At 37.8% G+C, this 57,671-nt stretch carries 56 protein-coding genes and 1 riboswitch (1 of these 57 cut by a window edge); of the genes, 21 read left to right on the top strand and 35 right to left on the bottom strand.

Going from position 1 to position 57,671, the window contains the following annotated elements; all coding sequences use genetic code 11:
- From V7138_RS13830 to V7138_RS13760, 15 genes are all read right to left on the bottom strand, one after another.
- A protein-coding gene (locus tag V7138_RS13830; RefSeq protein ID WP_335398283.1) for an ABC transporter ATP-binding protein crosses the window boundary here: on the bottom strand, positions 1-1,318 show its 5' portion. The gene continues 146 nt to the left of window position 1, outside the view; 1,318 of the gene's 1,464 nt are visible here — the first part of the coding sequence; its start codon is at positions 1,316-1,318; its stop codon lies beyond the left edge, outside the window.
- A 12-nt stretch (positions 1,319-1,330) separates the two neighbouring features.
- The gene (locus V7138_RS13825) at positions 1,331-1,915 is read right to left on the bottom strand and encodes an ECF transporter S component (protein ID WP_335398281.1); all 585 of its coding nucleotides are present in this window, start codon (positions 1,913-1,915) and stop codon (positions 1,331-1,333) included.
- Positions 1,916-1,940: 25 nt separating this feature from the next.
- Positions 1,941-2,621 carry a thiaminase II gene (gene tenA / locus V7138_RS13820; protein WP_335398280.1) on the bottom strand — a complete coding sequence of 227 codons (681 nt, stop codon included), beginning with the start codon at positions 2,619-2,621 and terminating at the stop codon, positions 1,941-1,943.
- 95 nt (positions 2,622-2,716) lie between these two features.
- A riboswitch (TPP riboswitch) is annotated at positions 2,717-2,878 on the bottom strand.
- A 79-nt stretch (positions 2,879-2,957) separates the two neighbouring features.
- Positions 2,958-3,272, bottom strand: coding sequence for a YbjQ family protein (locus V7138_RS13815; protein ID WP_335398278.1), 315 nt, complete (start codon positions 3,270-3,272; stop codon positions 2,958-2,960).
- Positions 3,253-3,459, bottom strand: coding sequence for a hypothetical protein (locus V7138_RS13810; protein WP_335398276.1), 207 nt, complete (start codon positions 3,457-3,459; stop codon positions 3,253-3,255). The genes V7138_RS13815 and V7138_RS13810 overlap by 20 nt, the downstream gene beginning before the upstream one ends.
- Complete coding sequence (locus V7138_RS13805) at positions 3,459-3,662, bottom strand: sigmaY antisigma factor component (protein WP_335398274.1); 204 nt, start codon at positions 3,660-3,662, stop codon at positions 3,459-3,461. The genes V7138_RS13810 and V7138_RS13805 overlap by 1 nt, the downstream gene beginning before the upstream one ends.
- Positions 3,649-4,008, bottom strand: coding sequence for a YxlC family protein (locus V7138_RS13800; RefSeq protein WP_335398272.1), 360 nt, complete (start codon positions 4,006-4,008; stop codon positions 3,649-3,651). The genes V7138_RS13805 and V7138_RS13800 overlap by 14 nt, the downstream gene beginning before the upstream one ends.
- Positions 3,962-4,525: an RNA polymerase sigma factor SigY gene (gene sigY / locus V7138_RS13795; RefSeq protein WP_335398271.1), complete on the bottom strand. Its 564-nt coding sequence runs from the start codon at positions 4,523-4,525 to the stop codon at positions 3,962-3,964. The genes V7138_RS13800 and sigY overlap by 47 nt, the downstream gene beginning before the upstream one ends.
- 164 nt (positions 4,526-4,689) lie before the next feature.
- Positions 4,690-6,225, bottom strand: a complete 1,536-nt coding sequence (locus V7138_RS13790) for a flotillin family protein (protein ID WP_335398268.1) — start codon at positions 6,223-6,225, stop codon at positions 4,690-4,692.
- Positions 6,222-6,767 (bottom strand): NfeD family protein, encoded by a 546-nt coding sequence (locus tag V7138_RS13785; RefSeq protein ID WP_335398266.1) that lies wholly within the window; start codon positions 6,765-6,767, stop codon positions 6,222-6,224. Before V7138_RS13785 ends, V7138_RS13790 begins: the two co-directional genes overlap by 4 nt.
- 162 nt (positions 6,768-6,929) lie before the next feature.
- A complete protein-coding gene (locus V7138_RS13780) occupies positions 6,930-8,972 on the bottom strand; it encodes a transglycosylase domain-containing protein (RefSeq protein WP_335398265.1) in 2,043 nt (680 codons plus the stop codon).
- Positions 8,973-9,247: 275 nt separating this feature from the next.
- Complete coding sequence (locus V7138_RS13775) at positions 9,248-9,937, bottom strand: TenA family transcriptional regulator (RefSeq protein WP_335398263.1); 690 nt, start codon at positions 9,935-9,937, stop codon at positions 9,248-9,250.
- A gap of 12 nt (positions 9,938-9,949) precedes the next feature.
- Complete coding sequence (locus tag V7138_RS13770; protein ID WP_335398261.1) at positions 9,950-10,969, bottom strand: hypothetical protein; 1,020 nt, start codon at positions 10,967-10,969, stop codon at positions 9,950-9,952.
- The gene (locus V7138_RS13765) at positions 10,966-12,039 is read right to left on the bottom strand and encodes a DUF3419 family protein (RefSeq protein ID WP_335398259.1); all 1,074 of its coding nucleotides are present in this window, start codon (positions 12,037-12,039) and stop codon (positions 10,966-10,968) included. Before V7138_RS13765 ends, V7138_RS13770 begins: the two co-directional genes overlap by 4 nt.
- On the bottom strand, positions 12,032-12,775 hold the full coding sequence (locus tag V7138_RS13760) for a hypothetical protein (RefSeq protein ID WP_335398257.1): 744 nt from the start codon (positions 12,773-12,775) through the stop codon (positions 12,032-12,034). Before V7138_RS13760 ends, V7138_RS13765 begins: the two co-directional genes overlap by 8 nt.
- 284 nt (positions 12,776-13,059) lie before the next feature.
- On the opposite strand from V7138_RS13760, the gene V7138_RS13755 reads away from it, so the two are divergent.
- From V7138_RS13755 to V7138_RS13735, 5 genes are all read left to right on the top strand, one after another.
- Complete coding sequence (locus V7138_RS13755; protein ID WP_335398255.1) at positions 13,060-13,680, top strand: DUF47 domain-containing protein; 621 nt, start codon at positions 13,060-13,062, stop codon at positions 13,678-13,680.
- Between the two features lie 15 nt (positions 13,681-13,695).
- Positions 13,696-14,694: an inorganic phosphate transporter gene (locus V7138_RS13750; RefSeq protein WP_335398253.1), complete on the top strand. Its 999-nt coding sequence runs from the start codon at positions 13,696-13,698 to the stop codon at positions 14,692-14,694.
- 109 nt (positions 14,695-14,803) lie between these two features.
- Positions 14,804-15,247: a MarR family winged helix-turn-helix transcriptional regulator gene (locus tag V7138_RS13745; protein ID WP_335398251.1), complete on the top strand. Its 444-nt coding sequence runs from the start codon at positions 14,804-14,806 to the stop codon at positions 15,245-15,247.
- 18 nt (positions 15,248-15,265) lie between these two features.
- Positions 15,266-16,351: a hypothetical protein gene (locus tag V7138_RS13740; RefSeq protein WP_335398249.1), complete on the top strand. Its 1,086-nt coding sequence runs from the start codon at positions 15,266-15,268 to the stop codon at positions 16,349-16,351.
- A 127-nt stretch (positions 16,352-16,478) separates the two neighbouring features.
- Positions 16,479-16,847, top strand: coding sequence for a potassium channel family protein (locus tag V7138_RS13735; protein WP_335398247.1), 369 nt, complete (start codon positions 16,479-16,481; stop codon positions 16,845-16,847).
- A 37-nt stretch (positions 16,848-16,884) separates the two neighbouring features.
- Here V7138_RS13735 and V7138_RS13730 read toward each other — a convergent pair whose 3' ends face one another.
- Complete coding sequence (locus tag V7138_RS13730) at positions 16,885-17,631, bottom strand: GTP cyclohydrolase II (protein WP_335398245.1); 747 nt, start codon at positions 17,629-17,631, stop codon at positions 16,885-16,887.
- 168 nt (positions 17,632-17,799) lie between these two features.
- Here V7138_RS13730 and V7138_RS13725 point away from each other — a divergent pair, with 168 nt between their 5' ends.
- The 3 genes from V7138_RS13725 to V7138_RS13715 all read left to right on the top strand — a co-directional run bounded on the left by V7138_RS13725 (position 17,800) and on the right by V7138_RS13715 (position 20,133).
- Positions 17,800-18,219 (top strand): MarR family winged helix-turn-helix transcriptional regulator, encoded by a 420-nt coding sequence (locus tag V7138_RS13725; protein ID WP_335398243.1) that lies wholly within the window; start codon positions 17,800-17,802, stop codon positions 18,217-18,219.
- Between the two features lie 17 nt (positions 18,220-18,236).
- On the top strand, positions 18,237-19,460 hold the full coding sequence (locus tag V7138_RS13720; protein ID WP_335398241.1) for an MFS transporter: 1,224 nt from the start codon (positions 18,237-18,239) through the stop codon (positions 19,458-19,460).
- 109 nt (positions 19,461-19,569) lie between these two features.
- Entirely contained in the window at positions 19,570-20,133 is a 564-nt protein-coding gene (locus V7138_RS13715) for an FAD-dependent oxidoreductase (RefSeq protein ID WP_335398239.1), read from the top strand.
- A 41-nt stretch (positions 20,134-20,174) separates the two neighbouring features.
- On the opposite strand, the gene crcB (V7138_RS13710) is transcribed toward V7138_RS13715, so the two are convergent.
- Entirely contained in the window at positions 20,175-20,531 is a 357-nt protein-coding gene (gene crcB / locus V7138_RS13710) for a fluoride efflux transporter CrcB (protein WP_335398237.1), read from the bottom strand.
- Positions 20,531-20,914 carry a fluoride efflux transporter CrcB gene (crcB, locus tag V7138_RS13705; RefSeq protein WP_335398235.1) on the bottom strand — a complete coding sequence of 128 codons (384 nt, stop codon included), beginning with the start codon at positions 20,912-20,914 and terminating at the stop codon, positions 20,531-20,533. Before crcB (V7138_RS13705) ends, crcB (V7138_RS13710) begins: the two co-directional genes overlap by 1 nt.
- Before the next feature lie 284 nt (positions 20,915-21,198).
- Here crcB (V7138_RS13705) and V7138_RS13700 point away from each other — a divergent pair, with 284 nt between their 5' ends.
- The 3 genes from V7138_RS13700 (at position 21,199) to V7138_RS13690 (ending at position 23,350) form a co-directional block, all read left to right on the top strand.
- Positions 21,199-22,023: an EcsC family protein gene (locus V7138_RS13700; protein ID WP_335398233.1), complete on the top strand. Its 825-nt coding sequence runs from the start codon at positions 21,199-21,201 to the stop codon at positions 22,021-22,023.
- Positions 22,024-22,125: 102 nt separating this feature from the next.
- Positions 22,126-22,761: a hypothetical protein gene (locus V7138_RS13695; RefSeq protein ID WP_335398231.1), complete on the top strand. Its 636-nt coding sequence runs from the start codon at positions 22,126-22,128 to the stop codon at positions 22,759-22,761.
- Positions 22,762-22,882: 121 nt separating this feature from the next.
- Positions 22,883-23,350 (top strand): hypothetical protein, encoded by a 468-nt coding sequence (locus V7138_RS13690; protein WP_335398229.1) that lies wholly within the window; start codon positions 22,883-22,885, stop codon positions 23,348-23,350.
- Between the two features lie 48 nt (positions 23,351-23,398).
- On the opposite strand, the gene V7138_RS13685 is transcribed toward V7138_RS13690, so the two are convergent.
- The 7 genes from V7138_RS13685 to V7138_RS13655 form a co-directional block, all read right to left on the bottom strand.
- Positions 23,399-24,265, bottom strand: coding sequence for a CheR family methyltransferase (locus V7138_RS13685; protein WP_335398228.1), 867 nt, complete (start codon positions 24,263-24,265; stop codon positions 23,399-23,401).
- A gap of 19 nt (positions 24,266-24,284) precedes the next feature.
- Positions 24,285-27,518, bottom strand: a complete 3,234-nt coding sequence (locus V7138_RS13680) for a response regulator (RefSeq protein ID WP_335398225.1) — start codon at positions 27,516-27,518, stop codon at positions 24,285-24,287.
- Between the two features lie 25 nt (positions 27,519-27,543).
- On the bottom strand, positions 27,544-29,631 hold the full coding sequence (locus V7138_RS13675) for an EAL domain-containing protein (RefSeq protein WP_335398223.1): 2,088 nt from the start codon (positions 29,629-29,631) through the stop codon (positions 27,544-27,546).
- Positions 29,632-29,771: 140 nt separating this feature from the next.
- Positions 29,772-32,753, bottom strand: coding sequence for an EAL domain-containing protein (locus tag V7138_RS13670; protein ID WP_335398221.1), 2,982 nt, complete (start codon positions 32,751-32,753; stop codon positions 29,772-29,774).
- A gap of 329 nt (positions 32,754-33,082) precedes the next feature.
- Entirely contained in the window at positions 33,083-34,561 is a 1,479-nt protein-coding gene (locus V7138_RS13665; protein ID WP_335398219.1) for a SulP family inorganic anion transporter, read from the bottom strand.
- Positions 34,562-34,851: 290 nt separating this feature from the next.
- Positions 34,852-35,271 (bottom strand): universal stress protein, encoded by a 420-nt coding sequence (locus V7138_RS13660; RefSeq protein ID WP_335398218.1) that lies wholly within the window; start codon positions 35,269-35,271, stop codon positions 34,852-34,854.
- Between the two features lie 88 nt (positions 35,272-35,359).
- The gene (locus tag V7138_RS13655) at positions 35,360-35,716 is read right to left on the bottom strand and encodes a putative zinc-binding protein (protein WP_335398216.1); all 357 of its coding nucleotides are present in this window, start codon (positions 35,714-35,716) and stop codon (positions 35,360-35,362) included.
- A 319-nt stretch (positions 35,717-36,035) separates the two neighbouring features.
- On the opposite strand from V7138_RS13655, the gene V7138_RS13650 reads away from it, so the two are divergent.
- Positions 36,036-39,071, top strand: coding sequence for an efflux RND transporter permease subunit (locus V7138_RS13650; protein ID WP_335398214.1), 3,036 nt, complete (start codon positions 36,036-36,038; stop codon positions 39,069-39,071).
- Positions 39,072-39,174: 103 nt separating this feature from the next.
- On the opposite strand, the gene V7138_RS13645 is transcribed toward V7138_RS13650, so the two are convergent.
- Positions 39,175-40,587, bottom strand: coding sequence for a SpoVR family protein (locus V7138_RS13645; protein ID WP_335398213.1), 1,413 nt, complete (start codon positions 40,585-40,587; stop codon positions 39,175-39,177).
- Positions 40,588-40,712: 125 nt separating this feature from the next.
- Positions 40,713-41,069 carry a DUF3889 domain-containing protein gene (locus tag V7138_RS13640; protein ID WP_335398211.1) on the bottom strand — a complete coding sequence of 119 codons (357 nt, stop codon included), beginning with the start codon at positions 41,067-41,069 and terminating at the stop codon, positions 40,713-40,715.
- Between the two features lie 199 nt (positions 41,070-41,268).
- Between V7138_RS13640 and V7138_RS13635 the strand changes: the two genes are divergently transcribed.
- On the top strand, positions 41,269-41,508 hold the full coding sequence (locus tag V7138_RS13635) for a YhdB family protein (protein WP_099353313.1): 240 nt from the start codon (positions 41,269-41,271) through the stop codon (positions 41,506-41,508).
- Positions 41,509-41,565: 57 nt separating this feature from the next.
- On the opposite strand, the gene V7138_RS13630 is transcribed toward V7138_RS13635, so the two are convergent.
- The 3 genes from V7138_RS13630 to glpK form a co-directional block, all read right to left on the bottom strand.
- Complete coding sequence (locus tag V7138_RS13630; RefSeq protein ID WP_335398209.1) at positions 41,566-43,293, bottom strand: phospho-sugar mutase; 1,728 nt, start codon at positions 43,291-43,293, stop codon at positions 41,566-41,568.
- A 534-nt stretch (positions 43,294-43,827) separates the two neighbouring features.
- Positions 43,828-45,498, bottom strand: coding sequence for a glycerol-3-phosphate dehydrogenase/oxidase (locus V7138_RS13625; RefSeq protein WP_335398207.1), 1,671 nt, complete (start codon positions 45,496-45,498; stop codon positions 43,828-43,830).
- Positions 45,499-45,627: 129 nt separating this feature from the next.
- Positions 45,628-47,118, bottom strand: a complete 1,491-nt coding sequence (gene glpK / locus V7138_RS13620; RefSeq protein WP_335398205.1) for a glycerol kinase GlpK — start codon at positions 47,116-47,118, stop codon at positions 45,628-45,630.
- Between the two features lie 162 nt (positions 47,119-47,280).
- Between glpK and V7138_RS13615 the strand changes: the two genes are divergently transcribed.
- Complete coding sequence (locus tag V7138_RS13615) at positions 47,281-47,526, top strand: HPr family phosphocarrier protein (RefSeq protein ID WP_335398203.1); 246 nt, start codon at positions 47,281-47,283, stop codon at positions 47,524-47,526.
- Positions 47,527-47,581: 55 nt separating this feature from the next.
- On the opposite strand, the gene V7138_RS13610 is transcribed toward V7138_RS13615, so the two are convergent.
- Complete coding sequence (locus tag V7138_RS13610) at positions 47,582-48,238, bottom strand: HAD family hydrolase (RefSeq protein WP_335398201.1); 657 nt, start codon at positions 48,236-48,238, stop codon at positions 47,582-47,584.
- 185 nt (positions 48,239-48,423) lie between these two features.
- Here V7138_RS13610 and V7138_RS13605 point away from each other — a divergent pair, with 185 nt between their 5' ends.
- Entirely contained in the window at positions 48,424-48,864 is a 441-nt protein-coding gene (locus V7138_RS13605) for a disulfide oxidoreductase (RefSeq protein WP_335398199.1), read from the top strand.
- Between the two features lie 2 nt (positions 48,865-48,866).
- Positions 48,867-49,346: a thioredoxin family protein gene (locus tag V7138_RS13600; RefSeq protein ID WP_335398198.1), complete on the top strand. Its 480-nt coding sequence runs from the start codon at positions 48,867-48,869 to the stop codon at positions 49,344-49,346.
- 67 nt (positions 49,347-49,413) lie between these two features.
- Here V7138_RS13600 and V7138_RS13595 read toward each other — a convergent pair whose 3' ends face one another.
- On the bottom strand, positions 49,414-49,815 hold the full coding sequence (locus V7138_RS13595) for a DUF5365 family protein (RefSeq protein WP_335398196.1): 402 nt from the start codon (positions 49,813-49,815) through the stop codon (positions 49,414-49,416).
- A 475-nt stretch (positions 49,816-50,290) separates the two neighbouring features.
- Here V7138_RS13595 and V7138_RS13590 point away from each other — a divergent pair, with 475 nt between their 5' ends.
- The 4 genes from V7138_RS13590 to V7138_RS13575 all read left to right on the top strand — a co-directional run bounded on the left by V7138_RS13590 (position 50,291) and on the right by V7138_RS13575 (position 53,865).
- Positions 50,291-51,202 (top strand): RluA family pseudouridine synthase, encoded by a 912-nt coding sequence (locus V7138_RS13590; protein WP_335398194.1) that lies wholly within the window; start codon positions 50,291-50,293, stop codon positions 51,200-51,202.
- Between the two features lie 86 nt (positions 51,203-51,288).
- Positions 51,289-52,161, top strand: a complete 873-nt coding sequence (locus V7138_RS13585) for a sulfite exporter TauE/SafE family protein (RefSeq protein WP_335398192.1) — start codon at positions 51,289-51,291, stop codon at positions 52,159-52,161.
- A gap of 77 nt (positions 52,162-52,238) precedes the next feature.
- A complete protein-coding gene (gene pepV, locus V7138_RS13580; RefSeq protein WP_335398190.1) occupies positions 52,239-53,645 on the top strand; it encodes a dipeptidase PepV in 1,407 nt (468 codons plus the stop codon).
- 130 nt (positions 53,646-53,775) lie between these two features.
- Positions 53,776-53,865, top strand: a complete 90-nt coding sequence (locus V7138_RS13575; protein WP_335398188.1) for a YjcZ family sporulation protein — start codon at positions 53,776-53,778, stop codon at positions 53,863-53,865.
- An 88-nt stretch (positions 53,866-53,953) separates the two neighbouring features.
- Here V7138_RS13575 and V7138_RS13570 read toward each other — a convergent pair whose 3' ends face one another.
- Positions 53,954-54,880 carry an alpha/beta hydrolase gene (locus V7138_RS13570; protein WP_335398186.1) on the bottom strand — a complete coding sequence of 309 codons (927 nt, stop codon included), beginning with the start codon at positions 54,878-54,880 and terminating at the stop codon, positions 53,954-53,956.
- 158 nt (positions 54,881-55,038) lie between these two features.
- On the opposite strand from V7138_RS13570, the gene V7138_RS13565 reads away from it, so the two are divergent.
- A complete protein-coding gene (locus tag V7138_RS13565; RefSeq protein WP_335398184.1) occupies positions 55,039-55,479 on the top strand; it encodes an OsmC family protein in 441 nt (146 codons plus the stop codon).
- Positions 55,480-55,680: 201 nt separating this feature from the next.
- Here the strand turns inward: V7138_RS13565 and V7138_RS13560 are convergent, their stop codons facing one another.
- Positions 55,681-56,598, bottom strand: coding sequence for a ketopantoate reductase family protein (locus V7138_RS13560; protein WP_335398182.1), 918 nt, complete (start codon positions 56,596-56,598; stop codon positions 55,681-55,683).
- A gap of 82 nt (positions 56,599-56,680) precedes the next feature.
- Positions 56,681-57,607, bottom strand: coding sequence for a VanW family protein (locus V7138_RS13555; protein WP_335398180.1), 927 nt, complete (start codon positions 57,605-57,607; stop codon positions 56,681-56,683).
- Positions 57,608-57,671 lie beyond the last annotated feature (64 nt).

Genomic DNA, 57,671 nt, shown 5'->3' with positions numbered 1-57,671 from the left:
TTTGTCTAAAACCTTCTAGTAAAGTAAGAAGTGCAAACGTATTTTTTGAGTCAAGTCCAAATGTTGGCTCATCTAGTAGAAGAATTTCCTGTCCTCTTACAATTGAGGCTGCTACACTTAATCTTCTTTTTTGTCCCATAGATAACTGGTAGGGATGTTTGTTTTGATGCTCTATGAGGTGAAAGTTTCGAAGTAGTTCCTCTACTGTCTCAGATATTACTAGTTCATTTCGTTTATCAATTCTTAACGAATACGCAATTTCCTCATAAACAGAGTTTGTTACAAATTGAAGCTCAGGGTTTTGAAAAACAAAGGTCATGAGTTGATTGAGCTTTTTTGAAGCTGTAACTACTTCTCCAAATAATGAATAGTGACCTTTTGTTTGTATGAATTGCATTAGGGAGTGAAGCAGGGTACTTTTCCCAGCACCGTTTCTCCCCTTGACCACAATCCACTCTCCTTCATGAACTTGAACATCGTTAACATATATTTTTTCCTTTTTCTGTCTATATCCCTTAAACTCCTCAAGGCGAATAGATGGAGGATTAAGACCTTCTGTATTTACATATTCCATCCATTTAAAGTCTTGAACAAAGTGTTCCCAGACCCCGGGATACCAAATACCTTCCTCTTTGATGAGCGTTTTATAACTAGAAAAAATTTCAGCTTTAGATCCATCAGCAATGATTTCTCCAGATTCATTGAAAAGGATAATTCGATCAACAATTGGAAGGACGTGGTCCAGCTTGTGCTCTACGATGACTACTGTTTTATCCTCCACTACGTTTTTTATAACCTCCCAAATTTCCTTTGTCCCAATTGGATCAAGCATGGATGAAGGCTCATCTAAAAATAATACATCTGGCTCTAATGCCAATACAGAGGCTATGGCTAAACGTTGTTTCATTCCTCCAGACAAGGTTTGGATGTTTGTGTGGATGTCATCTAAATCTAATCCAACTTGATCTAAGAGACTTTTTATCCGTTCATCCATTTGGTCCCTAGGAATTTGTAGATTTTCTAAGACAAATGCAAGTTCTTCATCGACATAAGGCATGCAAAACTGTGAATCAGGATCCTGAAAAACATAGCCCCATTCTTCGGGAATCTGTAACTTATTTACCTTCATTGGCAATTCTATTGAGTTTGGAATAATCCCGCTTAATACTTGAAGGATTGTCGATTTCCCACATCCTGAAGGTCCTAGAATTAATATCTTCTCTCCTTTTTTAATATGGCAAGATAAGTCCTTAAAAAGCAAGGACTTATCTCCAGGAAATGTTAAACGAAGGTTTTCTACAAAGGCAATTGATTCCATGTTCGACCCCTTTTATTTTTGATCTAGTGCATCAAAATCACTGCTGGATAGTGGGCGCACAAGTTTTGTTACTCCTGTCATTTCCAAGGCACTTACTAGATAGTAAGCAAATACACCGGCAAACAAGATGGAACCTACGAATCTAGCAACTAGGAATAAAATGAGATTCCAGGCAGCTAAGTCACCAATTTCTCCATATGCAAAATCCATTATTACTGACCCTAAACAAGAAGCTATAGCAGCCAAGACGACCACAGCAAGATTAAATTTTTTATATCGAAAAAGCATAAACACTGCTTCAGCAAACAGCCCCTGTACAACACCGTACAGCAGAACGGTTAGGCCCCATGGAGACCCTAAAATAAACTCACCTGAGGCAGCTGCAATTTCCGCCAGTAATGCAACACCAGGTTTACGAATCACAAGATACGCAACAGTCGCTGCTATAAACCACATTCCATATATTAACTGATCGGCATGTAGTCCAATTGGCTTTACAACATAATATAAAGAACCCCAAACAATATAAACAATTCCGAATGCAATGGCTATTACGATCGTAACCAAAATATCAGTTAGTTTTAATCCTTTGCTCATTAATACCTCTCCTCTTTTCCTTCGTTCATACAGACAGTTTTGGTTGAACAGGCCAGTTCTCTAATTGGTATGCCATTTCCCAAAATGAATATTCGTATTGACTACTAATCATAAAATGTTCTTTCATGCGGTCACGGTCGGCTTGCGTTGCTTTTTCTGCTAATTCATTTACTCTATCAATCTGTTCTTCAACTAGTTCTTTAAACCAATCCCCACCATACGCCGCAATCCACTCCTGGTAAATCGGTTCTTCTGGTTTGCAATCTTTAAGTCTTTCACCAATTTCATAATATAGCCAATAACAAGGCAATAAGGCAGCAATTATATCACCTAAATGACCAGAATAAGCGGCTCGATACAAGTGTGATGTATATGCATATGCTGTCGGTGCGGGTTTGAAGTTTTTTCTTTCTTCCTCCGTAATCCCAAGTCTTTCCGAAAAACTTTTATGCAGCGCTAGTTCGGCCTCGTAAGTTCCTTGAGCATGAATAGCTAGCCGGTTTGTCGTATGTAAATCCTCTGCCTTTGCTGCACCTAAAGACTGTACTTTTGCAAAATGAGTTAAGTAATAGGCATCCTGCAAGACATAGTAGCGGAAACACTTAATTGGTAATGTACCGTCTCCAATCCCTTTGACAAATGGATGATCAAAGCTTGCCTCCCAAATGTCGTTTGCCTTTTTACGAATTTCTTCTGAAAATAACATGTTTATTTTTCCTCCCTTTACTTATTTGCAAAATAAAAAACCACCTTCTTTAGCAACGTAAAGAAAGTGGTTTGGATTTTTTCATAAAAATACAAAAAGACCGTTCCCCACTTCCCTACGCTGGTATCAACCAGATCAGGTTCTAAGGGTCTCGAGGTTATGATAAATCAATCCTCAATCTCAGCCTTACAGTAAACGTTTTATAGGTATTAACCTATCAATACATATACTTTTTAAAGGCACCCCTAGTGGAATTACAATTTTTTATGCAATTTTCTTATTTCCAATCATAGCATGTTGGAAATAATTATCAAGACTTTTTTTAAGGTTTACTTTTTACTCTACATAAACTGCTGTTCCATATGCAATAATTTCAGATGCATTTTGCATAACAGATGAGGTTTGTAGACGCATCGCGATAACTGCATTGGCCCCCTTTGCCTTCGCGTCATCTGCCATTCGGCCAATTGCCTTTTGACGGGCTTCTTCCAGCATTTCAGTGTAATCGGAAATTTCTCCACCAACAATCGTTTTTAGTCCTGCCATAATATCTTTACCAATATGCTTGGACTGAACCGTAGCACCTCTTACAAACCCTTTTAATTCTTTTATTTCTTTACCAGGCACAAAATCAGTAGTCACGATAATCATTCTGGTCATCCTCCTCTTTCTCTCGTTTTCGTTCCCACACTAATAATGCAAATAATAGAACAATGGCAACCATGTAAAACGCATAGAACGTCAGCGCCTTTGAAATATCAATAAATAAAAATACAATTCCAATGATTTGTCCAACAACGGCTATCATCAATACAATATATTTCGCAACATTCCCCATCAGTACCTACCTGCTCCGCGTCGATAAATTTTCCTTGCAAATATGAGATAAAAGATAAGTGGTAGTGGCGTTTGGATTAATCCCCATATTCCCCAAAACCAATAATTATGGCCCCGCTTTCTCGCATCTAAAAATAACCATAAACCTTGAATAAGTACGATAATCACAACTACTAAAAAAAGAAGGGTATTATTCGTATTCATGGACAATCACCCGTTTTCGATAACGAAAGAAACTATACACTGGCAAGCTAATTGTTGCAATACCTTGGATGATGATGAATACAAGCGGCAGTTGGAAGAATGCAGTTATTAAACATGTCATCAAGAATAAAGCAACCAAAATAAATGCGGTTAAATCTCGTCTAAATTTCTTCTTTTGCTTTTGTTGTTCAACTACAACCATTTGTTCAAATACTTGTAGATCAGGAGTGAAAACCGGGTAATGATGATCTATTCTAGTAAGAGCTTCATTTATTTCTTGAATTGTTTCGATATCTTCTTCATGTCGTGGTTCGTTCTTTAGAAGGACTAGTTTGTTTTTCTTCATTGGGTCTCAACTCCTTTCTTACTGTTTGAATTCCATTATGTATTCTTGATTTCACAGTTCCGATGGCGATATGAAGCATATCCGCTATTTCTTCATACGAATACCCATAGTAATGTTTAAGAACAATTGGAATCCGAATTTCATCAGAAAGCCTACCTAACGCGTTAAGAACATCATTCCAATCCTCTGACTGGTTTTCAAATTGCCACTTCATTTTACGTAATGCTTGTTCCTGTTGCTGATAGTTTTGTTCACGCTTCTTTTTTCGAAGGTCATCAATGTAAAGGTTAGTCGCAATCGTGATAAGCCATGAGGAGAATTTTGATTTACCATTATACATTTTGATTTTTTCCATGCTTTTCATCATGGCTTCCTGTGCCAAGTCCTCTGCAATATCAGGCTTCATTGTAACTTTGATTAAATACTTAACTAAAAAAGGATAATGCTCTTTAAAAAGCATGGCAAACGCAAGTGTGTCACCACGCTTTGCACTGCGAATTAGTTCCTTTTCATCCATGCATTGAATTCTCCCCCAGAAGTTTTGGTTATCTATATTTTCATAAATAATACGAATGAGGCTGATAAAAAGTTCACTGTAGATAAAAATTTGTTCATATTTTCCCTAGTTTAACCCAAAAAAGAAGCCAGAACCATAGGTAGGTCTGACTTCTCCTTACACAATTATTCGTTATCTGATGCTGCTGGCTTTCTGGATTGAGCTAATTCTTCCGTTAAATTGTCAATGCTGTTTCGGACATTTCCTTTTCCTGATAGGTTTTCAATGATTTCTTTGACATCAATACCTGAAGATGCCTTTAAGGATTCCTGCAGGGTGGACATGAGGTTTGTTGCATAGCCTGTTACCTTATTGGCACCGCTGTTTTCCCCGTTACTTCCTGTGTCCACAACTGTAATTTTATCAATATTGGATAATGGCGCAGCCACTTCTTTCGCATATTGAGGAAGCATTTTAATAACCATATCGAGGATTGCTGCTTTTCCATATTGCTCGAATGCTTCGGCGATTTTTTGTTTTGCTTCTGCTTCGGCAAGACCCGTTAAGCGGATAATTTCTGCTTCAGCTTCCCCTTGTGCACGCTGGGCTTCTGCTCTCGCTAGACCATCGATGCGGATCTTCTCTGCTTCCGCTTTCGCCATTGCTTCGATTCGATATTTATTAGCATCTGCTTCTGCCAATTGCTTCGCTTTTTCTGCTTCTGCTGCTTGAACAACTGAATAACGATCAGCATCCGCTTTCTTCTTAACCTCTGAATCGTATTGCTTTTCACGACGTAATATCTCTTTTTCTTCGAGTTCAATTTGCTTCTGTCTTTCAATGATCTGGATTTGCATTTGCTGCTCGGTAACCTCTTGCTTTGCTCTAGCTTCTTCTAGGTGGTAGGCTTGGTCAGCACGAGCTTTCGCAATATCTTGCTCTCTACGGAATTCAGCAATTTTTAATTGGTTGATTTTTTCTGCTTCCGCAACCTCTGTAGCGCGCTCTAACTCAGACTTCTGCGCCTCTTTTTCGGCTTCTGCACGTTTAATTCTTGTTTCTTTTTCAGCTTCTGCTGTTGCAATGTCTGCGTCACGCTTTACCTGAGCAATTCTAGGCTTACCTAGTGAATCAAGGTAGCCATTCTTATCGCGTACATCCTTGATTGTGAACGAAACAATCATAAGACCCATCTTTGCTAAGTCCTGTGATGCAACACGTTGAACCTCTTGTGAGAACTTATCACGATTTTTATAAATTTCCTCGACCGTCATCGAACCGAGAATGGATCGAAGGTGACCCTCTAATACTTCTCTTGCTTCATTCTCTCTGTCTTCTTTTCTTTTTCCTAAGAATTGTTCTGCAGCTGTCGCAATTTCCGAAATCGATCCGCCGATTTTAATAATCGCAGTACCATCAGCCATTACCGGTACACCTTGCTCAGTATATACTTCCGGTGTTTGAACATCCAGTTTACTAGATAAGAGACTAAGTGGCTCAGCCTGTTGGAAGACTGGAAGGACGAACGTACCGCCACCACGGACTATCTTAATTCGGTTACCTGCCTCGTCTACATGAACGTTTTTCCCACCTAAATAACTCCCTGTTACAATTAGTGCTTCATCAGGACCCGCTGTTTTGTACTTTGAAACAAATACTCCAATAAGTGCTAGCAGTAAAAATGCGACAACTCCAATTACAATCCAAATTCCTGTTGTCATAATTGACTTCCCCCTTTAATCGTCATGTTTTGGTAAGGCAAGACGTATGCAACGCCTTCTTTAATATCTATAATAAGAACCTTTTCTTCGTATGGGATAGGTTCATTATTAAAGCTTTTTGCTGATTTCGCGATTGTTCCACTGATTCCTTCAATGACCACTTCACCGAATCCATCAACTGGGATTGAAGTGATGACCTTGCCAATTCGTCCTTTCAGATCCTCTTCCCTGTAGACCATCGATTCTTCTGCTGAAGACAATGGAATCAATATAAAAACATTCAACAATGTAACTAAAATTAGTGCTATTACGAGTGAAATTACAAAAATTAATAAACTATGAAAGGAAAGTAATTTTTCAAAGATGTAACCAGATGCACTTAAAAACGTGAGGAATGAAAACATAAGTGTTGGGCTCAAAAAACTGTCTGGAAAAATCCCTTCTAGAAAGTCACCAAATAGGATAAAAAGCAGGGTACCAATTCCACTAATAATTAAGCCGAATAGATAAATAGTTTGAATGTCATATCCAAATAGTTCCATAGCTTCACCTCCATCTTAATTTTGTAATTTTCTTTACATTCTCATTTACGAATCATTCTTATAAAAGGTTTCACTTTTTCATGAATTTTTTTCAAACTTTTGTAAAATGTTGTCGACTGCCTTTGACATAAAAAACAAGCCCCCATATCAGGGGACTTGCTCTTAGTCATCCTCTTTATCTTTCTTTTTATCTTCCTTTTTCCGTTCCTTCTCTTCTTTTTTCCGTTTTTTCTCTTCTTCCTTCTGTTTCTTTTTTGTCTCTTTCCACTGATCTTTCTTCTCTTCCTGCCCATTGTTTTTCTTCCACTCCGTCTCCTGCTTTTTAACAGGAGGTGGAAAGGCTTGAAGATTAAAAGAACTTGGCGGTACATTACGTAAGGATTGCTGAATCATTTCTCTAAAAATCGCGGCTGCCGTAGCACTTGAATTCGTTAGGTAATGATTTTTATCCGTCTTATCATAACCAAGCCAAACTGCACCAACGAGCTCTGGAGTGTATCCGACCATCCAAATATCCTTTACTCCCTCTACTCCATCGAAGGGTAGCTGGGTAGAACCCGTTTTCCCTGCAACTTCTCTTCCTTCAATTTTAGCATGACGACCAGACCCGTTTTCAACAACACCTTTAAGCATAAAGGTCATTCTTTTCGCAACCTCAGGGGTTGTAATTTGAACAGGCTCCTCCTTCCACTCAGCAATTATTTCGCCATTGGCATCCACAATTTTTGAGATGGCATGTGCTTTTGTCTTTTTCCCTTCATTCGGAAACGTTGTAAAAGCTTCGGCCATATGGATCGGAGCAACTCCTTTATCGAGGCCGCCAAGTGCAATCGATAAGTTATGATCATTTTCTGTAATTGGAAGTCCAAATTCTTTTACAGAATCAATTCCCGTTTTCAGTCCAATTTTATTTAAAAGCCATACCGCAGGAACATTATCAGAATCCCTTACCGCATCATACATGGTGACACTACCTTTGAATCCTCCAGAAACATTTAAGGGCTGATAGCCATTAAAACTCATAGGTTTATCAGGTAATACATCATATATACTGTAACCAAGCTCAAGTGCTGGGGTATAGACAGCTAGTGGCTTAATCGTGGAGCCTGGTTGTCTTCGTAATTGAGTCGCATGATTGAAGCCTCGAAACACATGCTCACCTCGTCCTCCAACTAATGCACTGATTCCGCCAGTCTTTGGATCTACTAATATCGCACCACTTTGAAGCAATTGGTCCTCAGGGCTAACAGGAAATAAGCTGTCATTTTTAAAGATGTTTTCTACTGATTCCTGCATGTGGGTATCGAGCTCTGTGTATATTTCTAAACCGCCGGACATGACTTCATTCTGTGTGAGACCATATTTTTCAATCGCTTCTTCGATAATATGGTCAACATAGTATGGATACTTTCCTTCATATGGATCAAGCTGACGCCCCTTAAACACCATCTCTTGTGCTTTTGCTTCCTTTACTTGATTGGAAGTAAGATATCCCTGTTCCTCCATCATGGCTAGCACTAGGTCTCTTCTGTTCATTGATTTTTCTTGGTCAATTAAGGGATTCATTCTAGAAGGTGATTTGATTAAACCAGCAAGAATGGCAGCTTCACTTACCGTTAAGTCCTTAACCTCTTTACCAAAATACGTTCTTGCAGCGTTTTTTATCCCCCAAGCCCCTTCACCAAAGTAGATTTGGTTTAAATACATCTCGATGATTTTCTCTTTTGAAAAAGTTCGTTCAATTTTCTGGGCAAGGAAGAATTCTTCTATTTTTCGTTCCAATGTTTGTTCATGAGTTAGAAATACATTCTTCGTTAATTGCTGAGTAATCGTACTTCCGCCCTCTACGATTTCACCAGCTTTTACATTTCGGAAAAGCGCACGAAAGATCCCGATGTAATCCACACCAGGATGTTTGTAAAATCTCCGGTCCTCAATGGCAATAACAGCTTGAATCACATGTGGGGGGATATTTTCAAAACTGACTCCCTCGATTTTAGGTCCAGGTACTTTGCTCGCAATTTCCCCATTTTTATCGTAAATAATGGTTGGTTCCGGTAATGGATTATTTAAAGCACTAACATCCCGAGAATTGATATACATGTTGAGTCCGATAGCTACAAATAAAATAAAAAGCAGCCCAATCAGCAGGATGATTTTTACTCTTCCCACTTCTGACAAAGTCTTGATGAAATTTTTTCCCATTCAAATGCCCTCCAATATGAAATGCGCAAGCGCCATTTAAGTGGAACATCGACTAACAACTGCCACGTCCTGTGGCAAACGTCGATGTCAGCACTTCCTGTGCAAGCCAGACAAGCATAAGAAAAGCCGGCGAGAAGGATGCATTTTATCCTTCTTGACGGATTGGCTTATGACCTCGAGGGGCTAGGCGCTGGAGCTAGACACGAAATACATATTAAAATAGTGCTACATATACTAATTCGAATGGGATTCTTTTTTATGGGGATATTAATTTTTTATTTATTTTTATGACGAACTTCTTCCAGGATATCTGTGTACATCCTTGAATGGTAATACATTCCAAATTGTAATCCGCGTTCAATGATTTGCTTTTGTTCTCCTTCATAGCTTAGAGCAACCTCCTCATAAATTTCATTTGCATGTTGCACATCCAGCACCTCATGGTCTGTAAAATGAACAAGTGATTTGTTTTCGCTTCCATAGTTGCTTTTAGCAAATTGACCAACCAGAGGAGACACTCGAGCGACAATTTCTTCGATTACACCTAAAGCCGCAAGTCCCTCTAAATAGGGATAATGAAGACATAAATCGGTCAATCCACGATTGTAGGCCATAACGGGAATGCTCGGTACACTTCCTTTAATTTCATCCTCTGTAACACCAATCCCTCGTAAAAACTCCTTATACGTCTCGCTATGCACATATTTTTCATTCATTTTTCCATGTTCTTCAAATAAATTTTCCACAAGCGGCATTCTCATACGGTAATCTGACATATTGGTTAAAATCGCTGATAAAAACCGTGGAAAGTACAGAACAACCTGGTAAATCTGAAGGGCAATTTCCTTTCGTTGTTCTTCTGAGAATTCCCCATTACTTAAAGCTGTAAACAAAGGATGCTCTTCAATTTTCTTTTCTTGAAACAGACGATCTGTCACTTTCTTTAACTCTACAAATTTCTCCATCATAGAATCCCCCTATATAAGTATTAATTCATGTGTATCCATTGTAAGATTTGCTGGAATATCTCCGTATGCAAACGTCGTTGATGAAAGTTTTATAAAAAATGGATTGCTCTTAAAACAATGAGCCTCCTTAGGCGAAACTCCAAAAAACAAATAGCTGTACTTTTGCTTATACTTGTTTTGTAGATAAGAAATAAATTCTTTCCGATAGTATTGTGGATTTTCCCTTGCAACAAAAAACGCCATATAACCATGCCGAAATTCCTCCCCTTGATTTGGAAGGGTTGAACAATCTGCGATCCTACAAAACAAATTCACTATTTTAAACAAAAAAGGAAGTTTCCTAGAAAGTCTGAGCTTCCGTGAATTTGATTGGTCCACAAGCTTGCAAATGGCAACATCATCCAAGTTCTCATCTCTTATAACGAAGAACTCACCATTCTCTTTTAAAAACATTTGTTTACTGCAAACAGCAAATGGTTGAAGCCTCGCCATTTTTTGATATATCCCCCATGCTTCTTCTCCGTCCATTTCGGATATATTCAGACGGCTGCTCCGATACTTCATAAACATTGGTGCGCCAATATGAACGGTTCTGCCGATTTCGATTCCACCAGGAAGGAGACCATATCCTTTTGTCATGGTTCCCTTGTTTGTGTTGCTATCAAGAACGGTGGAAAACATCCATTTCACGGTTCCTTCGTTTTGATAATAGGTTAATAATTGTTTACCTAAACGGTAAAAGGCTAGCGTACGATGATAGTCAGGATGTATTCTAAGGTCATTCAAATAATAGACTCCTTCGCAACTTTCATTAAGCACCCGCTTTTGCTCACTCACAGCAACACAGCCGATTAATTCATTTCCCTTAAACAAACCAAAATGCCTTGTTACTCCAAATTCTTCCGACAAGCTAAAAAAATGGGGAGATCGGTCAACATAGAAGAGTTCGCTCCCTGTATTTGTTGCCTCACTTAATTTGAGTAATTGTAGATTATGGGTTGTATTTAGCTCCACCAATTCATAGGTCATACACAATGCCCAACTGTTATTTTTTGGTATAACATCGATCGTTCCATTTCTTCACAACGTATTGAAAGCTCCTCATCATAAATGAATTGTTTCGTAAAAAAGTCTGGCAATTGACTCGTACTGAGCATATTTCGAAACAAAACGACAGCTTTACCGGATTTTGCCTGAATAATTCCGTTGCAAATCGCTTCCTTTCCCTTCATATCTGTCCAATCAAATACATTCGATAAGTAAAAAGCATCAATTGAATGCTCCTTACTTAAAAGCTCTTGAATACTTAAAGGATGAATCGACAGTTTACTACTATTTCTTTTTGCAGCTTCATACCCTTCCTTAGATAAATAAAACGGAACTCCCTCTTCTTGCTCGTTCAAATACGAAGAAAACAAAATCTGGGTTAAAAAGTAATTGTAGCGTAAAAGCTTTGTTTTCACTTCTTTCTCAAACTGTTTCAAAAAGAATTCAGCAAAATCATTTTCTCTGGCATTTGCAAACATAAAGCTCGGGAAAAATTGGAGATGTGTTGTTTTACTTAAAAGTATTTTTGCAGCTGTTTTCCATTCAGATGTCGTCAAATACTTTTCATAGAACTCATGCTGCTCTTTGAGACTACTCGCAGAAAATAATTCTTTCCAAATGGATGCATCATAGATATTTCGGCTAATATTTTCCCCAATGAATTTATAAAAGCGTTCATTTACACCACAGTGATTGACACCCATTTCAATTTCATGAAGATGCTGTTGCCAATAACTCCTCGCATAATCAGGTAAATGATTTGCTAGTGCTCCATACATTTCTGAGCGGTTATCACAAGGGGCTTCACCTATGAAAGCGAGAAAATCTTTACGTGACAAATGGAGAATGGCCGTCTTTTTTAGCTCAATTAAAGCACATTGTGCAGGATTTACATCGACACAGAGGATTTCTTCAACTGAGTCATGTAGGATAGAAAATGTCGTACATCCTCCTGAACCGATTACAAGAACTTTTTTTGGTTTAGCAATCTTAGAAATCTCCCTTTCTACTAAACTATCCTCTCTAATTTGCGAAAAATAGATTTTAGACATGACTTACACTCCCCCCTTCAAATAGAGCTAGCACTTCTTTTTTCCCTTCCTTCCAATTAGCCACTCGGCTTCTTCCGCGTTCTAGCTGAAGTATAAATGCTTTGCGCGAAATAGGTTCGGATGGTACAGACGAATACAAAACGAGATTCATTCCTTGTGAAAAATTGATTTTTCTGGATTGAAGCCATTTCTCTATTACAGAATGAGTTGGCCGATATTGGTAAAGTGAATCCTTTGAAATGGTAGTCATCCTGTCAACATCAAGCCGATGAATATGGGAAAGTCTCTTACCATACATGAAAATATCACGCTTGATCTCCTCTGGAACCTCATTGCCCTTGAATTTTGGATAAGCACAATCCTCAAATAGTGCTTTAAAAAGCAACAATACCTCTGGATTCTCTATTTCAGCGAGCATATGGATTTTTTTGCCTTGATTCTCTTCCATGATCACTTGAAGATATTCCATAAAAAGATCAAGAAAACAACTCATTCTCGAAAACAAAGGACCAAAGTATACAAACCTCTCATTATTCATTTCAAAGGTTTGAACAAGTTGAAAGGCAAAAAGCTTCTGATTCCTTCTTAAACAAATAACTTGATCGTATATTTCAAATCTCGAAAGGAGGTACTCTTCACCGATTTTACTTACACGCTGTGAGAGCGATAACATTTCTTCCTTCTGTCTTATAAATAATTTCTTTGTAGCAAATCTTTCAATATTCAGACTTGTCATCTTCGCACCAACCAATCATCAGTGTAAAATTACACTTTTACCATTTAGTGTAATTTTACACTATTCCAGTTAAATTTCAAGTATATTTCCTATATTTCTTATAAATAATAAAATGACCTAATTAATATATACACTTCTGAAATACAGTTGTATTTTTCACAAAAACACCAGTTAATTTTATATTACATTTTTGTAAACTTTGTAAATTTCCCATTGTAAATTCGACAAATTTAGGCGAAAATCTACTTTGTGTTTATAATTCTCATTATTGGAGGAACAAATTTATGTTCGAAAAAAAGAAAAAAGATATTTTTTTTGAGGCACTTACATCAATCTCGGCAAATGTAAAAGAGGCCGCTGACTATTTTGTACAATTTAAAATAAAAAATGTAAGTGATTTAAAAGAGTTTTCAAGTGAAATGAAAGACTTCGAGAGAAAAGGCGATGATATCATTCATGGCTTAATCACTGAACTTAATAAATCTTTTATCACTCCGATTGAGCGTGAGGATATCCTTCAGTTAGCGATGAAAATGGATGATGTATTAGATGGAATGGAGCAATGTTCAGCACGTTTTGAAATGTATTCTTTAACAGATACAGACGAATACATGACTACGTACGCTGACTTAATTCATAAATGTACGATTGAGATTTATCATGCGATCGAACTTCTTTCAAATAAGAAGTTATTAGATATGCGTAAACATGGGATTAAAATAAATGATTACGAGTCACAATGTGATGAACTCTTAAGGGTATCAATCAAACAGCTTTTCCAAACTGAAAAGGACCCAATAAAGATTATCCAACTAAAAGAAATTTATGAGATTCTTGAAGGCATTTCGGACTACTGCGAGGATGTCGCGGATACGCTGGATACGATTATTATGAGAAATGCATAGGGGAGAATCTTATTAATGGATACGTTATTTTTATTAACAATTTTAATTATTATCTTTGCCTTAGCATTTGACTTCATCAACGGTTTTCATGATACCGCAAATGCGATTGCGACCAGTGTTTCAACGAAGGCACTAAAGCCAAGAGTAGCAATCGTGCTGGCAGCGTCAATGAATTTTATCGGTGCCATTACATTTACCGGTGTTGCAAAAACAATCACAAAAGATATTGTAGATCCTTTTACGATTGAAAATGGAACTGTTGCAATATTGGCTGCCTTAATTGCTGCTATCGCATGGAATTTAATCACATGGTACTATGGGATTCCAAGTAGTTCCTCTCATGCTTTAATTGGGTCCATTGCAGGTGCAGCAATCTCTGCTGCAGGGTTTGGAATCTTGAATTACGGCGGTTTTTTAAAGATTTTACAGGCACTCCTTATTTCACCTTTTATTGCATTAGCGGTTGGTTTTCTGATGATGAGCCTTTTTAAGGTCATTTTTCGAAAATCTAATCTATATAAAACAAATAAGGGATTCAGGACGTTTCAAATTTTTACAGCTGCCCTTCAGGCATTCACCCATGGAACAAATGATGCCCAAAAGGCGATGGGGATTATGACAATGGCGTTGATTGCTGGAGGTTTTACGACCTCTACTGATATTCCATTATGGGTAAGAATTGCCGCAGCAACCGCAATGGGGCTAGGTACATCAGTCGGTGGATGGAAAATCATTAAAACAGTCGGTGGTAAAATTATGAAAATCCGTCCAATCAATGGGGCAGCTGCTGACCTATCCTCTGCTTTGATTATTTTTGGTGCCACTTACATCCATTTACCCGTTAGTACAACCCATGTCATCTCATCCGCAATCATGGGTGTTGGTTCAGCCCAACGTGTAAAAGGAGTAAAATGGGGTGTAGCACGAAAAATTGTTCTTACGTGGATTATTACACTGCCAATTTCAGCGGCATTGGCAGCAATTATTTACCAAATTCTTAATATATTTTTCTAAAAGGTGGCAAAAGCCGCCTTTTTTTATTGTCAGAATAAATGATTAAGTTTATAATATATTTAAGGTTGCTTAACTATTTATAAACATTAACTTTAAAGGATGATTAACCATGGATTTCAAAGCATACATGAAGGAAACTTTTACTCTACTTGATGAGGTTAATTCTCTACTACTTAAGGAATTTGAATCGATTTTTCACTACGATATCACCACTAAACAATCCATCGTTCTCCATCATGTTCATCAAGAAGGAACCATGACAGTAAATGAATTAGCACAGCTTATGAATATTTCAGCAAGTGCAGTCAGTCAATTGCTAAACAAATTAGAAAGTGAACATTACATTAAAAGGGAAATTAACCCGAACAATCGTCGTGAAATTCTCATCTCACTCGGTTCCAAGGGGATTGAATTATATGAGGAAAGTGAAAAAATTGATCAGAAAATTATGGAGAAATATTACTCCAAGCTTACAGAAGAGGAAATGATTCAGTTCCAAACCATTGTGAAAAAGCTTCATACGATTATTACAACTTCAGATGACAACCAATAGGATTAAGGGGGATTTCAAATGGCATATTCAAGAAAAAAGAACAGATCCATTTACATTTTTATAACCCTTGCGCTTTTAGTTCTTAGTTCCAACTACACCATTATGGTCATTCAACCTTTTGAGCCTGTTACTGATACATTGATACTTGCATCCCTGTTTGATTTAACAATCGTCCTACCACTCTTTTTTTATCTATTTGTGATTCGAAACCGCCTTTCCTTAATTACACTTCTACCCGTTGTAATCGGTGGCTTTTGGTTTGCTTACATCATCGTTCCACACCATGATTTAGTTATCTTTGAATATTTTAAATACGGTATATTTGGACTTGAAGGTCTCTTTATTGCCATTGAGCTGTTCCTTGCAGTAATGTTATTGCGTAAAATTCCTTTCCTCCATCAAAATTACAACATGCATAAAGAATTCAATTATTTTTACCCTTCTACAATGCGACATGCAATGTATCGTACATTTGGAAAGAAAAAATTGATCGATATACTCGTTTATGATTTTTCAATATTCTATTATGGATTCTTTTCCTGGAAGAAAAAATGGGAGGACAAAAATCAGATCCGTTCATTTTCTATACACACAAATTCAGGTTATTTTGGACTATTTATCATGCTTGTCCATGCCATGGTTATTGAGGTCATTGGGGTTCACTTTTTAATCGCACATTTCTGGAGTCCTACTGCAGCTTGGATTTTTACGGCATTGGATGTGTATGCATTGCTATGGATCATTGCCGACTACCATGCAGTGCGTCTATCTCCAATTGTTATAAAAGATGATAAGCTTTTTGCCCAGGTTGGAATTAGACGGGAAATTGTAGTTGATTTAAAAACAATTCAATCATTTCAACCAACGATTACAGAAAAAAAAGAACGAACGCGAGAAAAACAAAGCTTTGCGATTACGTTACCGGACTTCTTTGTACAGGATCCACAATTCGAAATTGAATTAACAGAACCTGCTTTAGCCACCCTTCCATTTGGATTAAAAAAAGAAATGACAAAGCTCTATATAACCGTTGATAACAAAGATGCATTTGAAAAGGAAATAAGTAAATACGTCCAAGAGAAAAACACAATTCATGAATCATAATGCTTTAAACCCAACCTGGCTACGTAAGCCGGGTTTTATTTTTTTGGCAGGCATCAACGGAGGCTAGTCTATTCTACGGTTTTTGTAATATATATATAGAAAGCTTAGCTTTAAGGATGTGAGTATGATGAAGTCGTTCATCCATCGACGGAAGACTCTGTATCGAGCACTGATCTTTATTGTTGTGTATCTTAATACTTTATTAACATTTGCTATTATATATATTTTGTTAGACATACTTGATCTAGGTGCTGTACACGACCATTATGCGTCTGATTCCCATCAAGAGCAACCACTTGATATCGTGACACGCTCCTTATATTTTAGTGCGATTACGCTTTTATCGGTGGGGTATGGCGATGTAACTCCATTTGGAGTCTCAAGGGCTGTGGCAATTGCTGAAGCACTCATTGGCTATTTATTACCGGTTGTCATCGTGATTCAATTTCTGCCTCCATTCCGAAATACAGAAGGAGATAATTTTCCGTATAATTAAAAATGAGCTAGCCTCGATTAGGTTAGCTCATTTTTCTTCAGAATGGCTGTTCGTCTTGAGCCATTTCGACTAAGTGTCCGGCTTTTTCTACTTTTGTCCGTAAATACTTTCGATTATAATCAGAGACATCTCCCCAGATTGGCATCCGCTCCGAAACATTCATTCCAGCATCCTTTAAAGCGTTCATTTTTTTCGGATTATTCGTTATCAATGACACAGGTTTGCTCCTCAATGTCTTCAATACTCGAATGGCATCATCATAATTTCTGGCATCATCCTTAAACCCTAGCTGAATATTCGCTTCAACCGTATCTAAGCCATTTTCCTGAAGAATATAAGCCATTGCCTTACTGAATAACCCAATTCCACGCCCCTCATGGTTAGCCAGGTAAAACAATGCCCCAGCACCATGATCAACAATAATCCTCATCGATTGTTTGAGTTGATATCCACAATCACAACGTTTACTTCCGAAAATATCACCTGTGTGACAAATACTGTGCATCCGAATCAATGCCTCATCCGCATGTTCAAAATCTCCATAGACTAAAACACTAGATTGCTGCCTCTCTGCGAGGTTAGTCGACGAAAGTTTTTCAATAATTCGATTTGTATCAAATGTCACTTCATCACATAGAAGCCAACAATACCAATTGAAAAGAACTGTCTCCCCATCCAAATTTACAGGAAGCTTGATAGGTCCGACTAAATATATGGCTTTATCTCCTCTTTCAATGAACTGGATTTTCTCTTGTAAAATAGAAAGAATTTCTTTTGCGATCACTTAAAAGTCCCCCCTATTGTTAATTGTGTTTAGTTTTTGATTTATGTAAATGAATTATCCCATAAGGTGCTAAATTGTTTTAATCCTTCGACTTGCTTTTTTAACGAATAAGATGATATAGTTACCTAGGTAACTAATTTGTGAAAAATTATGCATTGAGGTGATTTGATGCAAACAGGTCATGACGTATTTCACGCAGTGCATCAATTGTCGCGTCAGCTTACGAAACATGTGAATGAAACATTAGAACCCTTCGGACTATTTAGCGCACAGTGGTCCGTTTTATTTGTTTTAAAAACAAAAGGGACTTTAACACAATCTGAGCTTTGTGACTATTTAACGATTGAAGCACCACCTATGACAAGAAACATTCAAAAGCTTGTGAAGCTTGGATATGTTAAACAAGTCCAAGGAACAGACAAGCGTACAAAACAAATTGAATTGACGGAAAAGGCGTTGGCTGAGTATCCAAATTGGGAACAAGCCATGGTTGAAATGAATGAAAGGTTAGTAAAGAACTTTCCAAAAGAATCGCAGGACCAGCTCCAAGAGCTTTTAAACCATTGGTTCCATCAGATTACTAAATAACTACAGGAGGAGACAATATGGGGAAACAAAAGCTTTGGACGAAAGATTTTCTCAATCTTTCTCTAAGTAACTTCTTTGTTTTTTTAACGTTTTATTATTTATTGGTTACATTACCGGTTTACACGTTAAATGATTTAGGTGGTAACGAATTAGAAGCAGGACTCATGATTACAGTATTTTTATTCTCCGCCATCATCATTCGTCCATTTGCAGGGCAATGGCTTAATACCATCGGAAGAAAGAAAGTCCTTTCCATTTCCTTGCTTATTTTCATGATTTCATCGCTTTTTTATTTCTTCACTCCATCCATTTATTCCGTTTTACTTTTACGTTTATTTCACGGTATTGGATTCGGAATGGCAACAACAGCTGCTGGAGGAATTATTGCAGACATTATCCCAGATTCACGTAAAGGTGAAGGAATGGGGTATTTTATCATGTCAAACAACCTAGCAATGGTCATTGGTCCATTTTTAGGTTTAACTCTCATGAATCAATCGGGAATGAATAGCGTGTTTATCGTTGGGGCAATTTGTGCCATCCTTGCATTACTGACAGGTTACTTTGTAAAAGTACCTGCAAGAATACCAGAAAAACCAACACATCAAGAAGTGGCAAAAACAAAACTGTCTTTTGCGGATCTCTTTGAGGTTCCAGCCATTAAAATCTCAATTGTTGGTGGACTGTTAGGGATTGTATACTCGTCCCTCCTATCCTTCGTTTCCGTATATGCACAGGAAATTGGGTTAATAGAAGTTTCAAGCTTCTTTTTCATGGTATATGCTGTCGTACTACTCGTGTCTAGACCTTTCACTGGAAAATGGTTTGACCAATATGGGGCAAACAAGATTGTTTATCCATCGATTGTGGTATTTGCGATCGGAATGCTGTTCCTCGGAACTTCATCTACATCCCTTACGTTTTTAATTGCTGCCGCTTTAATCGGGTTAGGTTGGGGAACATTATTTCCAAGCTTCCAAACCATTGCTGTTCAAGCTGCCGCTCCAAGACGTAGAGGTACCGCAACAGCTACATTCTTATCCATCTATGATACCGGAATCGGTTTAGGATCATCTATTGTCGGCCTTCTAAGTGCAAAAATCGGGCTAGGTACGTTTTATTTTTTTAGTGGTTTTTATGTGCTGTTCGGCATCGTGCTTTATTATTTTCTTCATGACCGAAACAAGAAATTGCGTGCTCAAACAAAACAAACCTATAATCAGACTTCTGAAACAATGTAGGGTAAGAAGGGCTTCCTTCTTACCCCTTTTTTAAGCAGAAAATTAGATTGGTTAACTGTAAATGGGTATAATTAGCATTGAATACTATTCTACATAAGGAGCGATTGATATGTTTGATGTAATTATCGTCGGTGCTGGACCCGCAGGAGCGAGTGCAGCTTTATTTACTGCAAAAGCTGGGAAGAAAACATTACTTTTAGATAGTGATAAAGGGATGACGAAACGCGCATGGGTTGAAAACCATTATGGCGTAATGGAAATTGAAGGACCGGACTTGGTGGAAATTGGGCAAAAACAAGCAGCAAAGTTTGGTGCTGAGGTTGTTCAACATGCGGTTACTTCTGTTGAAAAAGCTGAAAATGGTTTTAAGGTTGTCACTGATAATGGTGAATATGAAGGAAAATACGTTATCTTTGCAACAGGAGCTTTAACTGATGTTGCAGCAGCAGCTGGTGTTGCGACTAAAGAAGGTACTGAGCCGCGTATTAAAACTGTTCTAGATGTTGATGCAGCAGGTAAAACAAATGTGGATGGCATTTGGGCTGCAGGTACTTGCGCAGGCGTAAGTGTGCACACCATTATTACTGCGGGTGACGGCGCTAAGGTTGCCATTAATGTCATCAGTGAAATCAATGGCGAACGTTATGTTGACCATGACGTATTAAAAAAATAATGAATACGAAACCAGGTGTTCGTTGCGTACACCTGGTTTTTTCAGATTATAATTTGAATACCAATAAAAGCAAAAATGGTACATATAATGGTCGATGCCGCTATGTAGAGGTAGGCTTTCACAGATTGTTTGGAAAGAAATAATTGAATAGCTTCATAACCAAAAGTTGAAAACGTGGTAAAGGCTCCGCAAAAACCTACTCCTAACAACAACCAGCTCCATTCCGCAAGGCTTTGTGTTAACCTAAAACCTGTTAAAATTCCTAATAAAAATGAACCTGCAATGTTGATGAACATGGTTGGATATGGGAATTTAGTTCCGGTCATCTTGCCTATCCATATTCCTGCCAGGTATCTGCTCGCTGCTCCCACAGCCCCTCCAATTCCAACTAATATCATCAAGATTCTTCACCCATTTTTCGCAAGTTAGCTAAACGATAACCAACAAATGCAAGCAAGATTCCCACAAAAAGGCTTAATAGGACATAAAAAACAGCCTGGATGCTATTTCCTTCTTCCAGTAAATGAACCAATTCAACTGAAAAAGTAGAAAATGTTGTGAACGATCCAATAAAACCGGTGCCGAACAACAGCGATATTTTCGGATTTATGTTTTTTTGATTAGCCATAAAGGTTAATAACCATCCTAAACATAAACAACCAATTAAATTTACGGCTAGGGTTCCATACGGAAAACCACTCGGGGCAGGAGTCAATTCGCTAAGGGAATAGCGGCTTATCGCCCCAAGAAACCCACCAATCATAACAAAAAGTACATTCATCCTATCACTGCCCTTAATTTTATGGTTAGAATATTATACCATTTAATAAAAGGGATTGTCTGGTGATTTGAATTGAATGTCTGGAGTGGAACTAGTTTCCTGTTTTTAAGAAGTTCATGATACTCGAATTAACTTGGTATAATATTATCCTCCTATTTTTTGGAGATTAAAGGTGTTCAAGGACATTTTTGTGTACACTCTAACGATTAGTCATTAAAATTTTGAAACTATTTTTACCGATATACGTAATACTCAATATGAATGAAAAAGAAAGAGGAATGCAAATGGAATCGAGACAATTGCTTGAAAATGAATTAACGAAGATAGAAGCCTGGGAAAAAAGCCAAGGGGGTTTATGGTTTTGGGAACGAATTGGCCGAATCCCTTTCAAAATCCTGGATAAACTGACACCAAAATTTATCCATGAAAAAATCGGGCTACTACTCGATGAAATTGGCAGCTATATTCAAACCGGCGGAAAATATCTCATTCAGGAAAAAGCGATGTTACACCTTGTCGAACGGAAAGCAAATACTCCAATTGAAAAGATTTCAGATATTGCACAAGTGCCACTTCAATCTATGATTGAAGCCAGCAACGAGCATGCAGAAAAATGGACAAAGGTGGCAACATTACAAGGGGCAACTACAGGGATCGGCGGAATTTTTACACTTGCAGTCGATATCCCTGCATTGCTTGGAATGTCATTAAAAACACTCCAAGAAATAGCCATTATTCATGGATTTGACCCTAATGAAAAAAATGAACGGATCTTTATCATTAAATGCTTACAATTTTCATCTGCAGATGTTGTTGGAAAGCAGGCGATACTAAAGGAGTTGTCCAGCTTTTATCACGGCAGAAGTTCTTCAAATGAGATGATGTCGCAACTGCAAGGGTGGCGTGAAGTTGTATATACGTATCGCGATCAATTTGGTTGGAAGAAGCTTTTTCAAATGATACCAATCGCTGGGATTATTTTTGGAGCTATATCAAATCGCTCGATGATTCAAGATTTAACCGAGACTGGAAATATGTTATACCGCAAGAGAAGAATATTAGAAAGATTGCAAGATGAATCTCAAGTATCCTCTACGCCCCAATCATAGGGGCCTTTTTTAGTTAAAGGTGTACAACCTCCCCCTTTTTTTCACGTTTTTTTCAACAGTCGAATATGATGCAAGGAGACTACAAAAAGGAGTTATCAAGTTATGAAATGGAAAAATTACGGATTATGGGTCTCTCTAGCATCGATTTTATATATGGTGTTAAAAGATTTAGGTATGCAAATAGATTTAACGACGTGGGAAACGTATGTGACAGCCATCATCGGTTTTCTAGCCGCACTAGGGATCATTTCTAACCCTGATAAGGGAAAAGGATTTTTCGATAAAATTCCAGATACACCAGCGGAAGCACTTACACAAGTTGCTGAGCAACTACAAAATCAAAACGAGCCACCTCAAAACCAACAAAGTATGCCACAACAAAATCAAAATTCTGGTCATGTTCAGCAATACCAAGACATTCCACAGCAGCAACAAACCAGTGTCAGTCCACCAGAACAATTTCAAAACGCACAACCAACCTACACAAATCCAACAAATTTTGAACATAATGAGTTTCAAGCCAACCCGTCTCAACCCAATTATTTTCAGCAAAACGATCGTAATCAAACCGCTGTCACCAATTCGCAAGAAGTTGAACCGACACAGGCTCAACCTGAAGTGAATGAACAGACTGATCAATATGCAGACCCATCTTTCCAAGAACAAACATCAGACAACTCAACCTTTGACAGAACCAGCATCCATGGGATGCCAGCACCACCAAATGAGCATATGTAATGACTAAAAATAAAGCACCTAATCTTACAGGTGCTTTATTCTTTGAAATTCAATGAATAATTAACAGTAACATATAGGAAAATATGTATATAGAAACTGAAGAGTGGTGGATAAAACGAATGTGAAGGCAGTTGAACGTATTTTTTGGAGCATTGCGTTACCGGGGTTCGGACAATTATTAAATAAACAATATGTGAAAGGAATTACTTTTATTTTCTTAGAGTTCTTGGTCAATACCTTTGCAAATTTTAATGAGGCAATCATGCTTAGTTTCCTAGGTAATACCCAACAAGCACTCACATCTATTGACTATGGATGGCTCATGTTTTACCCCTGTCTTTACTTTTTTGCTATGTGGGATGCTTTTAAAGAAGCTGGCGGGGGCAAGGCACCTTATTCCTTTTTACCTTTTGCCTTCTGTGCATATTGTGTAACGGTCGGTTTAATGGTTGCACCGAAAGCTATGTTTTTTGGAATCACGTTTGGACCTGTTTTTTTCCCAATGTTGTGTGTCATTCCAGGGATTGTGCTTGGACTACTCATAAGAAAGATAATCCTGGCCTTCGGTAAAGATGATGCTATGGCGTAAATACATAATCAAAAGGTTGCTTTTTCATAAAAAGCAACCTTTTCCCATTTATTTTACCTTTTTATACAATTTTTGTTTCGTGCTTATTTCCTCGTAAAAATCTTGTTTGTCGGTATAGTATATCGTCTCTTTATCACCTAGACCTAGAATCCCGAACATCGACAGACTTTCATAAAACAATTGATGCACTCTCTTTTGCAGTTCCTTATTAAAATAAATAAGGACATTTCTACACAATATCACGTGAAATTCATTGAATGATTGGTCTGTCACAAGATTATGCTGAGCAAATACAATATTTTTGGATAAATGTGAATGGAACTTTACCCCACTATCTGTAACTGTATAATAATCGGAAAAAGCATTATGTCCCCCAGATTGCAAATAATTTTTCGTATACTTTTTCATATTTTCTAATGGATATTTCCCAGATTTCGCTACTTTTAACACATCCGCATTGATATCTGTTGCATAGATCTTCGTCTTCTCATATAATCCCTCTTCAAGAAGCAAAATTGCCATCGAATAAACCTCTTCACCCGTTGAACAGCCAGCATGCCAGATTCGAATTGAGGGGTAGGTCCGCAGTAAAGGAACGACTTTTTCTCGAAAATCTAAAAAGAATAACGGGTCTCGGAACATTTCAGTTACGTTGATTGAGAAATCTGCTATCAATCTTCGCAAGCAAGCCGAATCATGTAAAATTTTCTCAAGCAGCCCTGTTACACTCGTAAGTTTTTCAGCCTCCACACGATGCAGAATTCTTCTTCTTATGGAACTGTACGCATAACTTCGAAAATCATAGCCACACCATTTGTAAAGACCTTGCAATAATAATTCAATTTCGATCTTCTCAAGATCAGAGCTAGCTCTTGTTTCAATGCTGTTTGACTCGTTATCATATAGAGTATTCATGAGGTTAAGGGTCCTCTCCTTAATATAACCAAACCTTCATTAATGAAATGAGTTGATCCGGATTAATCGGTTTGACAATGTAATCTGATGCCCCTACTTCCATACATTTCTCGCGGTCTTCCTTCATGGCTTTCGCAGTTAAAGCGATAACTGGGAGCGAAGTGAATTCTAAATGGGCTCTAATCCTTTTAATTGCCTCATAGCCGTCCATTTCAGGCATCATGATGTCCATTAATACCAGGTCAATATCAGGTTGTTGCTGCAATAATTCTATTCCCTCAATCCCATTTTCTGCAAAGACCACATTCATTCCGTACATCTCAAGGATATTTGAAATCGCATATACATTTCGTACATCATCATCGACAAGAAGAATTTTCTTTCCATGCAGGCTAGTTTGCTCACCAATGGCATTCGCTGAAATCATCTCCATATCATCCTTCTTTGAATCTTGATGATCAAGTAGCAATGAAATCTCTTCCTTCAATCTCATCGGAGAATGTTCATCCTTAATGATAATTTGATGAACATACTTATTTAAATGGTGTTCCTCTTTTGATGATAGATCACGTCCTGTATAGACTAACACTTTAACATCTTCATGATGATGGGAATTCTTTATTTTTGCTAATAGATCAAAGCCATTCGTATCCCGTAACCCTAAATCTAAAATGATGAAGTCAAAGGAACTGACCTTTAATTCCTCAATTGCTTCAAAGCCTGATGAAACAGCCTTGATGATGATATCCATATCCCCTATATATTCCATTAGAGCAATCCGTTGTAACGGATCATCGTCAATAAGTAAGAGTCTTTTGATCTGGCTATGTTCATCAATAACTGGAACTTCTTGTTCAACTATTTTTGTTTTTTCCCTTTTAGGCAATCGTTCAATTATTTGCTCATATGATGCAGCAGCCTCTTTAATGGCCTCTTGTTGCTCCGTACCAAGCTGGTACTCACCAACAATAAATGTAAAGGTGCTTCCCTTTCCTTCTTCACTTTGTAAAATAATTTCTCCACCTAAAAGAGATGCAATTTCCCTGCTTATCGATAAGCCCAAGCCAGTTCCTCCATATTTTCGACTAGTTGTACCATCTGCTTGCTGGAATGCTTCAAAAATAAGTCCCTGTTTCTCAGCTGGAATTCCGATACCACTATCAATCACAGAAAAGGCAAGATAAGGTTTTTCATTGACTTTTTGATAGCTGGAAATTTCCAATTTAACTTCTCCGACGCTAGTGAACTTAAAGGCATTTGATAAGAGATTTCTTAATACCTGTTGCACTTTTTGTTCATCACTATAAAGATAGGAAGGAACACCTTTCTTCACGTCAACCGTAAACTTCAGACCCTTTTCATTTGCGACTGGTCGATAACCTTTTTCTGCAAAATCAGCTAAATCCTCAATTACGACTTGACTTGGATTTACTTCCATTTTTCCGGATTCAATCTTTGCTAAGTCCAATATATCATTAATCAGAGCAAGTAAATCGTTACCAGCAGAGTAGATTGTACTTGAATATTCGACCTGTTTTGAGGATAAATTTCCATCAGGGTTATCGGTTAATAGCTTTGATAAAATAAGAAGGCTATTTAACGGTGTTCTTAGCTCATGAGACATATTTGCAAGGAACTCAGACTTATATTTCGAACTTAATGCAAGTTGTTTTGCTTTTTCCTCTAGTTCCGCTCTGGCAGCCTCAACTTCTCTGTTCGTTTGTTCAAATCTCTTATTTTGATCGGCTAAGCTCTTTGCCTTTTCTTCTAAATCTGCATTTGTTTGTTCTAGCTCTTCTTGTTGAACTTGCAGCTTTTCCTCTGATTGACGAAGGGCCTGTGTTTGTTCCTCAAGTTCTTCATTGGTTGCCCTTAGTTCCTCTTGTTGTGTCTGAAGTTCTTCAGATTGTGCTTGAACTTCCTCCATCAAGGTTTGTGATTCCTCTAGTGAAGTTGCGAGTCTAATTCTTCCCATTACACTTTCAATGATAATGCCCAGACTATTCATCAATTCCTCAAGGAAATTTTGTTGAGTATCACTAAATAATTTGAAAGAAGCAATTTCGACAATTGCCTTTACATCCCCCTCAAAAACAATCGGTAAAACGTATATATTTAGAGGTGATGCTTCACCTAACCCTGAGCTTACTCGTACATAATCAGACGGGACATCTGTTAAGATAATCGGAGATTTTTCGAGTGCTGCCTGGCCAATCAATCCCTCCCCTGCACGAATCCTATTTGTTAGATTCTTTCGTTCCTTAAAGGCATAGGAGGCAAGCAGTTTATAATTTTCTGTATCATCTTCAGCGACTTCCAAATTCTTAACATAAAATACAGCATGGCTTGATTCTACTAACGGTACTGTCTTAGATAGAAAAGTCTGTGCTAACGTCTCTAAGTCGTTTATACCTGTTAAGCTTGTCGTGATCTCTGCAATATTTGATTTTGCCCAGGTTAACTCTTGTTCTTTTTTCATTTGTTCTTCTAATGAATCTGTCATTATATTAAAAGCACTTGCCACTTCATCAATCTCATCATTGGCAATCACTTCTACCTTTGTATTCAGGGCAGAACTACCATTTGCTACTTGTTTCATCACTGCTGAGACTTTATTTAACTTAGAAGAAAGTGTCCACACACTCTTTGAAAGAAGGCTCATGATTAAAATGACACTACTAATTAAGATAAGGGCACTTATTATGAGTTCACGTTTAAAATCTGAAACAATAGTATCTAGTGACGATTTCTGTGTAGCCTCTAAAGAATCTGTTATATCTGTAAGAATGGTAAAAAATTCTTCATGAATCTGGACTGAACTCTCATCAATTAACTGGAGAGCTTCTTCCTTATTCCCCGCATTCACCAGATTGATTAACTCGTTTTGATACACATTAAAGTCAGCATTTGTATCTTTAAGCTTCTTAATTAAGTCCTTTTGTTCTTCGGTGTCTGCCTTATCCTCAATTGATGCAATATTTGTTAAAATTGTTTGATCCAATTCCTGTAATTTTGCTATTTCTTCTTGAACTGTTTTCTTGTCATTAAATAGAACCAGATTTCGTAATCGAATGCCCTCATCCTTAATTCCACGATGAATTTCCTCTGCTAGAATCGTTAATTCATAGTTCGATTGCAAAGTAGAATTCATTTTATTGAGACTTGAGATTTGAGACAATCCAATCGCGATAAGAACAATTAGAAGAATTGGTAATGTACTTAGCCCTAATAATAATTTTGTTCTAATTTTCATTAATGGGCTCCTTTCTGTGTAACGATTATTTACTAGTCTGTGGCTCTCCAATCTCAAAGCATGTTTGGTAAACTAAAGCTATTGCTTGAACACGATCAGTCACATTTAGTTTTTGAAAGATTTTTGTTATATGATTTTTTACAGTATGCTCGCTAATAAATAATTTTTCAGAGATTTCTTTATTGGTTAACCCTGATAAAAGGAGCTCAAACACATCCATTTCTCTTGTTGTAATCGAAAAGGTTTCCTTTGTGATATGGATTGCAGAACTGATCATTTTTGGATTTTGAATGGCACCTAGCTCACCGAGTTCCTCAATTGGAGGTAGGTCATGATGTTGAGTAGTGTTTTTAATTTCTAGATTACTATCCATTTTTTCATTGTGAGTGGATAGAAACTCTTCGAATTTATCAATAACTAATGGAGGGCTTAATAGATACCCTTGCATCTCTTCACATTTAAGTTTCCGTAACAGTGCCATCTGCTGCTCTGACTCTACCCCTTCAGCAATAACCGTCATATTCAAATTATGGGCTAGTGTTATGATTGCCTCTGTTAACACTGTATCATTAGGTGAATCACCTGTGATCTCATCAATAAATGTTTTATCAATCTTTAAAGCATGAATGGGGAATCGTCTTAAATAGCTAAGCGACGAATAACCTGTCCCAAAGTCATCAATACTTACCTTTACTCCCATGTCATTTAATTGATTGAGTGTTTTTGATACAACAGTTTCATTACCTAAGAGGACTGATTCTGTAATTTCAATTTCAATTAACTTAGGACTTACATCATATTGTACTAAAATCTGGTTCATTTTTTCGACTAAGTCCTTTTGGAGAAAGTGCTGTGCTGAGAAATTAATGGCTATCCTTCTCGGTGTTAACCCCATCTCTGCCCAAGCCCTTAATTGCTTGCAAACGGTTAGAAGAACCCACTCACCTAATTCAATGATTTGCCCTGATTCTTCAGCCAATGGGATAAATTCACCTGGAAAAAGTTTCCCCCATCTTGGATGCTCCCAACGTAACAAAGCCTCCGCACTCTTAATTTTACCTGTTTCTAATTCCATACGTGGTTGATAAACAAGCGAAAGTTCATTTCGTTCAACCGCTTTACGTAAATCGTTTTGCATGATAAACGTCCGATATGATTGAAGATTCATTCCGGAGTGATACAGTTTATAATTATTTTTTCCTTGTTCTTTTGCACGGAACAGAGCGGTACCCGCGTTCTTAATAAGATTTACCACGTCTTCTCCATCATAAGGAAAGATACTTAATCCAATGCTTGCCGTAAAAAACAATTCATAGTGGTCAATGTACAAGGGTTCATTAAAGGCATGATGAATATTTGTCGCAATTTCAAGTGTTTGCTCACGATCCGTATGAGGTAAAATGATAGAGAATTCATCTCCTCCAAATCTTGCAACAAAGTCTCCACTCCTTACCGTCCGATTTAATCGCTTAGCAATCTCTTGAAGTACCCGGTCTCCCGTATTAAAGTCAAGCGAATCGTTTACATACTTGAAGTAGTCGATGTCTAAAACAATAACACCTATTGCTTGATTCATTTTTTTTGCTTCGGTTACACGGGAGGCTAATTCATCTTGGAACATTCTGCGATTAGGCAAACCCGTTAAATAATCATGTAAGGCAACATATTCAATTTCACTATTTTTTTTAGATAATAATTCTGTTTGCTTCATTAACTGTTTTTTTATTGAATAAATTTCTACAAAGCCATCTACCTTTGCCTTTAATATAATGGGATCAACAGGTTTTAGGATATAATCAATGGCCCCAACAGAATATCCTTTAAAAATATGATCCGAGTCCATATTATTAGCTGTGATGAATAAAATTGGAATATTTTTTGTTTTCTCACGCGCTTTGATTATTTTGGCAGTTTCAATTCCATCGATTCCTGGCATTTGAACATCCAATAAAATGACAGCAAATTCGTATTTTAATAGATACTTTAAAGCTTCTTCTCCTGAATAGGCTTTAATAAGATTGTAATTATCTTTTTCAATAATGGCTTCTAAAGCTAAGAGATTCTCTGGGCGATCATCCACTAAGAGAATATTTATTTTTTCCACCGTTGACATTCCCACACCCCAAATAAACAAATTTTCGACATATTCTATAATAGAATATCACACTTGGAAGGTTGGGTGGATTTTAATATAAGTGTAAAATAGACTATATTTTTTTCCATTTCAACAAAAAAGAGAGAGCATCCCCTTTTTTACTCTTGCGGGGTTGCTCTTTTTAAATAGCAAATTTTCTCTTCCTTTACAAAATCACAGTTTGGAACAAATGGGTTATTTCTTAATTGGAGAGAAAAATAATTTAAAAACTTTACAAGTTCATCTCTTTGACTCTCCTCCATATTAAATTTAATACCATATTGGAATACTCCTTTTACTTCTTCCTTCCAAACAACATGACCATTTAAAGTCATCATCTCATCCATGATCTTTGTCTTGAATTGATACGAGATATCCGGTCGTACTGGTAAGTGAATGGTTGATAGAAATCTTAATCCACCTGGGCCGATGTCTTCAATTAAAATTTCCGTATTTCCTAATTCAACTTTATTTCCAAGTATCGTAGTGAGTGTCATTTGTGAACTTATTGGGAATAAAAGATTAATTCGATAATAACGTCTTCTGTTCGGAAATTTTGATGTGTCGCTGTTAAAGCTTGGTTTCAAAATCATTTTCTTTAATAAACCTTGAAAAGTCTCCTCTGGTACCGGTTTGCTAAAGATATACCCTTGAATTTCTTGGCATTCCTGCTGTCTCAAAAAAGTTAACTGCTCAATTGTTTCTACACCTTCTGCTACAACATTCATTTTTAAACCTTTCGCCATAAAAATAAGTGATTTAATAATGGTTTCGACATTATCTGTTTTTGCAATATGTTTCGTAAAAGATTGGTCAATCTTGATTGTATCAATTGGATAATCCTTTAAATATGTGATAGAAGAATATCCTGTTCCAAAATCATCTAAAGCTATTTTAATCCCTAGACTCTTAATAAATTGTAGAGCTAATTTTACGGTTTCTTCATGCTTAATCATGGTCGTTTCCGTAATTTCAAATTCGATTAATGATGGATCCATTTCGCTACTTTCCAATGTAGTGATTAAATTTGATTTCCAATCGCTTTTTAGGAATCGCTGTGCCGATATATTAACGGAAATTGGCACCACTTCATAGTTTTGTTGTTTCCATTGGTTTAGACTATTGCATACTTCCCTTAAAACCCAGTCCCCAATTTCATTAATATATCCTGTTTCTTCGGCAAGCGGAATAAATTCGAGTGGGGATACAAGTCCCCACACAGGATGCTCCCATCGTACCAATGCTTCCGCACTTACTATTTTACCTGTACTGGAATCTACTCTTGGTTGAAAATAGACAACTAATTGGTTCTTCTCAATCGCTTTTCTTAAATCCCTTTCAAGATAAAACTGCTTGAAGGAATTGATGCTTAATGAGGAAGAATAAATATGATACGTATTTTTACCACTTGACTTTGCTCGATATAAAGCCGCATCCGCATTTTTAACTAACTCCTCTATTGTTTTCCCGTTTTCAGGATAAGTACTTATGCCGACACTCGTGGTGATGAGTAATTCAAAATCTTCAATATAAAATGGTACGTCAAGGCAATCAATGATTAATTTTGCAACAGCAATCGGGTAATCTGACTCTTGATAATCCCAGATTATAACGCCAAACTCATCACCGCCAAGCCTAGCAAATAAAGAATTTTTGTTTAATAACATGTTCACCCTTTGCCCAAACTCATAAAGTAATTTGTCCCCAATGTGGTGTCCAAGTGATTCATTAATATTCCGGAAGCGATCTAAATCAAGATATAAGATGGAGAAGTGATTTCTATCGTTATTCGAAACGCTAATTAATTCTTTCACTTTCTCTTCAAAAAGGATGCGGTTCGGCAGTTTGGTTAAATAATCATGGAAAGCTAAATATTGAATTCTCTTTTCATATTCTTTTTGTTCAGTGATATTTGAAACGATTCCATTAAGTCTTACGATATTATGGCTATCATCATAGACTGGTAATACTTGTTCATGAACCCATACTATTTCGCCATTTCGATGAATGATACGATATTGATGATTGAAATTCTGCCCCTCTTGTATATTTAAATGCCGCTGTTGGAAAGCCGAAAAATCATCTGGATGGATGAGAGAATCCCAGGATAGACGATTAGAAAAATGAGAAGGTAAATACCCTGTAATTGATTCGGTCCCTTTTGATACCAACTCATATTGGGCTTTTTTCATATCGTAAGACCAGATGCCTACATCTAAATTATCAAAAATATGTTCTATTAATTTTTCATTTTCTTTGAGCTTTAGCTCTGCAGTTTTTCTTTTAGTGATATCTTGAACAGTTCCTATGAATCGAACAGGATTCTTTTCTTCGTCTAAAATGACATCTGCTTGATTATATACATGAATAATTGACCCATTCTTACGAAGGATTCTAAATTCAGAACTAAAACTTCTTTTATCTTTAATTGCTGAAAGCACAGCTTTTTTAAACTTTTCCCGGTCTTCCGGATGGGCGAGCTCTGAAATTCCGCCAAATGTTGGAACAAATTGTTCCACGTCCTCTATTCCGTATAGCACATACATCTGATTTGACCAATAGGCCTCATCTTCAATAATGTCATAGTCATAACTGCCGATTGCACCCACTTTTTGCGCTAATTCAAGGCTGCCTTTGATTTTCTTCAATTCTCTCTCATGTTGAACATATGTTGTTATATCTTTCGCTACTGCATAAATGTTTGTCGTTTCGCCATTGTTATTTTTAATAGGTATTAAAGTAACATCAATATCGATTTTTTCCCCATTTGCATGTGTTACTCCAGTTTGATAATTTTGTACTTTTCCCTGTAGAGCAAGTTGGTGATGTTTTTTTCGTTTGTATTTATTAGTTCCGTGTAAATATTGTTGTAATTTACTAGGTAATTCCTTTTCCTTGTATCCAAATGTTTTTAGTACTGACGGGTTAAAATGCAATAAATTCACATTTACATCAAAGGCTAAAACGGCTTGGGGATGATTATCGATCAGTGCTTTTAATAAATATTCATTATCCTCCATCTCATATTTTGCTGTTTTAGGTAAAAATGTATCATCATTTGAAAACCTTGTTAGCTGTTTGAAAAAAGATAGTCCTGCCATTGTTATCCCCCTTATAAGAATGACTCATCTTTCTATAATGAAAAAGCGTTTCCCTCTACAGATTTGGATGTATAGTGATTCTCGTCTGACTTTTTAAATATTTATCCTGTTACCTATTTTGCTGGAAATTGTCGTAAAAAAGTATCACCTTCCATTCTTATTCATATAGGAAGGTGTTCTTATTTTATTGTAGGAAGGTATTCCTACTCGCCTAAGAGCAAAAAAATACTACTGACTTTTAGTAGTTTCGGGGGTAACTAAAAGTTCTGCCCGTAATAACTTTTAAAGACAAAAAAACACGCTGCGTATAAACAGCGTGTCTAACTATCTTATTCATTTGCGACTTTATCAAGAGCACCGGGCATCTTGTAAACAGCAAGTTTTTCAACTAATTTATTGCTTTCTGTATTTAAGCCTTTGATATTTACCTTTATCCCATTTTGATGATATTTAATGACGACCTTATCAATCGCCCCTACCGCAGAGTCATCCCAAAGATGGGCATTTGATAAATCTAGATCAATTTCCTTTACATCTTCCTTGAAATCAAAGCTAGTTACAAAATCGGTAACAGAAGCAAAGAACAGTTGTCCTGAGACATTGTATACTTTCTTTTGCGAATCCTGTGCTGAAAGACTTGTAACTTTTACTTTTGAAATTTTAGAAGCAAAGAAAATGGCACTTAAGATAACTCCAGCTAAAACCCCTTTGGAAAGGTCATTTGTTTGTAAAACGGTGATTACCGTTACAATCATAACAATCGTGTCTGTGATTGGAACCTTATGAAGGGTGCGTAATGAAGACCAGTCAAACGTTCCGATACAAACCATGAACATGACTCCAACAAGGGCTGCCATTGGAATTAGGACTAAGAAATCTTTTAATACTAAGATTAAGACCATCAAAAACGTTCCGGCAACAAACGCAGAAAGTCTTCCGCGTCCACCTGATTTAACGTTAATGACAGACTGTCCAATCATCGCACAACCTGCCATTCCACCAAAGAAACCTGAGACAATGTTCGCAATCCCTTGTCCACGTGCTTCTTTATTTTTATCACTTTCAGTATCAGTCATATCGTCGACAATTGAAGCTGTTAATAGCGATTCAACTAAGCCAACAATTGCAATCGATAAAGAATATGGAAAAATAATTTTCAACGTTTCAAAATTTAACGGGATATCAGGAAGTAAAAAGGTTGGTAAAGTTGACGGGAGTTCACCCATATCCCCAATCGTACGCACTCCACTATTTGTCATGACGGCGATAATCGTCATCACAATAATTGCAATTAATGGCGATGGAACAACCTTTGTAAAACGTGGGAAAATATAAATAATCGCCAAAGCTCCTGCTACCATTGCATACATTACCCATGATTCACCTGCAAAATGCGGCAACTGGGCCGCAAAAATTAGAATCGCAAGTGAGTTTACAAATCCCGTCATTACAGAGCGTGGAACAAATTTCATGAGTCTTCCAAGCTTTAACACACCCATGATTATTTGGATAACCCCCGTTAAAATCGTGGCAGCCAGTAAATATTGAAGACCGTGATCAGCAACCAATGTGACCATTAACAAGGCAGTTGCACCTGTTGCTGCAGAAATCATCCCAGGTCTTCCCCCAACAAATGCGATTGTAACCGCAATACAGAAAGATGCATACAACCCAATCATTGGGTCAACCCCTGCAATTAGTGAAAAGGCAATTGCCTCCGGAATAAGCGCAAGTGCAACAACAATACCTGCAAGAATATCTCCACGTACATTGCCAAACCATTCAGTTTTAAATGTTGATAAATCCAATTGAGCACCTCTTTCTACCTTTTTTTAGATGTTGTCTATCTATTTTTTGACTTTCAACTCTCATGAAAGTCGGGTCCGTCTTGAACAAATCATAGTATAGCGGATTGTCGCTGTTCTGTGAAATCACAGTGTAAACGCAATCACCCCTTTTTATCTTCCCAATCCTTCGCTTTTCTTTAACTTTCACTAAGGAATAATAAAAAACATAAATCTTTAATGGTAGTTTTTAGACAATCTAAACAAAACAAAAAGCAGCTAGTGCTTTTCAAAGAAAAGACTACCTGCTCATTTTATTTGACAATTAACACTGGACAATTGGCCCTCTTAGCCACTTTATGACTAACACTTCCGAGGACAAACTCTTGCAAGACATTGAGTCCTCTACTCCCAATGATAATAAGGTCAAACTTATTTTTATTCGCATAACTAACGATAGTAGGGCCCGGCTCACCGTGGAGAAAGATAAGTTCATAAGCAATCCCGGAATTCCTTATTCGTTTTTCTATATCCTTTAAACGAAATCTGCGACTGTCACCAATATCGGGAGCATTCCAATTCTCTAACACATCGGATTTCACCTTATTCGGATCGACAACATAGACAATCTCAATTTTTGCATATGGATTGGCATTGGAAATCATAATTGCATGATCTGCAGCACGTTTGGAATGCTCCGATCCATCTGCTGCTAGTAAGATTTTATTGTACAAAACTACCTCCCCAAAAAGCCTAGTTATTATCTTCTGTAAAAGACACTTGATTTCCTTTTTTACATCTATTTAATTTTTAAAATCAGTATTATTTCGTTAACTCTAAAATCTGTTTATATGCATTTTGGGTAAGCTGAGGGTCTGGGTCTTGATGTTGCTTTTTTGGAACATCAAAATTCGTTAGTACAAAATGATGCTTTGCTTCAAGATCATGTCTTGCCAAAATATGTTTACAGCACGCTAAATGACAACCATCGATCGCTATGATATCACGTCCTGATTTTGCTGTTTTTACAAGTGGTTTTACATCTCCTCCCACACCTGCAATACAAGACATTTCAGCTACATTTTCACGGTCCATTTTTATGGCAATCGTGTTCGCCGTTTGTGCAGCCGATGAACAACCTGAGCATGAGTACACTAAAGGTAAATTCTTTGCTTCCACTACATTCCCCTCCAATGATATTTGAAATCCATTTTAGTTTAATTTTCATATAAAGTCTGTGAAGAACGTCACCTTTTTGGAGAGCGATTTTACAAATTAAACTTTTCCAATAGGTCCCAGGTCTTAGAAGAAGTTAATGCTACGGCTCAATGCCTTGAAGGTTCACTTTTCCTACAATGATGATGAGGTATAACAATTGGGAAAAGAGGTAAAATTATGAAAGTAATGTAAAAGTGTTAATTTTTTGTCAATTCAGTTAAACCCTTCAAATCAATTTATGTTTTTATGAAATTTACTATTTTAAAGAGGTGACTGACCAGTGTCGTTTATAACAAAATGGGCATTTAGCAATAAGCCTGCGGTTGCATTAATGACCCTATTAATTTTAGTAATGGGTATAGTTAGTTATTTTAGGCTCCCAATGGAGTTTTTACCTGAAGCTGATAATCCACAGGTAACGATTATTGCAATGGGTCCAGGTACAGATTCCAAAACAATGGAAACAGAAGTGACCATTCCTGTGGAGAGAGCGGTAAATGGTGTAAATGGAAAAACTTCTGTTTATTCCACAACAGGGGATGGATTTTCGAAAACTGATCTATTTTTTGAAGCTGGCTCTGATATGAAGCAAGCAAAGCAAGATGTGCAAGATGCACTTAACAACGTCGCTCTGCCATCTAACATATCAAAGCCAACTGTTACACAGCTTAATACTTCGATGATTCCGATTGTAAACATTGCTGTTACGTTTGAAGATGGAATGACCGCAGAAAATATAGCATTTGCACGGGAAAAACTCCAGCCCATATACCAAGATATTAAAGGTGTCTCAAGTGCTGATTTGTATGGAATTACAGACTCAATCGTATCCGTAAAAATTGATAATGAAAAGTTATCAGAAAAACAAGTTTCACTTCAGGCCGTTATGGGTGTTCTTCAAGGTCAAAATACTGCCTTAAGTATTGGAGAAAAAACGATTGATGGAAAATCAAGCAATATTAAGGTAGTTGGTAACGTAACGAGTTTGGAAAAACTGAAAGGTTTACTTGTAGCTCCAGATGTTACGCTAGGAGATATCTCAACGATTGAAAAAACAAATAATGCAAACTTCATAAGTCGTTTTAACGGGAAAGATAGTTTAGATATTAGCATCACGAAAGACAGCCAATCAAATGCAGTAACAGTCAGCAAAGAAGTGGAAAAGGTGACAAAGGAAATTAATGAAAAGTATGATCAGCAGGAGTCCGTAGTGTATGTTTCATCTGCTGATATGGTGGAAACGTCGGTGCTAACAATGATGAAGGAAGTCCTTCTTGGAGCTTTATTCGCCACAATCGTCATCATGATTTTTCTGCGTAATATCAGAACGACTTTTATTACAATTGTTTCGATCCCACTTTCTCTCTGTTTCACATTATTCCTACTGTCATGGTCTGGAATTACATTGAATATTTTAACTTTAGGTGGTGTAGCGGTTGCCGTTGGGCGTCTTGTAGATGACAGTATTGTTGTCATTGAGAACATTTTCCGAAAAATGCAAACCGAGAAATTCTCTGTCCAAATGGTAATTGATGCTACAAAACAAGTAGGAGTAGCCATTACTTCCTCAACGCTAACAACCGTAGCAGTTTTCTTGCCGATGAGTTTGTTAAATGGTGGACTTCAAGAATTTCTATTACCATTCGCATTAACGGTAACTTATTCGTTACTCGCTTCCTTACTTGTTGCATTAACAGTTGTACCAGTCATGAGCGCTGGGCTATTGAAGAATACTAAGCTTCCTAAACATAAACCAGCTATTCGTTTTCCAAAAATGGTCACGTGGTCATTAAATCATAAATGGATTGTTTTCACAGTTTCATTTTTATTGTTTGCTGGTTCTATCGGGACATACTTTGCCATTCCTAAAGGTGCTGTCGACAACTCGTCCGCCGACTATGTTGTTGCCACTTTAAGTTTTCCAAATGATACACCCATTGCAGAGGTGAAGGAAAAAACAATTGAGCTCGAATCATCGATTCGAAAAATAGATGACGTTAAATATATGTTTTCTCAAGTTGGCTCTTCCGCTGAAGCTGCACAATTCGGTCATGTCGGCTCACCTACAGAAGCAAGCTTTAGCATTTTCTTAAAAGATAAAGAAAACACAGATAAAGTGATAAAAGAAGTTGAAAAGAAAAAGGATTTATATCCTGAAGCTCAGTTTGACGTATTCGCATCTTCATTTATGATGGGAGGGGCTAGTACCACGATCACTATCGATGTGATTGGAGAGGACGTGTCAGATCTTGAAACAGTCGCAAACACGACTAAAGAAAAAGTTGAAAACATCGATGGTGTTGAAGAGGTAACAACAAACCAAGATGAAAAGAAAACTGTGTATTCCTTGAACGTTGATCCTTTGAAAGGAAATACAGAACAAATTGCAGGCCAACTTGGTGTGATGCTCAATCAAACCCCGATTGGAACAGTTACATTGGATGATAAACAAACACCCGTTGTGTTAGAGCCTGTTATCGACACTAAGACACCGGATGACTTAAAAAATATTCCAGTCTTAACAGAAGGCGGTCTTGTACCAGTTTCATCGATTGCTTCCTTACAAAGTGAAGAACGTTCAACAAACCAATTTCATAAAGATGGAGAAACCTATCTTCGTGTCACAGCTGCTGTAGACCCTGCAAAACTGTCTGAAATATCGAGCAAGGTAAATCTTGAAATATTTGGAGATAACAAGGATCTGGAAGGAATGAAGCTACCAAATAATGTAGAAGTTCTTGTTGGAGGAGCAAGCGCCCAACAGACAGAAGACTTTACAGATTTATTTCTCATCATGCTTGTTTCAATTGGGATTGTATTTTTAATTATGGTGATCACATTTAAATCCATTAAGGCACCTATTGCCATTCTTTTCTCACTTCCATTAGCTGCAATTGGTGCTATATTAGGAATTGTTATTAGTGGAATATCTGTTGATATAACAGCTCTATTAGGGGCACTGATGCTTATAGGAATTGTCGTAACAAATGCGATAGTTCTTCTTGATCGAGTTAAACAAAATGAACAAAAAATGACGATTCGAGATGCACTCATAGAAGCAACAGCTACTAGAATGAGGCCGATTTTTATGACGGCGATTGCCACAATTTGTGCGATGCTCCCGCTTTTATTGAAAGAATCTGAAACCGGAAGCTTAGTTTCACAAAGTCTCGCCATCGTAGTTATAGGTGGCTTAGCCATGGCAACCCTTCTGACACTAATCGTCATCCCTTGTATCTATGAGCTACTTTATTTTAAAAAATCTAAAAAACAACGAACAATTCAATCAACTGAACAAGATTTATCCTTATCTTAAATCATTAACAGTCCTCTTTGCATGAAAATGCAAAAGGACTGTTTTTTCGTTTTAAGCACAACGTAAAGAAGCTACCACCAAACACAGCAGCTTCTCTACTTTTTTAAATATATTTTCGATGGACGGACTTGCCATCATACGTAAACACAACTGTTTTATTCTCAAGAATGGTTTCCATGTGAACCGGTCTGCCCCAAAGTTGGAAAATATAAGGCAGTACTTTTTCAAGATATTTTAAGTCTAATTCAATGTCTTCGTACCAGTGTTTTAAGTACAGTTCACCACTTTTTAGATAATCCCCATCATTGACGGTGATATACGGAAAACCTCCATTGACGCGCATGTTTACAAGCTGGTCACGAACTTGTGTCCACTGCTTATCAATAATTTTATAATCTCGACCTTGCTTTTGGAACAGATACATGTCCTCACGCAGTACTAAATCCTTTGTTAAATAATTTCGAATGAACGAAATATCCGATTCCACTTCGCGAACCTCAAAGATTTTTTCTCGTCCAGAGGCTTTCTGAACACCACGTTCCATCATTTCCTTCGTGGGGTTATTGTAGCGTTCCTCTATGTCTTCAAAGATTTTCAAACCTAAATAATATGGATTAATGCTTGTTTTTGATGGCTGAACAACACCTGCGTTAAGCTTCGCAAACTCAATCGCTTCATCAGACGTTAAATCCATTTCACGAATAATGCGCTGGTGCCAATACGAAGCCCAGCCTTCGTTCATAATTTTCGTTTCAAGCTGAGGCCAGAAATAGAGCATTTCCTCGCGCATCATTGTTAAGATATCACGCTGCCAATCCTCAAGTTCGCGACTATATTGTTCAATAAATAAAAGAATATCTTTTTCAGGCTGTGGTGGGAATTTTCTTTTCTTTCGAGTAACCGGCTTTTCATTTGCTTGCTTTCGATCTAAGTTCCATAAATCATCATAAGGTGAAGACCTTCGTTTGACTTCCTCCTCTTCCTCATCCTCAAGACTCCACGCAAGCTTTGGCCTCATTAAAGAAGGGTCAATATGCTCTTGAATGGCCAATACAGCATCTAAAAATGTCTCCACTTCAAGCTTTCCGTATAAATGCTCATAATGTTTTACCCGCTCAGCGGTTGCGGCCATACTTTCGACCATATCACGCTTTGTATTGCTAAAACGAAAATTATTTTTGAAAAAATCACAGTGTGCAAGTACGTGGGCAACAATTAACTTGTTTTGAATGAGGGAATTGGAATCAAGCAAAAATGCATAACATGGGTCAGAATTGATGACGAGCTCGTAAATCTTACTTAAACCTAAATCATACTGTAGCTTCATTCGATAAAATTGCTTTCCAAAGCTCCAATGAGAAAAACGTGTTGGCATCCCGTAAGCACCAAATGTATAAATAATATCTGCAGGACAAATTTCATATCTCATTGGATAAAAATCAAGCCCAAATCCTTCTGCAATTTCTGTAATTTCATCAATTGCATATTCGAGCGCCTGACGGTCCGAATCTCTCACAGTTGATCTCCCCCTTTTCGTCCTTATCACAATTTATGAGTAATTAGTCAAAATCATGAATGGGGGATTTGAATGTTATATGTTTTTAACCAAAAATGGCCACAATTCGTGGCCATTTCCATCCCTTATTTTACTTCTTCAATGCTTAAGGATAATAACGATTCTGTTTGGGGATTAAACAGAATCATCACTCTTGCTGTAAACGTACGGTCTTTTGATTGAATAGTCAATTCGAACGTATCCTTTGATTGCTTATCCGTGATTTCTTCTCTACCCCTATATTGATAATCACTAATCCTGCTATCCGAGTAATTTAACTTTGTAACTTCAACTGCAATTTTTCCCCATTTTTCATAATCTGTTGGAAGCTGTTGCTCCTCCTGTGGCGGTTTTTGAGGTGGTTTCTGCTGTGCACCTACAAGTCCACCCCCTGCCAAAAGGAACATACTACAAAAAATTGGGATGAATATCTTTTTTACCAATGTCATTACCTCCTATGTAAAAATCAATTGTATTTTGTGCGTTTACAGGAGATATTAATCATTTTATTTTTTCCAGAAAAACAATGAGCCATTTTTATGTATTCAAAATTGTTTTGGCTTCTTGCCCAAGTTTTACACCGAGAAAAATCTTCGTTTCTCCACAAACTATAATCAACTCCTAAAGAGGAGGGAAAAAGCGATGAATACCGTAGATTACGACAAAGCTCTTTACTATACACATCGTTCACAGTGGGACAACCTACTTATTCTAATGGTTCGAACAAAGGATGATTTCCTTTCAAAAAAAATCGAACACTTTTTACACGCATATAATTTTGAAAAAGACTATTCCGTTATTGAACGACAGTTATATTCTTTACTACGCTATATAGACCATGCATCCACAGAAAGCATGGAAGAATTAGCTGCTCATATGTAAGTGGGGAACTGTTCCCCACTTATTACATAAAAAAAGGACCCATAGGGTCCCTTTTATTTATAAGTTGTTATTGACTTGTTTCATGACATCTGATGAAATTTCATTTAACGCATTTTGGCTATCTGCTAATGAATTTCCTTTGACACCGAAATAGAATTTTACTTTTGGCTCTGTTCCAGAAGGTCTTAAGCAGAACCATGAACCATCTTCGAGAAAGTATTTTAACACATTTGATTTTGGAAGTTTAATTTCTTCTTTTTGACCTTCCCCTACATTTGTGCGAACACTCTCTTTATAGTCCTCAATTCGAGTTACCTTTCGACCAGCTACAGCTATTGGTGGTGTGCTGCGGAAGCTAGCAAGGAGATTATTGATTTGCTCTGCACCTTCTTTACCTTTCAATGTTAAAGATTCAAGGCCTTCGCGATAATACCCATATTTCTCAAAAATCTCCATTAACCCTTCATACATTGTCATACCTTTGTTTTTATAATATGCACAAACTTCAACCGCTAATAAAGCAGCTTGAACAGCGTCTTTATCACGAACAAAGTCTCCAATTAGGTAGCCATAGCTTTCTTCGTAGCCAAATTGGAATTTATAATCTCCAGTGTTTTCGTATTCCTTGATTTTTTCACCGATAAATTTAAAGCCTGTAAGTGTATCGATGGTATCTAGCCCAAATGATTTAGCGATTTCTCGTCCAATTTCAGAAGTAACGATCGTCTTTAGAACAACCCCATTTTCAGGTAGCATGCCTTGCTTTTTCTTTTCAGATAAAATGTAGTGAAGTAAAATAGCACCTGTTTGGTTACCGGTTAATACAACGTATTCACCTTTGTCATCTTTTACGGCAACCCCTAAACGGTCTGCATCCGGGTCTGTTCCGATTAAGATATCAGCATCAATTTTCGTACCCTCTTTAATCGCAAGTTCAAATGCAGCATGCTCTTCAGGATTGGGTGATTTTACTGTTGAGAAGTTTGGATCAGGAAGTTCTTGTTCTTTTACAACTGTAACGTTTTCATAGCCAAAAGCTTTTAGGCCATTACGAACTGGCTTGTTAGCCGTTCCGTGAAGTGGCGTAAACACAACTTTTACTCCAACCCGTGAAAGCTCGGGATTGATTGAAATGGTTTTTAGTTTTTCTGTATACGCATTATCAATTTCAGTACCAATGATTTGAATAAGTCCAGAAGCCTTTAAATCTTCCTCACTACCCACATTTAGTTCAAGCTCATTCTCAATTGCATTTACTTTTTCAATGACTGTATCAGCAGCTTCGGGTGGTAGTTGTCCTCCATCAGAACCGTATACCTTATACCCATTATATTCTGGTGGATTATGGCTAGCTGTTACGACGATTCCTGAAAAAGCATTTAAATGACGTACTGCATACGAAAGCTCTGGTGTTGGTCTAAGTTCATCAAAGACATAGGTTTGAATGCCTTGTGAAGCTAGGGTTTTCGCTGCCTCCATTGCAAATTCAGGTGATTTATGACGGGAATCATACGCAATTACAACCCCTCGACGTTTCGCTTCTTCTCCGAATGATTCGATAAAAGCAGCAAGCCCTGCAGAAGCCTTTCTTACAGTATATATATTCATGCGGTTTGTTCCTGGCCCGATTTCCCCACGCATTCCACCAGTTCCAAACTCGAGGTTTTTATAAAAGCAATCTTCAAGTTCCTTTTGATTGTCTTTCTTTTCAAGTAATGCATTCTTGATTTCTTGATCTAACCCTGGCATGTTCAGCCATTGGTTATACTTTTCCATCCAGCTCATATACGATGAACCTCCTGTTTTCAGTTGTAAATTGAAGTCTTGTTTTGTCTTCTACTTATTCTATATAAAATCCTGTTGATTTCCAATTAATTTTATCATAGATTGTATAAAATCGAATGAAAATGAGGAAAAAGGCTAATATTTTACTAACATAGTTACATATTGAAGAAATCCGCTTAGGCATCGGTATATCACCATCTCCTTTTCCTGGATCTGATTTACCGATTAGTTCTCATGCGGTATATCAACATCTTGTTTTGCTTCATTTGATGTACCGATTAACCTCTTTACGGGATATCAACATCTACTTTCTACACATCTGATATACCGATTAACCTCTTTACGGGATATCAACTTCTACTTTCTACACAGCTGATATACCGATTAACCTCTTTACGGGATATCAACTTCTACTTACTACACAGCTGGTATACCGTTTAACCTCTTTACGGGATATCAACAGCTGTTTTTCACTCATTTGATAATCCAATTCATTAGCCCAGCACATAAAAAACAGACGGATTTCTCCGTCTGTTACATATCTTCTCCACTTGGTTCTGTCGCATCTTTAATATTGGATTCGACCTCTGCTTCATAGCCTTTTCTTTCAGCGTCAGTCCAGTTAAAACGATGAGACATGTAGGCCACAATCTGCTTTTTCCATTCGTTGACCCAATCCATATTGAAGAACATTGCCCCGGTTCGGCGAATAAGGAAATCGATTGGTTTTGTAACCATTTCATACTGAATACCATATTCAAGGGATGCTAAGACATCGAGTGGAAGATCAGCTTTGGTTGCGGAATCCTTCAAATCCGCCATCATTCCTTTCACAATCTCAATGTTTGAACCATATAATCGTGTTAATTTTTCTGCGTCTTCAGTAGTAAGCTGGAATTCCTTCACTAATTGCTGCACCTTTTCACTGACAAACCCAGGGTAGTTTTTCGAACCGCCAACATTCCCTCCAGATATGGCAATATCCTTTGTTTGACATGGTTTAAGACGAGTATGGCCTTCTTCCTCCAAGAGCTTCCCTACTCGATCCACTACGGTTTCCGCCATTTTGCGGTAACCTGTTAATTTTCCGCCAGCAATTGTGATTAAGCCAGAATCAGAAACCCAAATTTCATCCTTACGAGAAATTTCAGAAGGATCCTTTCCTTCTTCATATATTAGTGGACGAACTCCAGCCCAGCTTGATTCAATATCTGAATCCTTTACTTTGACGGTCGGGAACATGTAGTTAATCGTGTTAAGTAAATAGATACGATCCTTAGCGGTAATAGTCGGATGAGCCGCATCCTTGTCATAAAATGTATCTGTTGTTCCAACATATGTTTTCCCGTCACGTGGAATCGCAAATACCATCCGTCCGTCTGGAGTGTCATAATAAACGGCTTGTTTTAACGGGAACTTGGATTGGTCAATGACGATATGGACACCTTTCGTGAGCCTTAATACTTTTCCTTTTTTCGAATGATCTGCTTCACGCATTTTGTCTACCCAAGGTCCTGTTGCGTTTACAATTTTTTTGGCCATAATTTGATATTCTTTGCCTGTTAATTGGTCGACTACATATACACCTGTTATCTTTTCATTTTCATAAACAAAGGATTCAACCTTTGCATAGTTGACCGCTTTTGCCCCTTTTTCAATGGCCTTTTTCATGACCTCGATGGTAAGGCGTGCATCATCTGTTCGATACTCAACATAGTAGCCTCCACCTTTAAGGCCTTCCTTCTTAATGAGTGGTTCTTTTTTTAATGTTTCTTCTGCATTTAACATCGATCTTCTTTCAGATTTTTTCACTCCTGCTAAAAAATCGTACACACGAAGACCGATGGAGGTTGAAAACTTCCCAAACGTTCCTCCCTGATGGAGTGGCAACAGCATCCACTCAGGGGTTGTTACATGTGGACCGTTTTCGTACACGATTGCTCTTTCTTTGCCAACCTCGGCCACTAGACCAACTTCAAATTGTTTTAAATAACGAAGACCACCATGAACGAGCTTTGTGGACCTGCTTGATGTTCCAGCTGCAAAGTCTTGCATTTCAACAAGGCCCGTCTTAAGTCCGCGGGTTGAAGCATCAAGTGCGATTCCTGCACCCGTAATTCCTCCACCTATAATAAATAAGTCTTGAACTTCCTTCTCCATTTCCTCTAAAATAGAACTTCTATTTATACTTGAAAACTGTGACATTCGTCCCCACTCCTTGAGGGTAGAAAAAAAGAGAGACCACAAAAGACATTGCACAATAGTGACAATGCTCCTGCGGTCTCTCCCAATCTCCTACCGAAATATTAACTTATCTTTATGATAGCACACCCATTATTTAAATGCCATAGTCGCTTGTACTGCCTTTTTCCAGCCGTTATATAATTCTTCTTGTTTTTCTTCACTCATTTTTGGTTCAAAAGTTTGGTCAATTGCCCATTTATTTGATATTTCAGATTGATCCTTCCAAAAGCCAACAGAAAGACCTGCCAAATAAGCAGCCCCCAATGCGGTTGTTTCATTTATGACTGGACGTTCGACCGGTACGCCTAAAATGCCACTTTGGAAATGCATTAGGAAGTTATTTTTAACAGCTCCACCATCGACACGCAATTTCTTCAAGGAAATGCCTGAGTCAGCTTCCATGGCAGTTAAGACATCCTTTGTTTGGTATGCCAGTGACTCTAAGGTTGCACGAATGAAATGCTCCTTTGAAGACCCGCGTGTAAGGCCAAATACGGCTCCACGGACATCACTGTCCCAATAAGGTGCACCAAGTCCTACAAATGCCGGAACAACATAGACACCATCGGTTGAGTCAACCTTCACCGCATAACCTTCACTATCCTTAGCATCATTAAACATCCGAAGCCCATCGCGAAGCCACTGAATCGCTGAGCCCGCAACAAATATACTTCCTTCTAAAGCATATTCAACTTTCCCGTTAATGCCCCATGCAACTGTTGTTAACAATCCATGTTTAGAAGGTACGGCTTGGTCTCCTGTATTCATTAGCATAAAGCAGCCTGTGCCATAGGTATTTTTCACCATACCTTGTTCATAGCATGCTTGGCCAAAAAGTGCTGCCTGCTGGTCACCCGCTACACCGGCTATCGGTACCTCTTGACCAAAGAAATGATATGTCGTTGTCGTCGCATACACTTCTGATGAAGGACGAACCTCGGGCAACATCGACTTTGGAACGGTTAAATACTCTAACAGCTCATCGTCCCATTTTAATTCGTAAATGTTATACATTAATGTTCTTGAGGCATTTGAATAATCCGTAACATGCGCTTTTCCACCCGAAAGCTTCCAAATTAACCATGTGTCAATCGTTCCAAATAGGAGCTTGCCCGCTTCCGCTTTTTCACGCGCACCTTCGACGTTATCTAAAATCCATTTTACTTTTGTACCTGAAAAATAGGCATCGATCAGTAGACCCGTTTTTTCTCGGAACTTTTCATTTAAGCCTTTTTCTTTTAATTCCTCGCAAATACCTGCTGTTTGACGGGATTGCCAAACAATCGCATGATACACCGGCTGACCTGTTTCTTTATCCCACACAACTGTGGTTTCACGTTGGTTCGTAATCCCAATCCCTGCAATTTGTTCTGGCTTTACATTTGCTTCGGATAGGACCGAAGCCATCACTGCTAATATTGAGCCCCATATCTCATTTGCATTATGTTCCACCCAGCCTGGCTGAGGAAAGATCTGTGTAAACTCTTTTTGTGCAGCATGCACGATTTCCCCTTTTTGATTAAACAAAATAGCACGAGAACTTGTGGTACCTTGATCCAGCGAAAGTATGTATTGTTCCATCTGATTAGCCCCCCTAAAAACTTATCCTTACATAAAAATTAACACGCTTACATATTTTTTGCTACCTAGAAGAGCAATTTTTATTCAGGTCTAAAATCTTTTTCACTGAATAAATGTAGTAATGGTCTTTTTTAAAAAAATCTTGTAAGGAGTGACAATGCATTGATTGAAAAAGAAGTGACGGTTACGCTCAAGGATGGCCTACATGCGAAAACAGCCGGGAAATTAGTTCAGAACTTAAGCCGATATACGAGTGATGTTGAATTTCATCTAAAAAATAGATCTTATAATGCTAAAAGCATTTTAGGTTTAATGGGTGCAGGTATCCGTGAAGGACAAATCCTTACGGTTCGAATTGAAGGTTCGGATGAAGAGGAAGCATTTGAATGGCTTAAGACATTTATTTAATTGAAGAAAACCACGATTGATATCTGTTTTGATATGAATCGTGGTTTTTTGATGGTTACTTTTTAATTTTTTCAATAAGTTCATGTAATTGAACCGCCGCCATCGATTCCAATCGATGATCCACTTCACAAAAATCTAAATCCTTCGTAACCTGGTTCGGTACGATCACACAGTACATTCCTGCACGTTTCGCTGCAAGTGCTCCATTGGCGGAGTCTTCAAAAACCAGACATTCCTCTGGTTGCACACCCAAGCATTTGGCTGCTTCTAAATAAAGAGTGGGGTCTGGTTTTACCTTTTCAACATCATCTGAAGTACGAATGCACTCAAAGTAATCAAATAAGCACAGATTTTTTAAATGAGTGGAAACCCACTTATAATCGGAGCTTGATGCTAGTCCTATTTTTAAGCCTGCCTTCTTTGCCGCCGATAGATACTCTTCGACTCCAGGCAGTGCCCCCTCATTCTTCATACGTTCCTGAAACCGAGTATGTCTTTGCTCGGTGAGTAACTCATGGTCTACTCTTTTCCCAATTTGTTCTTCTAAAAATGAGAAAGGATTGAATCCCGCTTGAGTTCCAATGACCTTGCCCCATACAGACATTGGAAGCTCGGAACCATGCTCTTGAAATATTTCATTTAGCACATTGTATTCATTCGTTTCTGTATCATAAATTAACCCGTCGAAATCAAAAATAACTGCTTTTATCAAAAAATCATCTCCTTCCTACTAATCCACCTCCTATTATAAGGAATTACGCAGCAAAGTCCATTTTTCTACACTTAACTTTGTCACATTTTGTTCACAAAAATATCTTCAAATCAAGATTTTGCATTTTACAATCTCCTGTAGTGATACTATAATTTTGAGTATACTTATGTGGAATGAGGGATTCGATGAATTCTAAAACAAAAGAAAAAATGCTGGAGACCTATTTATTTATTGCTTTTGCAGCCGCATTAATATCCACTCTTGGCAGTCTTTATTTTTCAGAAATCCAAAAATTCGTACCATGTGAACTATGTTGGTACCAGCGAATTTTTATGTACCCTCTTGTCATCATTTTGGGTATTGGGATTGCTAAAAAGAACTACTCTATCGCACTTTATACTTTTATACTATCTATAATGGGTGGCTCCATTTCAATCTACCATTATCTAGTTCAAAAGGTACCTACAGTTGGTGAGAATTCACTTGCTTGTGGAATTGTGCCTTGTACAAGCCAGTATATTAACTGGTTCGGCTTTGTGACGATTCCTTTTTTAGCCTTAATTGGTTTTACAATCATTGCGATAACTAGCTTTATCACATTAAAAAAGTTGAAAGAAGGGAAATAGATTTGAAAAAGATTATTATTTTTACAGCCATTATCGTTGTTCTCTTTGGTGCGCTTGCCTATGTATCAACTACTCAAAACAAGCAAAAAGCAGAAGGGAATCCGTACGGTAAAGATAAATTAGATCCAGCGACACTTGCCCAGCTAGACGACCCAAACTATGGAAATCAAATATTACCTGACGAATTAGAAACTAAGCTAAAAAATGGTGAAAGTATGACTGTCTATTTTTACAGTCCAACATGTTCACACTGTCAAAATACAACGCCAGTCATCGTTCCAATGGTTGATGAAATGGGACTTGATTTAAAGAAATACAATCTTCTAGAGTTTGAAGAAGGCTGGAAAGATTATGGTATCGAATATACACCAACTTTAATTCACTTTGAAAATGGTGAGGAAGTTTCACGTCTTGTTGGATACCACGAGGACCATAATGAATTTAAAACATGGTTCGAAAGTGCAATGGCAAGTTCCAAATAAAAGGAAATCCCTGCTCGAATGATTGAGCAGGGATGTTTGTACGTTAAGGCAACGACTACCTTATGTATTAAGCCAAATATTGATTCGCAGGCTTTGCATATTTACTTAATACTTCCGGGTTGTTCACACGTTGAAATTCCTCAATGGTAAAAGGAAACAAATAACCATAATCATTTAAAATTTGTACATTCCTGGCAAAAATTTCCCCATGGCATTCCTGGTAGCCCTCTTCTTGAATTGTTTCTAGGACTGCAATAATCGCTTGTAGACTTGAGATGACTTTAAAAGCCTTATCCAATGTTCGATTATAGTAGACGTCTTCCTCTTTTGGCGCTAACACATTCCATTCTTCTAGTTTCCCAATATACTCATCTTCGAAATAGATTGGAAAGATGGAAGAATACATGTAATCGATTAGCTCCGTAATGTGAAGTTCTTGCTCCGGAGTTGATGCTACTACAATTTTCAATGTAAAACCCACCCTTTTATCTCCATTATTATCAAATGCGCCTTGGCGTATTTGCGCCCGATTTTTTTAGGCCCACACGAAGTGGGTCACAAAGACGTTGCCACAGGAAGTGGCGTTCTTAGTCTTTGATCTTCTTGTGCTCGAAAAATTTCCTTTGAAAAATCGTGGCATCCGCCGGAGGCTTTACCTTTATTCAGTCAAGGATTGAATCCGTACTGAATAATAGACGATTACATTCATCCCAACTTATAGAAAAAGTAGATGAACGGTGAATAAAGTTAAGATTAGAATAACATAGGATTCTTTGTTTTTGGTACGGTAAGTCTTTCCTTAATATCCACCTTTCTCTTTCTTTCATTTCGTGGATTGGATATACTTTTTAACAAGACAATTTGTACAGAGGAATTCACTCTATTTATTCAAATTGTTATTCAACGGGTTCATCTTTACAAAATTTTAAAAATGAGGTTATCATATGTTAACGAAACGTTTTGGCGAATGGTTTGAGGTGTCGATTCCTAAAGACTGGGAAGGTATGACAATTGAGGATGTGCTAAAGAAGGTCTGGACTGTGCCGAAGCAAATGCTTCATCATTTGCGGATGGAAAAAGGCGTTAAGCTTAAAGGTGAAAATAAACCATGGACCACGTCACTCATGCACAATGACAAACTGCAAGTCCGGCTTTTTATCGAGGAGGATTTTGGTGTCGAGCCAGATTATGTACCAGAGTTACAAATTTTATTCGAGGATGACCATCTTCTAATCGCCAACAAACCTTCTGGAATGGACACGCATCCCAACGAAGAAGGCCAGCTTGGTACACTTGCTAATGCGGTAGCCTATCACTTTCAAGCCAACGGTGTTCAAACAAAGGTGCGTCATATTCATCGCCTTGATCACGATACAACCGGGGCAGTTATTTTTGCTAAGCACAAACTAGCTTCAGCGATTTTAGATCGTCGGCTTGAAAATCGGGAAATCAAACGAACCTATCTTGCCTTAGTGCACGGAATCATCAAACAAAAAAAAGGAACAATCGAGGCCGCCATTGGTCGAGATCGTCATCATCCAACTCGCAGAAGAGTGTCACCAACAGGGCAAAAAGCAATTACCAAATTTAAGGTTCTTCAAACGTTTTCTAATAAAAAATTGTCCTTAGTAGAGCTTGAACTTTTAACAGGTAGAACTCATCAAATCCGTGTACATATGAGCCATCTTGGCCACCCACTTGCAGGAGATAGCATATATGGTGGACAACCTATTTTTCCGCGACAGGCCCTACATGCAGCGCAAATAAGTTTGGAACATCCGTTCACAAATGAAAAAATCATATGTGAGGCACCTTTCTTAGATGTCCCACCCATTTTTGAAAATCTGCCGGTCTAATTTAGCTTAGGACTGGTACACATGCGGGAAATGTTATTTTCATGTATACTTAGAAGATAGAAGTGAATAAGGAAAGGAGTTTGCCATTGCAGGACTTACTTATTTACGTCATATTAGGTCTTGGTATTGGAGTAATGTCCGGCTTTTTTGGAATTGGCGGAGGGTTTATTCTTACACCAACCTTAATCCTAATGGGCTTTTCTCCAGTGATCGCAATTGCGACAAGCTTATTATATACAGTTGCTACCTCCCTTTCCGGAGTAGGAGCACATCTTCGACTAAAGCATATTAAATGGGAGACATCCATTATTATTGGAATAAGTGGGATTGTAGCCACACAGCTAGCACACCCATTTGTTATTTTTCTTGGAAAATATCAACTGGAAAACACCGTCATTCCATTGATGTATTTAGCACTTACCTTATATTTTTCAATTTCAATATTATTAAGCAAATCTCCTGGTAAGGAGCAATCAGCTAGGAAATCAAAATATGGTTATGTAAAAATTGTATTAATCGGATTATTCGCCGGCTTTATTTCAACGGTATTAGGAGTAGGCGGTGGCTTTATAATTGTTCCATTGTTAATGGGCGTGCTTGCGTTTCAACCAAAATATGCGGTTGGTACAAGCTTGCTTAGTGTATTCATGATTGTTGTGGCTGGTTTTGCAACCTACGCATCAACCGTTGAACTTGATTATGGAGTTATCGGAAGCCTGATTGTAGGTGCCCTTGTTGGCGGTCAGCTTGGTGCAAGGGTTACGAATGTATATGAGGATAAACAAGTTCGCATGTTTTTAGCTGGGCTCTATATCGCAACCGGAGTGAGTCTCTTATTTAAGCTTTTCCATTTAGATTTTGTCGGTTTACTCATTCTATTTACCTACTGCTTATATATGCTTTCACATTTCTTACTTCATACTTTGAAAATTCGTTTCAAGGAAAAAGAAGTTGGATAACAACACCATCCCTAGTATGTAAAGGATGGTGTTTTTTAGTATATAATGTAAATAATGAATCTGTTTGAGGTGACATGATGAATTTTTATGATGAAGTATTGAAGCGAAAAGATGATTTACTACGCGATTTACAAACCATTTTACGCATCGAAAGTGTGAAGGATCTTAACAGCCAAACAAAAAATCGTCCGATGGGTGATAAAATTGGTGAGGCGTTGGAAACCATGCTTTCGATTACTGAGTTTGCTGGATTTCAAACTACAAATATTGATGGTATGGTAGGTTATGCAGAATATAGCCCTGCTAAGGCCGATGATTACATTGGTATCCTTTGTCACTTGGATGTTGTTCCAGCAACGGGTGATTGGACAACGCCCCCATTTGAACCAACGATTCGTGATGGAAAATTATATGCAAGAGGAGCCATTGATGATAAAGGCCCAACAATAGCAGCTTATTATGGACTCAAAATTGTGAAAGAGCTCGGTCTTCCATTAAAACACAATATTCGTATGATTTTTGGCACTGATGAAGAAAGTGGCATGAGCTGCATGAAAAAATATGTTGAAGTTGAAAAAGCTCCTTTAGCTGGCTTTGCACCTGATGCCGATTTTCCAATCATTCATGCTGAAAAAGGACAAATCAATGTTAAGCTAGGACTTCAGAATGTATCAAGTGACGATAAGGGAGATTTCTCACTTCTTTCTTTTATGTCTGGTGAAAAAGGGAATATGGTGCCAGATGTGGCTGAGGCTAACATTATCGGTCAAGACGCTACACTCGTTCCAAGCTTTTTGAAATACTGTAAGGAAAAAGGAGTGGCCTATTCCTATTCACAAGACGGAGACCAAACCATGCTGAAGATAGTCGGAACTTCCGCTCATGGGATGGAGCCTCATAAAGGGGTGAACGCTGCCTTACTTTTAGCTTCGTTCCTACAGCAATATTCATTTGAAGCTAGCGCCAATCATTATATCCAATTCATATACGAAACGCTCTATAACCAGTTCAAAGGTGAAGGGTTAGGGATTGAGTTTTCGGATGAGATTACCGGCTCACTTACAGTGAATGCTGGAATTTTTAAATTTGAGAAGGATGAAATTGCTGAGATTCACTTAAATATTCGTTGCCCGGTTGAGACGAATTATGAGGCAACTATTGAAAAATTAACAAAAACAGTCGAATCCTATTCCTTTAAAATTACTTCCCTTGCTTCAAAGGAACCACATCATGTTGCGAAAGATTCACCATTGGTTAAGGCGCTTCAGGAAGTATATGAAACAGAAACCGGTGAAGAGCCTACACTTTTAACAACTGGTGGTGCTACATATGCACGTTTTATGAAAAATGGGGTCGCTTTTGGGGCCGTATTTCCAGGAAAACCAATGACGGCTCACCAAAAAAACGAATACATCGAAATTGATGACTTGTTAAAGGCAACCGCTATCTATGCTCATGCTATCTATCGGTTAGGCAATCTATAATTTATCGAATAGAGGTTCTCTCCTGCACAACTAGGTTTGAACCTCTTTTTCCTTTTCTCCATGTCTGTCCATTTCACATTTGCTATCCTCTCATACCATATAGTATCTTTAGAAAAAGGAGGTGCTCCATATGGGCTATAGTGGAGGCGGAAGTGGCTTTGCGCTAATTGTAGTTCTATTTATCCTATTAATCATTGTAGGAGTTTCTTATGTCTATTAATCGATAGGTTTTAAGCGAAATCCACCGCGTATCCCATAATATCTCCTCTTAAGGTGTTTCAGAGGCGAAAGCCCTTGAGGCACCTTTTTTATATTTTCGTATCTAACCAATTGATCACATCTTTGTAAACTTTCTCTTTGTTAAGTTCATTCAAAATTTCATGACGACTATTTTCATAGAGTTGAACGGTTACATCCTTGATTCCTAATTTTTTATACATATCCGCAGATTTAAGAACCCCTTTTGAATAGTTCCCGACCGGATCCTTATCACCAGCAATAAAGTACATCGGTAATCCTTTCGGAATGTTTTTATTTGCGTTATGACTATTTACTTTTGCTACTCCATCAACAAGATCGTAAAAGAAGCCAGCCGTAAAAATTCCGCCACAAAGAGGATCCTGAATGTACTTGTCTACCTCCTTGTCATCTCTTGATAGCCAATCAAATTCGGTACGATTAGGACTGAAAGCTTTATTATAGCTACCGAACGTAAGCTTGTTCATAAGCGGACTCTTCGCTTTCTTCCCTTTTCGCTTCATTTCAAGCTGGGCTATTCTTATTCCAACCTTTCCAATCAGACCAGGGTCTCCGCCTGTTCCCGATAAAATGACACCTGTAAGCTTGTCACCATGTGTTTGTATATATCGTCGTGCTAAAAAGGAGCCCATGCTATGCCCGAATAAAAAAATCGGCACGTTGGGGTGATCCTTTTGAATGATATCGGTGAGCTGAAGCATATCTTTAACTACGAGATCAAACCCATTTTCCTCTGCAAAAAATCCCAATAAGTTAGCGTTAGTACCTGTTTTCCCGTGGCCACGATGGTCATTTCCATACACAATATATCCTTCTTTTATTAGTGACTTTACGAATAAATCATAGCGTTCAATATGCTCTGCCATCCCATGGGCAATTTGAACAATTCCTTTTCGTATGGCCTCGGGACTTTCCCACTTTTTATAAAAAATCGTAACGCCATCATCAGTTGAAAATGTAAGATCGGTACACGTCATCACCACAACCTCCTTTTACGTCTATTATATTCTGAAAATTATGTTTAAGATAGAGGAGAGGTATTCACTATTTTCAGATAAATCTCTTTCGTGTTTCCATTTTATGTGCATATAATAGAAGTAGGTTGCTAGAAAATTTGATGAGGGGAATGAACAAGATGAGTTCTTTTATCGTGAAAGGTACCTGGACTGGAGATCGAAATGGGAAGGGTACGATTACGACGGATGGGTTCCAAACAGCAGTCTCTGCTCCAAAGCAGCTTGATGGACCTGGAATCGGGGCTAATCCTGAGGAATTGCTAATTGCTGCCGCTACAAATTGCTATATGCTTACCCTTTCTGCCATCCTGTCAAATCGTGAGATCGAGTATACCCACCTCGAAGTGGAAACAGAAGGAATAGTAGGCAAGGACGGAAAGCGCCTTATCTTTGAAAAAATTGTTCATCAACCCGTTATTTTTGTAAAGAACGCGGACAATGAGTTACAAGAAAGATTAATTCAACTTGCTCATCGCGCAGAAAAAGCTTGCTTCATCTCGCAAACATTGAAAGGCAATGTGGAGGTTATGGTTGAACCTGTTGTTAAAGTGGTTGGGTAATGTTTTAGTACACCTCTAACCTAAGATGCACATTCTCAGTAGAGGTGTTTTTTGCCGGAATTTTGTTAACGACCATAGAATTATTATAACGGCCATAGCAAGCCCGCTATTGACCATAGAATCCAAATAACGACCATCAACGCCCGGTTAATAACCATAAAACAAAAAGGCAGTGTGTTCACACACTGCCTTTCTTCCAATTCATCCTCTTTGCGCTTGATATACCTTTAAGTTTGAATAAATGACTTCTAATAATGGCGTTTCGATGCCTTTTTCCCGGGCAATTTTATATAAATAGCCTTGTAGTTGATCAGCCTCTATATCCATCCCTTTTTCCATATCACGCTGCATCGAGGATTTCATTTCAAATGTCATTTGATTCGTAGTTTTTACATGTTTTTCCTCAATCTCTTCATCAATTGGTGCACCAATTGCCCTCATCACAGAACCGATTTCTTTGAATAGGTTTAGAATAAGCTTTTGGCCATTCTCCTCTTCACGAATCGGACCAATTGGTGATCTCATTAGAGTTGTAACGCCTGAAAATCCCGTGATGAACATGTATTTATGCCACATTTCACGAATGATATTGTCACTTAATTGAATATTTGTTTTCGTTCCAGACATCACATCTGCTAGTTTTAAAATGCGGGCTGTTCTTTCCCCCGTAAATTCCCCAAATAGAGCTCGGTGGTTGGGGCTTGTCTGAACAATCTTTCCTTCATAATCCAAGGTTGACTCAATAAAACATACTCCGCCTATTACATTTTCTGGATTAAATTTAGACTTTAAAACATCCACATGACTGTAGCCATTTAATAGTGGCAGAATCATCGTGTCTTCCCCCACATATGGTTCAATACTATGTAATGCGCCCTCAAGGTGATATTGCTTAGTTGAAACAATAATCACATCGAAAGGTCCCGCTTCTTCACCTGACTTAATTGTCTTCGGCTGAAATGTCACATTTCCATGGATACTCTTAATTTGAAGTCCATGCTCTTGTAATTGTTTTTGTCTTTTTTCACGAACTAAAAAGGTTACGTCTTCTCCCTTTTCAAGTAGACGTCCTCCGAAATAGCCGCCAATTGCCCCTGCCCCTACAACTAGTAATCTCAAAGTATTGCAACCCCTTTCATTTGAAATCTATCAATATTATAACAGAAAAAAGGCCAGCAACGCTGACCTCCTAAACGATGATTTAATTAGATACATAATTAGCAGCTGAACGGACTTCGACTGTTATTGAACTAGCATTTACAATTGTTTTCAATACAACTGGATATGGACGATTATTCGCAAATTTAAAGTCCAAATATGGGTATGCAACTGTTGCGTCATGCCCTAGCGGAACATAGCCCACTGGTTTTGAATGGTGATGAAGCTGAATGATTTCAAGTCCAGCTTTTGCAACTGCGTTATAAAGAGTACTTGACGTCTGGCATATTCCTCCCCCATATCCTGGGACAAATTCCTTATTAATAATAACAGTTGCAAGTGCATATCCATTTTCCTTGGAGCCATTTCCAACCACATGGTTAAAAGAAAAACGATCGCCAGGCCCTAACACAACATCGTTCACTTCAGATGCTGACTTTGAAATATTAAAGTTTCTTCCTGTTACAGACGGATCAAAATAGGTTGTAAAGCTTCCGAGGACAACTTCATTAATGCCTTGAACTTGATCCTCTGTTACATTTGGATTGGTCTCCTCAATTGGAAGAACGACTTGTTTATTAAAAACGGAATCATCTAGTATTCTAGTAACTAGTTCATCTTCCTTTAAAATCATTTGACTTTCCCCGCCTTGCAATTCTCCATTAGCACTTAGCTTAACAGGTTTCATTGGACGATCAATTGTCGCTGCTAAATCACTTGCTAATTGGACTGCCTTCGCTTTTAATTCTTCCTCCGTTTGGAACTCATCTCGGTTCAGAACTTCGATGACACTGTTATCACGAGGATCGATTATTGAAACTTCCCGGGTGTCCATCACTTGCTTTGTTTCAATCGTTTCAACAGGTGCAACTTGATGCAGCTCCACACTCACTGGTTCTTTCTTCTCAATGAGACTGCACCCACTCATTAATAAAACACCTAATAATAATGGCAATGTTGTTTTCTTCAAATTACTCTCTCCCATAATTTAATTGTTGTGGACAATGTTACAAATATTAAAAAAAGGTAACAAA

Origin of the sequence: Bacillus sp. JJ1533 (assembly GCF_036965045.1) — a bacterium.
In the GTDB taxonomy this organism is placed as follows: Bacteria; Bacillota; Bacilli; order Bacillales; family Bacillaceae_L; genus Ferdinandcohnia.
This window is presented reverse-complemented; position numbering and strand designations above follow the sequence as displayed.

Bases quoted from the DNA above. Each gene is read 5' to 3' on its own strand.
- V7138_RS13565 (WP_335398184.1), top strand. From the start codon at position 55,039: ATGAGTTCTTTTATCGTGAAAGGTACCTGGACTGGAGATCGAAATGGG.
- V7138_RS13745 (WP_335398251.1), top strand. From the start codon at position 14,804: ATGGATTTCAAAGCATACATGAAGGAAACTTTTACTCTACTTGATGAG.
- V7138_RS13590 (WP_335398194.1), top strand. From the start codon at position 50,291: ATGTTAACGAAACGTTTTGGCGAATGGTTTGAGGTGTCGATTCCTAAA.
- V7138_RS13720 (WP_335398241.1), top strand. From the start codon at position 18,237: ATGGGGAAACAAAAGCTTTGGACGAAAGATTTTCTCAATCTTTCTCTA.
- V7138_RS13735 (WP_335398247.1), top strand. From the start codon at position 16,479: ATGAAGTCGTTCATCCATCGACGGAAGACTCTGTATCGAGCACTGATC.
- V7138_RS13715 (WP_335398239.1), top strand. From the start codon at position 19,570: ATGTTTGATGTAATTATCGTCGGTGCTGGACCCGCAGGAGCGAGTGCA.
- pepV (WP_335398190.1), top strand. From the start codon at position 52,239: ATGAATTTTTATGATGAAGTATTGAAGCGAAAAGATGATTTACTACGC.
- V7138_RS13790 (WP_335398268.1), bottom strand. From the start codon at position 6,225: ATGACAACAGGAATTTGGATTGTAATTGGAGTTGTCGCATTTTTACTG.
- V7138_RS13785 (WP_335398266.1), bottom strand. From the start codon at position 6,767: ATGGAACTATTTGGATATGACATTCAAACTATTTATCTATTCGGCTTA.
- V7138_RS13800 (WP_335398272.1), bottom strand. From the start codon at position 4,008: ATGAAGAAAAACAAACTAGTCCTTCTAAAGAACGAACCACGACATGAA.
- V7138_RS13635 (WP_099353313.1), top strand. From the start codon at position 41,269: ATGAATACCGTAGATTACGACAAAGCTCTTTACTATACACATCGTTCA.
- V7138_RS13605 (WP_335398199.1), top strand. From the start codon at position 48,424: ATGAATTCTAAAACAAAAGAAAAAATGCTGGAGACCTATTTATTTATT.
- V7138_RS13755 (WP_335398255.1), top strand. From the start codon at position 13,060: ATGTTCGAAAAAAAGAAAAAAGATATTTTTTTTGAGGCACTTACATCA.
- V7138_RS13630 (WP_335398209.1), bottom strand. From the start codon at position 43,293: ATGAGCTGGATGGAAAAGTATAACCAATGGCTGAACATGCCAGGGTTA.
- V7138_RS13765 (WP_335398259.1), bottom strand. From the start codon at position 12,039: ATGTCTAAAATCTATTTTTCGCAAATTAGAGAGGATAGTTTAGTAGAA.
- tenA (WP_335398280.1), bottom strand. From the start codon at position 2,621: ATGTTATTTTCAGAAGAAATTCGTAAAAAGGCAAACGACATTTGGGAG.
- V7138_RS13760 (WP_335398257.1), bottom strand. From the start codon at position 12,775: ATGACAAGTCTGAATATTGAAAGATTTGCTACAAAGAAATTATTTATA.
- V7138_RS13805 (WP_335398274.1), bottom strand. From the start codon at position 3,662: ATGAATACGAATAATACCCTTCTTTTTTTAGTAGTTGTGATTATCGTA.
- V7138_RS13740 (WP_335398249.1), top strand. From the start codon at position 15,266: ATGGCATATTCAAGAAAAAAGAACAGATCCATTTACATTTTTATAACC.
- V7138_RS13775 (WP_335398263.1), bottom strand. From the start codon at position 9,937: ATGGAGAAATTTGTAGAGTTAAAGAAAGTGACAGATCGTCTGTTTCAA.
- sigY (WP_335398271.1), bottom strand. From the start codon at position 4,525: ATGGATGAAAAGGAACTAATTCGCAGTGCAAAGCGTGGTGACACACTT.
- V7138_RS13680 (WP_335398225.1), bottom strand. From the start codon at position 27,518: ATGAAAATTAGAACAAAATTATTATTAGGGCTAAGTACATTACCAATT.
- V7138_RS13700 (WP_335398233.1), top strand. From the start codon at position 21,199: ATGGAATCGAGACAATTGCTTGAAAATGAATTAACGAAGATAGAAGCC.
- crcB (WP_335398235.1), bottom strand. From the start codon at position 20,914: ATGAATGTACTTTTTGTTATGATTGGTGGGTTTCTTGGGGCGATAAGC.
- V7138_RS13815 (WP_335398278.1), bottom strand. From the start codon at position 3,272: ATGATTATCGTGACTACTGATTTTGTGCCTGGTAAAGAAATAAAAGAA.
- V7138_RS13725 (WP_335398243.1), top strand. From the start codon at position 17,800: ATGCAAACAGGTCATGACGTATTTCACGCAGTGCATCAATTGTCGCGT.
- V7138_RS13575 (WP_335398188.1), top strand. From the start codon at position 53,776: ATGGGCTATAGTGGAGGCGGAAGTGGCTTTGCGCTAATTGTAGTTCTA.
- V7138_RS13625 (WP_335398207.1), bottom strand. From the start codon at position 45,498: ATGTCACAGTTTTCAAGTATAAATAGAAGTTCTATTTTAGAGGAAATG.
- V7138_RS13810 (WP_335398276.1), bottom strand. From the start codon at position 3,459: ATGGGGAATGTTGCGAAATATATTGTATTGATGATAGCCGTTGTTGGA.
- V7138_RS13685 (WP_335398228.1), bottom strand. From the start codon at position 24,265: ATGAATACTCTATATGATAACGAGTCAAACAGCATTGAAACAAGAGCT.
- V7138_RS13695 (WP_335398231.1), top strand. From the start codon at position 22,126: ATGAAATGGAAAAATTACGGATTATGGGTCTCTCTAGCATCGATTTTA.
- V7138_RS13750 (WP_335398253.1), top strand. From the start codon at position 13,696: ATGGATACGTTATTTTTATTAACAATTTTAATTATTATCTTTGCCTTA.
- V7138_RS13825 (WP_335398281.1), bottom strand. From the start codon at position 1,915: ATGAGCAAAGGATTAAAACTAACTGATATTTTGGTTACGATCGTAATA.
- V7138_RS13670 (WP_335398221.1), bottom strand. From the start codon at position 32,753: ATGGCAGGACTATCTTTTTTCAAACAGCTAACAAGGTTTTCAAATGAT.
- V7138_RS13770 (WP_335398261.1), bottom strand. From the start codon at position 10,969: ATGACCTATGAATTGGTGGAGCTAAATACAACCCATAATCTACAATTA.
- V7138_RS13675 (WP_335398223.1), bottom strand. From the start codon at position 29,631: ATGTCAACGGTGGAAAAAATAAATATTCTCTTAGTGGATGATCGCCCA.
- crcB (WP_335398237.1), bottom strand. From the start codon at position 20,531: ATGATATTAGTTGGAATTGGAGGGGCTGTGGGAGCAGCGAGCAGATAC.
- V7138_RS13780 (WP_335398265.1), bottom strand. From the start codon at position 8,972: ATGGGAAAAAATTTCATCAAGACTTTGTCAGAAGTGGGAAGAGTAAAA.
- glpK (WP_335398205.1), bottom strand. From the start codon at position 47,118: ATGGAACAATACATACTTTCGCTGGATCAAGGTACCACAAGTTCTCGT.
- V7138_RS13570 (WP_335398186.1), bottom strand. From the start codon at position 54,880: ATGACGTGTACCGATCTTACATTTTCAACTGATGATGGCGTTACGATT.